Annotated in this window: 35 protein-coding genes; 18 read left to right on the forward strand and 17 right to left on the reverse strand. The window is 55.2% G+C overall.

Translation table 11 applies throughout. The annotated features are described in order from the left end of the window. Positions 1 to 116 precede the first annotated feature (116 nt). The gene (locus ACILP3_RS06960; protein ID WP_395615930.1) at positions 117 to 869 is read left to right on the forward strand and encodes a ferredoxin--NADP reductase; all 753 of its coding nucleotides are present in this window, start codon (positions 117 to 119) and stop codon (positions 867 to 869) included. Between the two features lie 16 nt (positions 870 to 885). On the opposite strand, the gene ACILP3_RS06965 is transcribed toward ACILP3_RS06960, so the two are convergent. The 6 genes from ACILP3_RS06965 to ACILP3_RS06990 form a co-directional block, all read right to left on the reverse strand. Further along, on the reverse strand, positions 886 to 3,453 hold the full coding sequence (locus ACILP3_RS06965; RefSeq protein WP_395615931.1) for an ATP-binding protein: 2,568 nt from the start codon (positions 3,451 to 3,453) through the stop codon (positions 886 to 888). Positions 3,454 to 3,572: 119 nt separating this feature from the next. After that, the gene (locus ACILP3_RS06970) at positions 3,573 to 3,983 is read right to left on the reverse strand and encodes a response regulator (protein WP_395615932.1); all 411 of its coding nucleotides are present in this window, start codon (positions 3,981 to 3,983) and stop codon (positions 3,573 to 3,575) included. A gap of 218 nt (positions 3,984 to 4,201) precedes the next feature. Continuing rightward, a complete protein-coding gene (locus ACILP3_RS06975) occupies positions 4,202 to 5,326 on the reverse strand; it encodes an aldose epimerase family protein (protein ID WP_395615933.1) in 1,125 nt (374 codons plus the stop codon). Between the two features lie 79 nt (positions 5,327 to 5,405). Next, positions 5,406 to 6,122, reverse strand: coding sequence for a hypothetical protein (locus ACILP3_RS06980; RefSeq protein WP_395615934.1), 717 nt, complete (start codon positions 6,120 to 6,122; stop codon positions 5,406 to 5,408). A 30-nt stretch (positions 6,123 to 6,152) separates the two neighbouring features. Continuing rightward, positions 6,153 to 7,361: a toxic anion resistance protein gene (locus tag ACILP3_RS06985; protein WP_395615935.1), complete on the reverse strand. Its 1,209-nt coding sequence runs from the start codon at positions 7,359 to 7,361 to the stop codon at positions 6,153 to 6,155. Positions 7,362 to 7,444: 83 nt separating this feature from the next. Then, positions 7,445 to 8,149, reverse strand: a complete 705-nt coding sequence (locus tag ACILP3_RS06990) for an arylesterase (RefSeq protein WP_395615936.1) — start codon at positions 8,147 to 8,149, stop codon at positions 7,445 to 7,447. Between the two features lie 12 nt (positions 8,150 to 8,161). On the opposite strand from ACILP3_RS06990, the gene ACILP3_RS06995 reads away from it, so the two are divergent. Beyond that, positions 8,162 to 8,863, forward strand: coding sequence for an ABC transporter ATP-binding protein (locus ACILP3_RS06995; RefSeq protein WP_395615937.1), 702 nt, complete (start codon positions 8,162 to 8,164; stop codon positions 8,861 to 8,863). After that, positions 8,860 to 11,370 carry an ABC transporter permease gene (locus ACILP3_RS07000; protein ID WP_395615938.1) on the forward strand — a complete coding sequence of 837 codons (2,511 nt, stop codon included), beginning with the start codon at positions 8,860 to 8,862 and terminating at the stop codon, positions 11,368 to 11,370. Before ACILP3_RS06995 ends, ACILP3_RS07000 begins: the two co-directional genes overlap by 4 nt. Before the next feature lie 85 nt (positions 11,371 to 11,455). On the opposite strand, the gene ACILP3_RS07005 is transcribed toward ACILP3_RS07000, so the two are convergent. After that, on the reverse strand, positions 11,456 to 12,436 hold the full coding sequence (locus tag ACILP3_RS07005) for a bile acid:sodium symporter family protein (protein ID WP_395615939.1): 981 nt from the start codon (positions 12,434 to 12,436) through the stop codon (positions 11,456 to 11,458). Between the two features lie 135 nt (positions 12,437 to 12,571). On the opposite strand from ACILP3_RS07005, the gene typA reads away from it, so the two are divergent. Next, entirely contained in the window at positions 12,572 to 14,392 is a 1,821-nt protein-coding gene (gene typA / locus ACILP3_RS07010; protein ID WP_395615963.1) for a translational GTPase TypA, read from the forward strand. 60 nt (positions 14,393 to 14,452) lie between these two features. On the opposite strand, the gene ACILP3_RS07015 is transcribed toward typA, so the two are convergent. Then, positions 14,453 to 15,664 (reverse strand): NAD(P)/FAD-dependent oxidoreductase, encoded by a 1,212-nt coding sequence (locus ACILP3_RS07015; protein WP_395615940.1) that lies wholly within the window; start codon positions 15,662 to 15,664, stop codon positions 14,453 to 14,455. A 64-nt stretch (positions 15,665 to 15,728) separates the two neighbouring features. Between ACILP3_RS07015 and ACILP3_RS07020 the strand changes: the two genes are divergently transcribed. Next, the gene (locus tag ACILP3_RS07020) at positions 15,729 to 16,019 is read left to right on the forward strand and encodes a DUF3297 family protein (RefSeq protein WP_395615941.1); all 291 of its coding nucleotides are present in this window, start codon (positions 15,729 to 15,731) and stop codon (positions 16,017 to 16,019) included. 12 nt (positions 16,020 to 16,031) lie between these two features. Here ACILP3_RS07020 and ACILP3_RS07025 read toward each other — a convergent pair whose 3' ends face one another. Next, a complete protein-coding gene (locus tag ACILP3_RS07025) occupies positions 16,032 to 17,171 on the reverse strand; it encodes a serine hydrolase domain-containing protein (RefSeq protein WP_395615942.1) in 1,140 nt (379 codons plus the stop codon). Between the two features lie 31 nt (positions 17,172 to 17,202). Here ACILP3_RS07025 and ACILP3_RS07030 point away from each other — a divergent pair, with 31 nt between their 5' ends. After that, positions 17,203 to 17,577: a hypothetical protein gene (locus ACILP3_RS07030; RefSeq protein WP_395615943.1), complete on the forward strand. Its 375-nt coding sequence runs from the start codon at positions 17,203 to 17,205 to the stop codon at positions 17,575 to 17,577. A gap of 32 nt (positions 17,578 to 17,609) precedes the next feature. Here ACILP3_RS07030 and ACILP3_RS07035 read toward each other — a convergent pair whose 3' ends face one another. Then, complete coding sequence (locus ACILP3_RS07035; protein ID WP_395615944.1) at positions 17,610 to 18,137, reverse strand: DUF7010 family protein; 528 nt, start codon at positions 18,135 to 18,137, stop codon at positions 17,610 to 17,612. A 31-nt stretch (positions 18,138 to 18,168) separates the two neighbouring features. Next, complete coding sequence (gene mnmA, locus ACILP3_RS07040) at positions 18,169 to 19,293, reverse strand: tRNA 2-thiouridine(34) synthase MnmA (RefSeq protein WP_395615945.1); 1,125 nt, start codon at positions 19,291 to 19,293, stop codon at positions 18,169 to 18,171. 170 nt (positions 19,294 to 19,463) lie between these two features. On the opposite strand from mnmA, the gene ACILP3_RS07045 reads away from it, so the two are divergent. The 6 genes from ACILP3_RS07045 (at position 19,464) to ACILP3_RS07070 (ending at position 26,387) form a co-directional block, all read left to right on the forward strand. After that, the gene (locus ACILP3_RS07045; protein ID WP_395615946.1) at positions 19,464 to 19,718 is read left to right on the forward strand and encodes a hypothetical protein; all 255 of its coding nucleotides are present in this window, start codon (positions 19,464 to 19,466) and stop codon (positions 19,716 to 19,718) included. Between the two features lie 112 nt (positions 19,719 to 19,830). Beyond that, positions 19,831 to 20,130 carry a DUF1153 domain-containing protein gene (locus ACILP3_RS07050; protein WP_395615947.1) on the forward strand — a complete coding sequence of 100 codons (300 nt, stop codon included), beginning with the start codon at positions 19,831 to 19,833 and terminating at the stop codon, positions 20,128 to 20,130. Positions 20,131 to 20,408: 278 nt separating this feature from the next. Further along, complete coding sequence (locus ACILP3_RS07055; protein ID WP_395615948.1) at positions 20,409 to 21,584, forward strand: efflux RND transporter periplasmic adaptor subunit; 1,176 nt, start codon at positions 20,409 to 20,411, stop codon at positions 21,582 to 21,584. A 27-nt stretch (positions 21,585 to 21,611) separates the two neighbouring features. Continuing rightward, complete coding sequence (locus ACILP3_RS07060) at positions 21,612 to 24,755, forward strand: efflux RND transporter permease subunit (protein WP_395615949.1); 3,144 nt, start codon at positions 21,612 to 21,614, stop codon at positions 24,753 to 24,755. Between the two features lies 1 nt (position 24,756). After that, a complete protein-coding gene (locus ACILP3_RS07065; protein WP_395615950.1) occupies positions 24,757 to 25,110 on the forward strand; it encodes a hypothetical protein in 354 nt (117 codons plus the stop codon). A gap of 68 nt (positions 25,111 to 25,178) precedes the next feature. After that, entirely contained in the window at positions 25,179 to 26,387 is a 1,209-nt protein-coding gene (locus ACILP3_RS07070; protein ID WP_395615964.1) for a DUF445 domain-containing protein, read from the forward strand. Here the strand turns inward: ACILP3_RS07070 and ACILP3_RS07075 are convergent. The 3 genes from ACILP3_RS07075 to ACILP3_RS07085 form a co-directional block, all read right to left on the reverse strand. Further along, the gene (locus ACILP3_RS07075) at positions 26,384 to 27,064 is read right to left on the reverse strand and encodes a purine phosphorylase (RefSeq protein ID WP_395615951.1); all 681 of its coding nucleotides are present in this window, start codon (positions 27,062 to 27,064) and stop codon (positions 26,384 to 26,386) included. The genes ACILP3_RS07070 and ACILP3_RS07075 overlap by 4 nt on opposite strands. Before the next feature lie 119 nt (positions 27,065 to 27,183). Beyond that, complete coding sequence (locus tag ACILP3_RS07080) at positions 27,184 to 28,017, reverse strand: alpha/beta fold hydrolase (RefSeq protein ID WP_395615952.1); 834 nt, start codon at positions 28,015 to 28,017, stop codon at positions 27,184 to 27,186. 81 nt (positions 28,018 to 28,098) lie between these two features. After that, positions 28,099 to 29,856, reverse strand: a complete 1,758-nt coding sequence (locus tag ACILP3_RS07085) for an alpha/beta fold hydrolase (RefSeq protein WP_395615953.1) — start codon at positions 29,854 to 29,856, stop codon at positions 28,099 to 28,101. A 313-nt stretch (positions 29,857 to 30,169) separates the two neighbouring features. Here ACILP3_RS07085 and ACILP3_RS07090 point away from each other — a divergent pair, with 313 nt between their 5' ends. The 3 genes from ACILP3_RS07090 (at position 30,170) to ACILP3_RS07100 (ending at position 32,962) form a co-directional block, all read left to right on the forward strand. Next, entirely contained in the window at positions 30,170 to 31,288 is a 1,119-nt protein-coding gene (locus ACILP3_RS07090; protein WP_395615954.1) for a serine hydrolase, read from the forward strand. Between the two features lie 188 nt (positions 31,289 to 31,476). Continuing rightward, complete coding sequence (locus ACILP3_RS07095) at positions 31,477 to 32,214, forward strand: response regulator transcription factor (RefSeq protein WP_395615955.1); 738 nt, start codon at positions 31,477 to 31,479, stop codon at positions 32,212 to 32,214. 43 nt (positions 32,215 to 32,257) lie between these two features. Then, complete coding sequence (locus ACILP3_RS07100; RefSeq protein WP_395615956.1) at positions 32,258 to 32,962, forward strand: hypothetical protein; 705 nt, start codon at positions 32,258 to 32,260, stop codon at positions 32,960 to 32,962. Between the two features lie 43 nt (positions 32,963 to 33,005). Here ACILP3_RS07100 and ACILP3_RS07105 read toward each other — a convergent pair whose 3' ends face one another. Continuing rightward, on the reverse strand, positions 33,006 to 34,871 hold the full coding sequence (locus tag ACILP3_RS07105; protein ID WP_395615957.1) for an ABC-F family ATP-binding cassette domain-containing protein: 1,866 nt from the start codon (positions 34,869 to 34,871) through the stop codon (positions 33,006 to 33,008). 283 nt (positions 34,872 to 35,154) lie between these two features. Here ACILP3_RS07105 and ACILP3_RS07110 point away from each other — a divergent pair, with 283 nt between their 5' ends. Then, the gene (locus ACILP3_RS07110; protein WP_395615958.1) at positions 35,155 to 35,505 is read left to right on the forward strand and encodes a type II toxin-antitoxin system RelE/ParE family toxin; all 351 of its coding nucleotides are present in this window, start codon (positions 35,155 to 35,157) and stop codon (positions 35,503 to 35,505) included. Next, a complete protein-coding gene (locus tag ACILP3_RS07115; RefSeq protein WP_395615959.1) occupies positions 35,502 to 35,795 on the forward strand; it encodes a helix-turn-helix domain-containing protein in 294 nt (97 codons plus the stop codon). Before ACILP3_RS07110 ends, ACILP3_RS07115 begins: the two co-directional genes overlap by 4 nt. A 232-nt stretch (positions 35,796 to 36,027) precedes the next feature. Here the strand turns inward: ACILP3_RS07115 and lepA are convergent, their stop codons facing one another. Next, positions 36,028 to 37,845 carry a translation elongation factor 4 gene (gene lepA, locus ACILP3_RS07120; RefSeq protein WP_395615960.1) on the reverse strand — a complete coding sequence of 606 codons (1,818 nt, stop codon included), beginning with the start codon at positions 37,843 to 37,845 and terminating at the stop codon, positions 36,028 to 36,030. Between the two features lie 169 nt (positions 37,846 to 38,014). Then, entirely contained in the window at positions 38,015 to 38,920 is a 906-nt protein-coding gene (locus ACILP3_RS07125; protein ID WP_395615961.1) for an HNH endonuclease, read from the reverse strand. A gap of 682 nt (positions 38,921 to 39,602) precedes the next feature. Here ACILP3_RS07125 and rpoB point away from each other — a divergent pair. Further along, positions 39,603 to 43,760: a DNA-directed RNA polymerase subunit beta gene (rpoB, locus tag ACILP3_RS07130; RefSeq protein WP_395615962.1), complete on the forward strand. Its 4,158-nt coding sequence runs from the start codon at positions 39,603 to 39,605 to the stop codon at positions 43,758 to 43,760. Positions 43,761 to 43,776: the final 16 nt, after the last annotated feature.

Below are 43,776 nucleotides of genomic sequence, written 5' to 3' on the forward strand. Positions count from 1 at the left end.
ACATCATTTACCCGCCATTTCCAAAAAACAAGGCTGGCTTTTGACGATAAAAGAAATGTCTCTATTGTAAATTACTGCATTGCCGTCAAAGAGCGCCCTGAATCATGGAGTGAATAATGGCTTTTTCGACTGTTAAGGTTTTGACCACGCATCATTGGAACAAGGGACTGTTTTCCTTTTCGGTGTCACGGCCCGCCTCATTTCGCTTTGTGAGCGGTCAATTCGTCATGATTGGCCTTATGGTCAATGATAAGCCATTGATGCGTGCCTATTCCATGGCCTCGCCCTTTTGGGATGAATCGCTTGAATTTCTAAGCATCATTGTTCCAGATGGTCCGCTGACCAGCATATTGTGCAAAATCCAACCCGGCGACGAAATCCTGCTGGGTGCCAAACCAACGGGCACGCTGACGCTGGACGCGTTGCTTCCCGGCAAGCGGCTGCATTTAATTGGCACGGGAACGGGATTGGCACCGTGGATGTCGATCATTCGCGATCCTGAAGCTTATGAGCGCTATGAAAAGATTACCGTTCAGCACACCGTGCGGCAGGTTGAAGATCTGGCGTTTCGCGATGCACTGGAATCGCAACTGGCAGACGACCCCTTGGTTGCAGCAGAAGCAAAGCAGCAGCTAATCTATGACGCGTCAGTCACCAAATGTCCGACGTGGACGGGCGAAAATCGTCGCATCACGCAGAGAATTGAAAGCGGGGATTATAAACTCGATCCAGAATTCGACCGCGTCATGCTGTGCGGCAGCATGGCGATGATTAAGGAGACAGGGGCGTTGTTGGAAAGCCTTGGTTTCACCGAAGGCGCACAATCGCAACCCGGCACTTATGTTCTGGAACGCGCTTTTGTTGGCTGACGATAGGCAAAAATGCTTAGGTGGCCGCCGGGTCTGCTAAGGGCAGTTCAATGGTGAAGCGCGCGCCGTTGCGGTTAGATTTAGCGCGCAGGACGCCGCCCAAATCCGACACGATGCCATAGCTGATCGATAGGCCAAGACCCGTTCCGTCTTTCGGAGCCTTTGTAGTGTAGAACGGATCAAATATTCTTAGGAGGACATTGGAAGGAATTCCAACGCCATTATCCTCTACATTAATGACCGCAAGCTTGTTGCGGCGCTTCACTGTGATTTTAATTCTACCTTCGGCAGCATTGCCCGTGCCATAGCGCGCCCGGATCGCGTCATTGGCGTTAAGCAGCAGGTTCAACAACACTTGCTCTAACAACACAGGCAGAGCTTGAACATGGACTGCTTCGCCCTTTTCAGTGACCTCGACTTGCGTGCCATCGAGTTCAAGCTGGGGCGCCACCATCATAACGACCGCATCCACAATGGTCTTAACATTTATTGGGTAAGGCGATTCCTTGGGTATGCGTCCAAAAATCCGCATTTGCAGCAAAATCGCCGACGCCCGTTCCACCTGTACCAATATATTTTCAAGCTTCGGCAGAAAACGGTCGGCCTCCATACGGTCGCGCACCGCATTTTCGCGCAAATTGGATGCCGCCATTTTGATGAAATTCAATGGCTGGTTCAATTCATGCGCCGTACCGGCAATCATCCGTCCTAAGCTTGCCATTTTATCGGCCTGCAAAAGCTGCTCTGCGGCCGCCTTGCGCTCGGATATGTCCATGATAACCCCGACCGCTTCAAGCGTGCCTGAATGTGGGTTGGCCTCCACGGACATGGTGTCATACACCCAAACATAATGACCGTCTTTGTGCAGCAACCGATATTCCACACTGACGACTTTGCCAGCTTCAAGTCCCGCAAACGCCTCGGCGCAAGCTTCATAGTCCTCAGGGTGGATCGCATGGGTCCACCATCCCGGATCCATTGCATCTGCGGGCGAATAACCCAGAATTTCTTCCAAGGACTCGCTGACATATACAAGCGATCCTTTCGCTTCATCTACGACGTCCAGCGCGTAAACAGCGACCGGCGCATGCTGCGCGATGCTTTTTAAGCGACGCTGATAGCTAGCGAGCGCGCCGCGCTCTCGACCGAATGTTTTGCCTGCAGAAGCAATCGTCCCGGAAATATCCTGCACTTCCTGGATAAGCCTTCCAACCTTGCGATCTTGGGGCAAGCCAGCATCGGCAAGATCGGCAGCAGATTGCAAGAGCCGCCCCATCGCCTGCGACATTTTTTGGCTGAGCACAGCGGCAACGAGGGTTGTCAAAAATACGAAGTACATCAGGGCAGTGAACAGTTGCAGTTGATGCATGCGCGCTTTGGCAGCCGCCGGCGCCAATGGGGCTGCCGCAAACACTTGCCATTCAGGTAACTCCGCCACCCTAGCTGAACGCAGAATATAGGCATTGTGCCAATTCGTCATAGCGAAATTGCTATATCCGGTGCCACGCAAAAGCACAGGCGATTGCAAAGAGTTCAGACGTTGTTCCTGCGATAGCGATTTAATCTGATCGCCCAGCAGTTCTGGGGCCTGCTTTAGCGGGAATGTCCCCTGCAGTGGACTGACAAGAAAAACACCATAGTTCGATTGCGTCCCGCGGCCAGCAATCAGTGTGTCCAATAATTTGTCGCGCAATTGGGCAATAATAATCCCAGCTTTACCATCGGCGCTGAATGGGACAATTATGGCGAATTGCCCACTCTGCCCTGCCCGTTGCGACGGCAATGTTACAAGGCGCACTCCGTATCTGCCCAATATGCTACTTTGGCTTGCGCTCTCGGCAACCAAGCGCATCTTTTCGCCGCCCGATCCGGCGGACCATTGCATTCTGCGCCCGTTACCAATGATCGTGATGTTTTCGAAATCCGGCGAAAGCTTATCAAAAAATGCCTGCTCCGGAGCGCGACCCTTTTGAAATTGTTCTTCCGCATGCATCCGCAGTACCAGGCTGCGCGACTGAACCCAGCTATTAAGCGCAACACTACTCACCAATAGCCGATTTTCGAGGGTTCCGCCAACATCCTTACGCGCCGTCTGTTCGGTGTCGGGCGCGGCGAGTACCATATAAAAAACTGTCGGAATCAGAATGATGGCCATTAGCACAGTGATAACCGCGCTTTCCAACTTCACCTTTGGCCAATTAACAAATTGACGCATCGGATTAACTCCGATGAGAGCCGCGTAAATCAGTTCGCCGATGACAACATTTAATATGCCATTTGCGGCCTGTTTAATCACCACCAGCGAGAGCGATAGCTCGTCTATCTTGACTATGTCGCTGGAGGTCAGAAGCAGCAATGGTGCAGCAAGAATGGTCCAGAAAATCACATCACTTTGAACCGGAGCGTTTCGCCGACAAATGACCGCGATAAAAATGGCCTCAAAGACCCAGAGCAGCCATGCCCAAGGGTGATTCCACAGAATCATCGTCCACAGGCCCGAAATGGATATAGCCAGCACTATCGACTGCGGCGCAAGTACGCGTATAAATGCAAAGATAATCGCGTTACCAAACACGAATTGCATGCCCCACCCGAGTGGCAACTCAAGGGTATTTAGAAGAAAACCAGCCAGCCCCAGCAGGATAGCCGCAAGCAGCTCATGCCGATGCATTTTGGGCCACGCCAGTTTCTTGAGCGCCAATTTCACGGAACTACCAGTGCAAAACGGATAGCGGCAATAAGCGCGTCGGTATCGGCGGGCTTTAGGAACACGGGTACATCCGCGATATCGGGTGGCAGTTGCGTGCTTGCGTCACCCGTCAGGATGATAAATCCGACATGGCGTTCGGCAGGAAGCGCAGCGCGCAAATTCCGTATCAGGCTAGCGCCATCAATCTTTGCCATACGCAGATCGGTAACAACAACGCCGATCTCCGGCGTGTTTAAAACGCGTTCATACGCTTCGGCTGGGTCAGCCGATGTGCAGGCACTAAAGCCGGCAAACTCTAAAAACTCTTGATACTCGGGGAGAACATCCTGCTCATCATCAATTAAAAAAACATGTGACTGAGGTATCTCAGAAGAGGTCCCTTCATTGTCACTCGTTAAATCCATGCGTTAGCCTGTACGATAGTTCTATATTAATTTACGGTCACATAACCGATTTAATATGCCTTTACACTACAAACCTTTGCACCCCCTTCATTGTCATTTTTCACGAGCGCTCCGGGCAGCGAACCGTTGCTTCCAGCAACGTCTGTTCCACACTGCATTAGGGTCAGGACTACATACGCCCATCGGTGATGTGGCGCGGTTACCGCGTAATATTCGCGCTATTGGGGCAGATGCTCATCTGCATTAGACGCAGCCGCGCCGAACTGCCAAATGATGATGTTTTCATACATCTGGTCAGGATGCAGCACCACCGACGCAAAAGAAGCTTGGTTCGGTGCATCCGGAAACATCTGCGGTTCCAAGGCGATGGCGTCACCAATCTGATAGCTTTTGCCAGCCTTGCCGACGGTGGAACCATCGAAAAAATTGCCGGAGTAGAACTGCAAGCCAGGTTGATTGGACAGCAACCGCATTGTCCGTCCCGAATGTGGATCTTTCAATATAGCGTGCAAGCGTGGCGCGCCCGCCACCGCCTCATCAATCACCCAATTATGGTCATACCCGCCCCCATGGCGTAATTGTTCATCGGAAAAATCGCGGACATGCGGGCGGATTGTTTTAGGTTTTCGGAAATCAAACGCAGTGCCCGCCACATGGCGGCGCTCGCTGGTCGGAATGCGCATGGCATCTACCGGCAAATAATGGTCAGCATTGATAGTCAGCAAATGGTCCATTGCGTCATAGGCCGACCCTTCGCCGCCTAAATTCCAATAAGCATGGTTGGACAGATTAACGATAGTTGGCGCATCTGTCGTCGCTTGGTATCGCACCGACAGAGCATTGTCGGCGTGCAATTGGTAGGCTGCGGTTACGGATAGGTTTCCGGGATAGCCTTGGTCGCCATCGGGGCTGATATGCGAAAGCGTGACGGACATCGCCTCTTCATCGCAGGATGTGACGGTCCAGTTGACCTTGTCAAATCCCAGTTCGCCGCCATGCAGCGCGTTACCCGCATCATTGGCAGGAACCAGATATTCTTTGCCCTCCAACGTGAAGCGCGCGCCGGCAATGCGATTGGCGACGCGCCCGACCGTAGAACCGAAATAATGCGGCTGCGCCACATAGGCGTCCAGCCTATCATAGCCCGTCGTAACATCCGCAAACCGGCCTTGCGCATCGGGCACGCAAACCGACTGTATGGCGGCACCATAGCCGATGATACGCACCCGCATGCCGTTGGCGTTGACGAGTGTAATCGCTTCAACGGTGTCCCCGTTGGTGAGCGTCCCGAAAAATTCTCTGCTAAGCTTGGGCCGCGTCAGAATGCATTCCTTTTCATCCAAGCGCCTTTACGCGTCACAAAAGCTCCTGATTTTGTAAGGCAACCCGCGTCGGTGGTCCTTTAAAACCAGTTTAGGCGTCCTACCCCGATACTTCGCTGTTATCGTAGCGCATTTCAAGATAACGCCCGCGCACCGCGAGCTTGTCTAGCTCTCCGCGCGAAATTTGCCCGGTCATGGTCTCTATTTCGCGATCTATGGTTTTCAGTCCGTCCACAAGCTGCTGCGCTGGTGTCTTGCCCGCATGCTCTTTGTGTTTCAGGCTGTCGGGGATTTTTTTATAGCCGTTAATGAGTTCGGGCAGATGTTCGCCCACAAGCTTACGCACTTCGCGCGCGGCCGGATCGTTTTCATCCAAAGTCTGCAATACCGGCGCAAGCTGGTCCAACCGCAAGCCGATATCTTGCATCAACGTTACTGCGGGTGCTGGCAGAGCCGGACGCTGCGCCTCCAACCAGATTTCAGTCTTGCCAGCCAAAGTTGCGAGATCCGTAACACGCAGGCTTTCCGCAGTGGGCATAGGCATTTCGGGGTAGCGCATCAGCACATATGCCGCCGCCGCGCCAAGTATGCCAGTTATCATCACGCCCCAAAAACCGATGCCATCGATAATCGCGCCAATTATACCCGCGCCGACTAACACCACCCCTACCGCGACCACAGCCTTGCTCAGCTTGCCCCAAAAATGCGCACGGCGCAGCGCCTGCGATTTGGAACCAATCGGCTTCATCCGCACATTGCGCAACGACCGCGCAGCCGCGTTCAGGGTGTCGTTTGAGTTGGATGCGGGGCTATTCACAGGCTTGCCTAAACTGTTTCAAACCAAGCATCACCCCTCCAAAGCCGCGAGCAAACCGCTATCCTGGGTATCCTTCACCGCCTGCGCCTGACCTTCGGCGCGGGCGATATAGCCCTTGGACTTTTCGACTTCTTTCTCAAGCGCGTCCGATGTCTGCTTCATGCTGTCCAACGCCTTCAGCTTGAACGTGTCGATAGCGTCCATCGTGTCATAGATATTCTGAAATGCGCGGCTTAATGTTTCCAGCGGAATGGTTGCACCTGCCGCTTGTTCATGAATGCGCCCCGTATTGTCGCGCAGTAATTTGCCCGTGCTATCTATGATATTGGCAGTCGTTGTGTTTAACGAAGTGATTTGGTCCAATACCAATTTTTGGTTGGTCATGGCTTGTGCCACCGTCACGGCTGTCCGTAATGCCCCGACAGTCGTCGTCGATGCGCGATCAACGCCCTTTACCAACTCGACATTATTCTTCTTCACCAAATCAAGCGCAAGATAACCCTGCACCGTCACAGCCATCTGGGTCAGTAAATCCTGCGTCCGCTGGCGCACATAGAATAGCGCACTTTCCTTAATCGCCCGCGATTTGGCTGGGTCGGATAGCTCAAGTTCAGCGGCCTTTTCCTCCAGCTTTGCATCAAGCTGCTTTGACATGACAATCATCTGTTCCAGCTTGCCCATGGCAACCCACAGATTTTGACGTTCCACATCAATGGCAGCATTGTCCATCAATAGCTCGTCTTTGCCGTTGCCGAGGCGCCCGAGGATCGAGCCGATATGCGTTTGCGAACTTTGATAGCTGTCGAAATAATTGCGTAATTTATTGCCAAAGGGAATGATGCCAAACAGCTTCTGCTTGGTCATCAAATTGCCCTTTTTGGAAGGGTCCAAATCTTCAACAACGCGTCGTAATTCGGCCAAATCCGCTCCAACGCCAGACTCAGCGTCCATGCGACGGATGGGTTTATCCAGAAAGCGGTTCGACTGCGCCGATGCCTCCATGATTTCCTTGCGGCCCATGTTGGTCAGTTGGTCAACCCGCTTGCCGAATTCAGGGCTGTTAACGTCCTGCGCAATCAGGTCAGCGACATAGGCATCAACCCGCTGTGCCAGCTTAGTTTGCTGCTCATCAGTTACGGGAACCAGACCCATCGCCTGTTGCGGGGTCACGGTCGGCACAGGGTCCGGCGGTGCCAGCTTCAGCTCTTGCACGGTCTGGGTTGCGGTTTCAGTCGACATGGCCAAAAATCCCTCTGTCATTGGATATCACAACAAATGGAACGAGTGCCTGACCATTTCAAGCACTTCCGTCCCTTGCTGTATTATTTTTCTAATACAGCCTCGCCTTGCTGCTTCAAAGCGGCTTCGACCAGCGGGGATAATCCTTCGACAACCCGAGACACGCCCTTAGCATTGGGATGGATGTTATCCGGTAGCATTAAGGCCGCATCCGTCACCACGCCATCGAGGAAAAAAGGATATAGCGCGGCACCATAACTGTTGGCCAGACCCGGAAAAATCCCGTTGAAAGCATTTACATAATCTGCACCTAGATTTGGCGCGGCCAACATACCCGTCAGCACCACCGGAATATCGCGGCGTTTCAATTCGTCCATCATTGCGGTCATATTCGCTTTGGTTTCTTCTGGTTTGATGCCGCGCAACATGTCATTGCCGCCAAGGCCAAGCACGACCAGGTCAGGTTTTCGGTCCAGATTATCAAGCACGAAGGCCAGCCGCGTTTTTCCGGCTGCTGTGGTGTCCCCCGACACACCGGCATTGTGCACCCGGGCGTTCATCCCTGCCGCTTGCAATGCTGCCTGTAATTGCGGGGCAAGCCCTTCATTAGGCGCAAGGCGATACCCTGCATAAAGGCTGTCGCCAAACGCAACAACCAATTGGTCATATTGTGCGACCTTTGCCGTTTGCTGAACTTCGGTCTTATTTTCCGCTACAGGATTAGACCCGCATCCCGACAACCCTTGGATTGCGACACATAACGCCCCATATAGCCAAAAACTTCTCATAAGGACTTTTCCTTGCACGCTCCGATCACTCACAAAGCGGATATGGCAATCCGCGCGGCAAATGTCACCCTTAGCCTTGGTAGCAACGAAGCATCCGTGTCGATTTTACGCGGCGTAGACCTTGAGGTGCCCTATGACAGCAGCGTCGCGTTGCTTGGGCCGTCGGGATCAGGCAAATCTTCTTTGATGGCGGTGCTGGCGGGGCTGGAGCAAGCGAGCGGCGGTACTGTCCTTGTCGATGGTCTGGATTTCACTAAGTTGGATGAAGACGAACTCGCCCGCGCACGGCGCGGTCGCATTGGTATTGTGTTGCAGGCATTTCACCTGTTACCCACCATGACCGCGCTTGAAAATGTCGCTATCCCTTTAGAACTAGCAGGTCTGCATGACCCGTTCGGCCGCGCGCAAAGCGAGCTTGAAGCCGTTGGCCTTGGGCATCGGCTGACGCATTATCCATCGCAGTTATCGGGCGGCGAACAACAACGCGTCGCCATTGCCCGCGCTATGGCCGCAGGGCCAAAGATTATATTTGCCGATGAACCAACTGGCAATTTGGATGGGTCCACAGGCACGGCGATTATCGACCTCTTGTTCGACCGCCGCGCCGCATTGGGCGCTACTTTGTTGATCATCACCCACGACCCCGAACTTGCGCGCAAATGCGACCGGGTAATTTCCATGCAAGACGGGCATGTCGTGGAGAGCGCGGCTTGAGCCTCTCCCTCGCCGCCATATGGCGCATTTCGCGCCGTGACCTGTCTGCGCGTATCCGTGGGCTCCGGTTGCTAGCGATTTGCCTTTTCTTGGGCGTTGCGACGCTCGCGGCTATTGGCAGTTTGACCGCTGGCATCGCTGATGAATTGTCAAAGCGTGGCCAGACCATCCTTGGCGGCGATGTCGAAATCGGCATTGCCCAGCGCGAAGCGACGCAGGCCGAAATGGCCGCGATGCGCAAGGCTGGCTTAGTCTCAGAGACTGTCCGCTTGCGCGCAATGGCAATTGGTCCAGCCGCTGATAGCAACAGCCTGCTCGCCGAGTTGAAGGCTATCGATGGTGCCTATCCGCATTATGGTGCGTTGACCCTGCGCGATGGCGCTACCGTAAAGGCTCCAGCAAAAGGCGACATTTACATCGGGCAAAGCTTGTCCGAACGGCTCGATATGCAGACGGGCGGCACCGTCCGTTTTGGGGAGGCGCGGTTTAAGATTGCAGGCATCATCGCCGTGGAACCCGATCGCTTGGGCGAGGGCTTCACGCTTGGCCCCGTCGCCATAATCAACATGAAATCTTTGCCGGATACCGGCCTTATCCAGCCGGGCAGCATGTATGAGTCGAAATACCGCATCAAGCTGGCCGCGAACGAAGACGCCGCTGCCGTCGCAAAGTCGCTTGAAGCGCAATTCCCTTCGGCGGGTTGGGACATTACCGATCGCTCCAACGGCGCACCCGGAACAAGGCGCTTCATTGAACGTATGGGCCAATTCCTAACCCTTGTCGGCCTTGCTGCCTTAGTCATCGCCGGCATTGGCGTTGGCAATGGCGTAAGCAGCTACCTCGCCAGCAAGCGCGCCAGCATTGCGACATTGAAGGTTACGGGCGCGGACAGCGGAACGATCTTCCGCATCTATATGCTGCAAATCCTAACCGTTGCCGCAGGCGCGATTTTGACGGGCCTTGTGGTGGGCAGTGTCATGCCTATGGTTATAGGTTGGGTGGCTGGTGACATATTGCCGGTTGCACCGGGCTTTAATCTGCATCCTTTGCCCTTGCTCGTCAGTGCGATCTACGGCCTGTTAATCGCCATTGCCTTTGCCCTACCGCCTCTGGCCCGTGCGCGCACTGTGCCCGCCGCTGGCCTGTTCCGCGCGATTGTGGAAGGCAACGCCCGCATCGACCGGCGCAGCACAATGTGGGTAGTTTCGGCGATACTCGCAATAATCGCTCTTGCGGTGGCGACAGCAAGAGAGCCTCTATTCTCGCTCGCCTTTATCGGCGCGGCCTTTGGCTTGCTGCTGCTGCTCACGGGCATTGCATGGCTGCTGCGTTTTATCGCGTTGCGCGTGCCGCGACCAAAGGCACCACTGCCGCGCCTTGCGCTCGCCAACCTGCACCGCCCGGGCGCGCAGACGCAGGCTTTGGTCGTCGCACTTGGCCTTGGCCTCACCTTGTTCGTGACGCTCGCGGCCATCCAAACCAGCATCAACAATGAAATCAAGAATAGCGTACCCGACCGAGCGCCAAGCTTCTTCGCCTTGGATATCCCGCGTGAGGGCGAAGCCCAATTCAGACAAATGGTCACAGAAGCTGACCCCAAAGCTACAATCAACATGATCCCTGCCTTGCGCGGGACTATTGTTGAATTTGGCGGCCAGCGTGTGGATCTGTTGGAAGAACTGCCCGAAGGCGCTTGGATCCTCAACGGCGACCGCGGGCTCACCTATAGCGGCGTCATGCCCAATGGCAGCGAGATTGTCGCAGGCGCTTGGTGGCCAGAGGACTATAAAGGCCCTGCCTTGGTCAGCCTTGAGGCAGAAGCCGCCGAAAGCTTAGGCGTCGGCGTTGGCGATAGCTTGACCATCAGCTTGCTTGGTGTCGAAATTCCCGCTAAAATTGCATCATTACGCACCGTCAAATGGGATAATTTTGGCCTAAATTATGTGATGGTGTTTTCGCCGGGAAGCCTTGACGCGGCGCCGCATAATATGGTGGCAACGTTGACGGTGTCCAAGCAAGCCGAGCGCATATTGGCAAAGTCGATCCCACCCGCATTCCCGTCATCTTCGTTAATTGAGGTCGGCGAAGTGACCGCACAGATCACGATATTGCTCACGCAAATGGCGCAAGCCATTGCCGCTGCGGCATCCATCGCCATTTTGGCCGGAATCGCCGTGCTCGTCGGCGCTATTGCCGCTGCCCGCCAGTCGCGAATCTATGACAGCGTCATCATGAAAATGTTGGGCAGCACAAGACGGCAAATCTTGGGCGCGCAGGCATTGGAATATGGCGTCTTGGCTGTGGTGCTTGGCTTGGTGTCGCTCTTACTCGGCATGTTTGCGGCTTATTATGTCGTGGTCGAGATATTCGACTTCAGCTTTGCGCCGGATTATTCGATCCTAGCGTTGACGCTCATTGGCGGCGCAGGATTGACCTTTGTACTGGGCATCGTAGGATCGCTTCCGATTTTGGCGGCGCGGCCTTCGGAAGCGTTGCGCTCACTATAAAACTGAATTTGTCATTCCCGCGAAAGCGGGAACCCATGGCCTGAGCCTTTGGCAGAAGCTGTCAGGGCGGACCATGGATCCCCGATCAAGTCGGGGATGACAATTCAGATTGTTCTGTTCCCGCCAAATGCGTGGCCAATGGCGCAGACAATATCAACTGCGCCATATGATATATCAGCGTTGGCAGCAGGACCATTCCGGCGATTGCGGGCAGGAATATCGTTGCAGCGAGCGGCGCGCCAATGGCGATGCTTTTCTGCCCCCCCGAAAACAGCATGGTAATCCGGTCACCGCGCGGCAGTCTCATCGCCCCACCCAACGCCCAAGCCCCACCAAAGCCAACCAGCAGCATTACCGACAAAGCCAATGCCAACCATGCAAGCTCATCGCCGCGCACCACGCTCCATATCCCCGCCACAACCGCGCCTGAAAACGCCACATAGACCGCAATCGCAATCGAAATGCGGTCCATCCAAGTCGCCAGATCCTTGTTGCGGTCTACCCATGGCTTGCACCAACGCTGCGCAATTTGGCCAAGCGTGAAGGGCAGAAGCAAGATGAGCGCAATACGCCCAACGGCTTCCCCTGAAATATTCGCTTCCCCCACATGCGCCAGGACCGCCAAGAGCAAAGGCGATAGCACCACGCCGATCAGATTGACCAAGGCTGCCGCGACAACCGATGCGGCCACATTGCCTTTGGCCAAAGCGCAATAAGCCGCAGCCGACTGCACAGTGGATGGTAAAATGCCTGTGAATAACAAACCTAAGGCAAGCGTTGGCGGCAAGATATTGTCGAAAATATATGACAGCGCCAATCCGGTGGCCGACATCACCCCAAATACAAAGAGGAAAATCGCCCCCTGCAACCGCCAATTGCGCACGCCATTTATCACTTCATGTCGCGGCAAGCGCACGCCATTGAGGAAAAACAGCAGGAAGATAGCGGCCAAGGATATGAACGACGCGACCTCCGCTGCTTGACCGCGCACGGGAAGGATGCTCGCCAACAATATCGTGGCAAGCAGCAGCATAACGAAGCGATCAGCAAAGATACGAGCGAACATCCAAGCGCTTTGACCGTTGCAATCGCGTATTGCAACACCAGCGATGTTGCGCTGCAGCGCATATTGCGTTAATGGCGCGCGAGAATCTGGTGGCGTGTGGCTGCTATGAAGACCTTCCAAAAGGCCCATTTCCAAATGTCATTGCGTAACATCGCCATCATCGCGCACGTCGATCACGGCAAAACCACTCTTGTTGACCAACTGTTTCGGCAGTCGGGCACCTTCCGCGACAATCAGCGCATCGAAGAGCGCGCGATGGATTCGAACGATCTTGAAAAAGAACGGGGCATCACCATTCTTGCCAAATGCACCTCGGTTGAGTGGAATGATACCCGCATTAACATCGTCGACACACCGGGCCACGCTGACTTTGGTGGCGAGGTTGAGCGTATCTTGTCGATGGTCGACGGCGTTATCCTGCTTGTCGATTCTTCCGAAGGCGCGATGCCGCAAACCAAGTTCGTAACCGGCAAGGCACTGGCTTTGGGCCTTCGTCCGATTGTTGTCGTCAACAAAGTCGACCGTCCTGACGAGCGTATTCAGGAAGTGCTGGACGAGGTGTTCGATCTGTTCGTGTCGCTCGATGCAACGGACGAGCAGCTTGATTTCCCTGTGCTTTATGCCTCGGGTCGTAATGGCTATGCCTCAATTGACCCAAGCGCGCGTGAAGGCACGCTCACGCCGATGTTTGAAACCATCGTCAGCCATGTGCCGGAGCCAAAGGCAGATGTTGACGGCGAATTCAAAATGCTAGTCACCTTGCTGGACCGCGACAACTTCCTGGGCCGTATTCTTACTGGCCTTGTATTGTCGGGGACCGTGAAGGTGAACCAGCAAATCCACGCGCTGAACCCGGACGGCAAGGTCGTCGAAAGCGGCCGTGCATCCAAGATCATGTCGTTCCGAGGCCTTGAGCGGGTTCCTGTCGAAGAAGCCAAGGCTGGCGACATTATCTCCATTGCCGGCATGACAACCGCTACTGTGGCTGACACCATTGCCGAGCCATCGGTCACTGAGCCGCTGCAGGCGCAGCCTATCGATCCGCCCACCTTGTCGATGCGCTTTTCGGTGAACGACAGCCCCATGGCTGGCCGTGAAGGCACCAAGGTTACCAGCCGCATGATCCGCGACCGCCTGATGCGCGAAGCGGAAAGCAACGTCGCCGTGCGCATCACAGAAGCCGAAGACAAGGATAGCTTTGAAGTCGCTGGCCGTGGTGAGCTTCAATTGGGCGTCCTTATCGAAACCATGCGCCGCGAAGGCTTTGAGCTGGGCATCAGCCGCCCACGCGTGCTGTTCCGCGAAGACGAAAAAGGCCAAAAGACTGAGCCTTATGAGACCGTCGTTATCGATGTGGATGATGAGTATTCAGGCACAGTCGTTGAGAAAATGGCGGTGCGTAAGGGCGACCTGACCGACATGCGTCCATCGGGTGGCGGCAAGACGCGTATCACCTTCAGCGCGCCATCACGCGGGTTGATTGGCTATCATGGCGAATTCCTGTCCGACACGCGCGGCACGGGCATCATGAACCGCCTGTTTGAAAAATATGGTCCACATCGTGGCATGATTGAAGGCCGCAAGAACGGCGTGCTGATTTCCAACGGTGCTGGTGAAGCCGTTGCTTACGCGCTTGGCCCATTGGAAGAACGCGGCATCTTGATGGTATCGCCAGGTGAAGCTTTGTACGAAGGCATGATCATCGGCGAAAACGCCAAGCCAGACGATTTGGAAGTGAACCCAATGAAGTCGAAGCAGCTGACGAACTTCCGTTCGACCGGCAAGGATGACGCCATCCGCCTCACCCCGCCTAAGCGCCTGACGCTTGAGCAAGCCATTGCCTATATCGATGATGATGAAATGGTTGAGGTTACGCCAAAGAATATCCGCCTGCGCAAGCGCTTGCTTGACCCCAATGAGCGGAAAAAAGCATCGCGCGCCAAACAGGCCGCATAATGAAAAGGGCGTCGATTTCGGCGCCCTTTTTCTTTGGGCCACGGCCCTAAGCTCGGAAACCTAAATGGCTTCGCCGGCCGCGACGCCGCTGGCCCACGCCCATTGGAAATTGTATCCGCCGAGCCAACCCGTGACATCCACAGCCTCGCCGACGCAATACAGACCTGCCATTTTCTTTGCTTCCATCGTCTTTTGCGACAGGCCATCGGTGCTAATTCCACCCAAAGTCACCTCCGCTTTGGCATAGCCCTCACTGCCATTGGGCACGAATGGCCAGTTGCCGAGTAGCGCGCCCGCACCCACCAATTTCCGGTCGTTTTGGTCGGCGAGGTTGCCGAGTAGACCAATTTTGGCGGCGAGCGCTTCAGCCAAGCGCGCAGGTAAGACGCGGTCCAATGTTGACCGCAAAGTCGCGCGCGGCCGTGCGCGTTTTTCCGATAGCAATAATTCGGTGGCATCCAATGATGGCAAGAAATCAATCTCAACCTGGTCCCCAGGGCGCCAATAGCTGCTGATTTGAAGCACTGCGGGGCCGCTGAGCCCCCGATGGGTGAACAATGCGGCCTCGCGGAATGCCGCCTTTCCATGCTTTGCGACAACTTCCGACGATACGCCCGAGAGTTCACGGAACAATACGTCATCACCGCCAAGCGTAAGCGGCACTAAGGCGGGGCGTGGCTCCACAATTTTCAACCCGAACTGTCGCGCAAGATCATAGGCAAAAGCAGTCGCACCCATTTTTGGAATGCTGGGGCCGCCGGTTGCAATCACCAATGCCGCACCTTGTGCGCGCACTCCATTATACGTGACAACATAGTCGCTGCCATCATGCGTCACTTCGCCCACAGGCGCATCGAACACGAAGTCGACCCGACCACCAAAAGCCACCGATTTATCGCATTCGGCCATCAGCATCGCGACAATCTGCCGCGCGGAACCGTCGCAGAATAATTGCCCCAGCGTTTTTTCATGAAAGGCGATGCCATGTGCATGCACCAGATCGATAAAATCCTGCGGCGTATATCGGCCAAGTGCCGACTTTGCGAAATGCGGGTTGGCCGACAAATAACGTTCTTGTGCATGCGTGGTGGTCGCATTCACATTGGTAAAATTACACCGCCCCCCGCCGGAAATGAGGATTTTCTTACCCGGCCCCGTGGCGTGGTCGATCACCAGAACGCGCTTTCCACGTTGCCCGGCGGTCAAAGCGCACATGAGGCCTGCGCCACCGGCACCAAGGATAATCGCGTCATAGATGTTTGAACTTGCCATTTCGTCCCCCTGCACTGCCCGCGCTGTATTGCCAAGTGCTATGCTTTGCGGCAAAGCGCGCGTCATGACTGAAGAAACGAAAACCGCGGGCCCAAGCACACCGCCCGATCACCTGTCGATTAACCCGATGAGCCCGCATTTCGACGGCGACCTGCTGTCGCGTGGTATTGGCATTCGCTTCAAAGGCGAAGTGCGCACCACAGTTGAGGAATATTGCATTTCCGAAGGCTGGATCAAGGTGCAGGCTGGCAAAGCGCGTGATCGCAAAGGCAATCCTTTGCTGATCAAGCTGAGCGGTCCGGTCGAGGCATGGTTTGAAGACCTTGGCGCCGACGCGCCCGTGGCGAAGCTTTAACCGCGCGGCGCTTTACCGCTTCGGAAAAACGGAAATCAGCTTGGCCAGTTGGTCGTTGACGGGATCAAGCTGATCATCCGGTGTGTTGCCGAGCCGTACAATCGTTAGCCGATGCTGCGGTGATACCACCACAAATTGCCCCAAATGTCCTAAGGCGGCAAAGACGTCCGATGGTGCCTTGCCGGGAAACAGGACTGGATCGCGGCCGTCATTGCGTGTCCGATTAAGCCACAGATGCCCGCCATAGCTTGCATCGGTTTGGCTTGGCGTCTTCATAAAGCGCATCCAGCTTGTCGGCATCATTTGCGCAGAGCGCACCGACCCATTGTTCCGCAAAAATTCGCCAAATTTTGCCCAATCACGCGCGGTGGCGTGGATAAGGCTTCCGCCGAGCATTGTACCGCTGCGGTCAAATTCAGGTACGGCGCTTGTCATGCCCAGCGGCTCAAACAACCGACCCCGCGCATATTCCAACATCGCATCCCGGCGCACAACGGGATCTTTACTATCCGTCAACGACCGCGTCATAATGTCGACGAGTATATGGCTGGTGGCGGTGCTATATTCATATTTCTTGCCGGGGATAGCTTCCAAAGGCCGCGTTTCGGCATAGCGCGCAACATTTTCACGACCATCGAGAAACAGCATGCGCGGCGTGTCCGCATCAAAAATCTCGACACTGCCTTGCGCCATTTCGGTGTGGTCCAACCCTGATGACATATGGAGCAAATGGCGCAGCGTGATTGCCGCACGGCCATCACGGGGCGTTTGCCATTCGGGCACGATTGCAGGTTCATCCAAGGCTATCCGCCCGTCCGCCACCATCATACCCACCAAAACGGCGGTTACACTTTTGGCCATGGACCAACTGATCAGCTTGGTATCTGGTCCATATCCCGGCGCGTAGCGTTCGGCAACAACACGCCCGCCATGCATGATGACCAAGGCGCGGGTTTCACCGATCGCAGGATTTTCAAAAAAGGGAGCTATCGCAGCGGCAAGCTTTGCTTCGCTGATGACCGCATCATCGACCACCATGCTAAAGCCCGGACCAGCAGGCTTGGCAGGCGGTTCAGCAGCGCACCCAAATAGGCTGAAGGCAGCGATTGCACAAAAAGCGGTTGCGGCGCGGTGAATTTTGTTTCTAGGCATAAGATGCTTCGATGCACCAAATGGAGGGCCCATGGCAACCGCAACTTCGACCCAAAGACCAAAAGCACCCGAACCGCGATACAAGAGATTGAAAATTGCCGGTGCGGTGATTGTCCTGCTTGGGGCCCTGTGGCTGTTGTGGAACTGGAACAGCATCAAGGGTCAGGCGCGCGTAGGTGCCGCTTATGGCGCGCATGTCACTTGCTCGTGCCGCTATATTCAAGGTCGCGATATGGCGTCATGCGAAACCGACAAGGAAAAAGGCATGGAGATTGTGCGCTTGAGCGACGATCCCGAAAACAAACGCGTCTACGCATCAGTGCCATTTCTGGCCGAAGCTGTGGCGGAACGGCGCGGGGCTTTTGGTTGCATCCAATTGAACGCGGCGGAAATCGAGGCGCTTTGATTGAGCTATAGGCTTGATTGAGCTCTAGGCCGCTAACGTTTTGCCGGCACAAGAATGAACGCCGAACATAGCAACTCTATTGTGCCCCCCGCGAAGGCGACAAAAGCCGGTGTGATACCCATCCATAAAGCGACGGTCGCGATAGCAATTAAGCCCATGCCGAGCACAAGATAAAAACTCATCCCGTAGACCGTCTGAAACACCAGATAACGCGCCCCGACCACCAACAAGGCAATGGCGAAGAACCAATCACCATAGGTCCCGCTGACCAGATAGGCGATGGCAAGGCCGATGATGAGGAAGGCCGTAGATTGCAGCGCGAGTATCGCCATAGGGTTCAGAGAGCGCGCCCTGCCGCGGTAAAATGCCCGCCGCGCAATGAATAGCGACAATGGATGGATCAGCATGCCGCCGAAAAACAACGCGGCCATGCCAAAAAACAGATTGGCATATAAAGTCACTGCCCCGGCAATCACCCAAACCAGTCCGGAAACGAAAATACCAACCCCGCCATTGACATAGGCCCGGCGCATGTCGCGTTGTGCTTCCCTCAAATGCATCCTGAACTCCCCCTTCAGTAAGCGTATGATTTTAGGCGGCTGAGGCCATCTCCACCGCAAGTGTTTCTTCGATCCAACCGCCACCCAGTACCCGGTCACCGTCATATAATACGGCCGCCTGCCCCGGCGCGACGCCATATTCGGGCGCATCAAAACGAAGCCATTCGCCATCCAGACGCGCAGGCACAGGGCGGGACATAGACCGCACCTTTGCCATGACCGGCCGGTTACCAATATCGCAGAGCCAGTTGGCATCAATGATCCGCGCGGCGGGAACGGCAAGCGCCGCCCGTGGCCCGACAATCACACGCTGCGTCGCGGCATCAAGGCGGATGACATATAAAGGTACAGGCTGTCCGCCAACCTCAAGCCCTTTGCGCTGCCCAACGGTATAATGGATGAGGCCCTTATGCTGGCCAAGGATGCGACCATCCAGGTGGACAATGTCTCCGCCGATTTCTGCATCAGGCCGAATTTTGCGGACAACGCTCGCATAATCACCATCGGGTACAAAACAAATATCTTGGCTGTCGGGCTTCATCGCCACGATCAACCCCATTTCCTGCGCAATGGCCCGAACATGCGGTTTGGGCATGCCGCCCAGCGGAAAGCGAAGATAATCCAGTTGAGCTTGCGTCGTCGCAAACAGAAAATAGCTTTGGTCCCGCGCTGGGTCGGCGGCGCGGTGCAGTTCGGCACCAGCGCCCCCTTCGACGCGGCGGACATAATGGCCAGTTGCAAGGCAATCCGCACCCAACTCCCGCGCGAGGCGGAACAGATCGGTGAATTTCACGCCCATATTGCACCGCACGCAAGGGATTGGCGTCCGGCCCGCCATATATTCATCGGCAAAATGGTCGATGACCGATTCGCGAAACCGGCTTTCATGGTCAAAAACATAATGCGCAATGCCAAGCTTGTCAGCGACGGCGCGCGCGTCGCGTATGTCTTGTCCGGCACAGCACGCCCCTGCCCGTTTTACGGCGCTACCATGATCATATAGTTGCAATGTGACGCCGATGGTTTCCGCGCCGGTACGCGCCGCGAGCGCCGCCACAACAGAGGAATCGACGCCGCCTGACATGGCAACGACGATCCGCTTACCTTTCAGGTCAGGGCCAAGTTGGAAATCAGAATGATAAATGTCGTCAGTCATCGGATTACCGCCATAGAAGCTTCATCCACGAATTGCCAGTTTTCTAAAGGGTTTCCAAGGACCGTTCCATGGGTCCTCCAGATCATAAGCGGAAGCGGGTTAATCTGCCTTAACAAGGATTGAACAGCGTCTTTACCACATGTTAAAATTTACCCAGCTAAGCCTGTTGCATGGAAATGATCTTTCTCCATCACGCGCAGCGTACACATGCAGAGACCGCAGCGGACAATGCCCTAAGCGTGCTCGACGCGGCGCGTGCGCGGCAGACGAATAGTCCGACCATGCGTAGTTTGCGTCGTGCCCAAAATGCCAACATTACCATTAGCGATCATCTGGCTGCGCGCATTCTTTGCTTCGCTGCAGAACCAAACACGCAAATAACAGCACGGGGGCCTTTCTGGCAAAAAGCGGAGATCGAAAAATGAATGAACAAGCTGTTTACCAATCCGCTTCATTCAATATCAAAAACCCAATGCTATTTCCTAACGGAACAGGAAAAACATTCACCTTTGTGGGGCATGGAGCAGAAAAAAAGTCATGATTGAAAATCAAAAATTCCGTCCGTCGCAAGTCATTGGTCCCTTGGGTGAACCACTCACGCTCGACAGCCTGCCACCGCCTGGCACGACCCGTTGGGTTGTGCGCCGCAAGGCGGAGGTCGTGGCTGCTGTCAATGGCGGGCTATTGTCCATTAACGACGTATGTGAACGCTATTGCCTAACGCTTGAGGAATTCGCATCATGGCAGCGCGCGGTCGACCGATCGGGCATGCCCGGCCTGCGCGTAACCCGCATCCAGCATTATCGTGGCCTATATGAACGGCAGCAAAAATACTGATGAAAACGTCGCGTCGGTAAAATATTCTCTTTGCCATTTTGTAAAAAGCCACGCAGTCGGCTCTGCGTGGCTTTTCTGTATGTTGTTTGTCGAAACATATGAGGCATCAGTCTGTATTGTTGCGCACCGGCATTGGCGATACTCTATGTGCGTTCAAAGCGTTTAACCCGCGCACCTTCTGCAGCTTGCGGACAGTGACTTATTAGGGTGATACAGCCATATTATGAACAAATTGGGGGCCTATGCCCTTGCTGAAGCTATTATTTGGAAAATCCGGTATGAATTACGAAACTACGATGAGCGCCACGATAAATGGTGAAATTCTGCAGGATAACCGTGATCGGAACCAGCGTCGGATTCGCATTGCAGGCATCATCTTGGCTATTCTGATTATAGCGGGGGCCGCTTATTATTTCTTCGGTGGCGGCAATAGCGCACCCACCGATGCGGATAAGGCTGGCCAAGCCCAGACCGTGACCGTCGTCGCTCCGGGCCGTGATAGCGTGATGCGCGCGATTAACGCGACCGGCACATTGGCCGCACGCCGCGAAATTCCCGTTGGCGTCGTTGGCGAAGGCGGACGCGTCCTTCAGGTGTATGTCGACGCAGGCGATTGGGTAACGCAAGGCCAGGTCTTGGTAAGCGTTGACCGTTCGGTACAAACACAGCAGGCCGCCGCGCTTGAGGCGCAGACCGGTGTCGCCCGCGCTGACCTGCAGCTTGCCCAAAACGAACTCGACCGCGCGATGCAGTTGGTTGATCGGGGCTTTATTTCCAAGGCAGACATGGATCGCAAGACCGCGACGCGTGACGCCGCCCGTGCACGGGTCAATGTCGCCAACGCACAGCTTGCCGAAACCCGTGCCCGCAATGCGCGGCTGGACGTCCGTGCGCCGGTGTCTGGATATGTGCTGGAACGCAATGTGGAGACTGGACAGACGGTGTCCGCAGGCAGCGGCATATTGTTCCGCATCGCCAAGGATGGCCAGTTGGAACTGCAAGCAAAGCTGAGCGAAGATGATCTCGCGCAAATCGCCGTCGGCATTCCTGCATCCGTAACCCCTGTTGGCGTTGATCGCGTATTTAACGGCAATATCTGGCAAATTTCGCCGATGATAGACGCGCAAAGCCGTCAGGGTATGGCGCGTATTGCCTTACCATTTGACCCGGCATTGCGCCCCGGTGGATTTGCTTCTGTTGAAATCAAATCCGGCGCAATGACCGCGCCGGTCCTGCCTGAATCCGCTGTTCAAACCGGCCGCGAAGGCAGCTTTGTGTATATCGTCGGCAAAAATAACAAGGCCCAGCAACGCTTAGTGAAGCTTGGACCAGTGACCGCCAATGGCTTGATTATTGAAGAGGGCTTGGACGGCACCGAACGCGTCGTTCTATATGCGGGCGGTTTCCTCAACCCGGACGAAACGATCAATCCCAAACTGTTGAAAAAACAGTAAGTCGTTGGGCCATTCGGGATATACATCATGAATTTTAACAACATTTCTGCATGGTCCATCCGCAATCCGGTGGTGCCGATCGTCTTGTTCGTCGCACTCACCCTTGCCGGAATCATGTCGTTCCGGAATATGGAAGTGCAGAATGAACCTGATATTGAATTCCCCTTGGTTGTCGTTTCGATTTCGCAACCCGGTGCTGCGCCAACCGAAATCACCACCCAGATAACGCAAAAGGTCGAATCCGCGATCCGCAGTGTGCAGGGCGTCCGCAATATCAATGCAACCTCGACTGAGGGCAACACCACGGTCAGCGTCGAATTCGAAATTGGCGATGATATTAACGCGGCGGTCAGCGAAGTGAAAAATGCCGTCGACCAAATCCGCAGCGACCTGCCCGATGGCATATTGGAGCCGCAGATTTTCAAGGTTGCTACATCCAGCGAACCAATCGCCTATTTCGCGGTCGAAGCCAGCGACATGACGTTGGAACAATTGAGCTGGTTCGTGGACGATAGTGTTGCGCGCCGTTTGCTCTCCGTCGAAGGCATGGCATCGGTTAGCCGCAATGGCGGCGTCAACCGCGAAATCCGCGTCGTGCTTGACCCTGCGAAGATGCAGTCACTGGGTGTGAGTGCGAGCCAGATTAACGCGGTCCTGCGCCAACAAAATGTCAACGCTTCGGGCGGCCAATCGCAAATTGCTGGATCACGCCAATCGGTCCGCGTGCTTGGCAACGCCACCGACGCCTTCGCGCTGAGCCAGACACAGATTAGCCTTGGCGGTGGACGCTCTATCAAACTGGCGGATGTGGCCGATATCAGTGATGGTTTTAGCGAGCAAAAAGCCATGGCCTTTGCGGGCGGCAAACAAGTCGTAACCTTCGCCATGTCGCGCGCCAAGGGTGCTTCCGACGTCACGGTCTTCGACGATGCGATGGTCAAAATCGGGGAAATTGAAAAAGAAAATCCCGGCGTAAAATTCATCACATTGTTCAACAGTGTCGATTACACCAAGGGCCAGTATAAAAGTTCCATGGCCGCGATGATAGAAGGCGCGGTGCTTGCCATCGTGGTCGTGTTCTTGTTCCTGCGCGATTGGCGGGCAACGATTATTTCGGCGATTGCCATTCCCTTGTCGGCCATTCCGACTTTCTGGTTTTTGGACCTTTTGGGCTTCACGCTGAACACCATGTCGCTGTTGGCGCTTGGCCTTGTGGCCGGGGTCTTGGTTGATGACGCCATTGTGGAAATTGAAAATATCGTCCGGCATATGCGGATGGGCAAATCCGCCTATCAGGCATCGATTGATGCCGCCGATGAGATCGGCCTTGCGGTGGTTGCCACCACATTTTCAATTGTTGCGGTGTTTTTGCCCGTTGCCCTGATGCCCGGCGTCGCCGGACAATTTTTCAAGAATTTCGGGTTCACGGTCGTTGGGTCGGTGCTGATGAGCTTGGCCGTCGCGCGTATGGTCACCCCAATGATTGCCGCTTATTTCCTGAAAGCCGACGGTATGGCCGACCATGGCGAGGCGGGCTGGATCAACAGATATATGAAAATCCTGCGCTGGTCGCTTGGCCATCGCCGTTGGATGATGGGCATTGGCGCAGTGGCGCTCGTGCTCACGGTTGCATTTCTTTTTGTCCTACCAAAGCAATTCTTTCCCGATGGCAATACCGATTTCAGCCGTATTCGGATCGAAATGGTTCCCGGAACCACGTTAGAGCGCACCCGTGAGATTAGCAGCGAGGCCGCCGCAATCGTCGAGCAGCAGCCCGAAGTAAGAACAGCATTGCAAAGCGTGCGCGAAGGCGGCGCCAGCATTTTCATCACCTTGCACAAGGACCGCGACCGGACCAGTCAGGAGTTTGAAGAAGATCTGACGCCTTTACTCACCAAAATCGCGGACGCACGCGTGACCTTTCAGGCCAATGGCCCGGACGGCGGCGGCGGCGGTTCTGGGCGTGACGTTTCCGTCATGCTGTCAGGATCAGACCCCGAAATGCTTGACCGGACAGCCGCAACTTTAGTCGAACAGATGAAGTCTCTGCCCGAATTGCGCGCGCCGCGTATTTCCGCAGATTTGCAGCGCCCCGAATTGATCATAAAACCGCGCAACGACCTTGCGTCACAACTTGGCGTATCGACTGTGGCACTTAGCCAGACAATCCGTGTGGCGACGCTGGGCGATATTGACCAGAATAGCGCAAAATTCTCGTTGTCGGATCGTCAAATACCGATCCGCGTGATGCTCGCCAAAGAATCGCGGGAGAATTTGGATGTTATCCGCAACCTGCCCGTCCCCTTGGCGACTGGCGGATCTGTCCCACTGTCCCGCGTGGCGGATATCAGCTTTGGCGCTGGCCCAACGTCGGTTCAGCGTCGCAACCAAAATTTCCGTATCTTCATCGGTGCGGATTTTGCGCCGGGCATCGTGTCGTCTGAGGCGGATAAGAAAATAAACAAGCTTCCGATCATGGAAAATCTGCCCACTGGCGTGTCCCGCGCGCCTTTCGGGGCCCAAGAATGGCAGCAAGAAATGCAGGAGGATTTCCAGGTCGCCTTGGTTTCCGGAACCTTGTTGGTGTTTGCAGTGCTGGTGCTTTTGTACCATCGTTTCATGTCGCCTTTGGTCAACATGGGATCATTGTTGCTTGCGCCTTTGGGCGGTTTGATGGCGCTTGCCTTGGTTGGCCAGCCAATATCGATGCCAGTCCTCATCGGTATCTTGATGCTCTTTGGCATCGTCGCGAAAAACTCGATTTTGTTAATCGACTTTGCGATTGAGGAAATGGCGCGCGGCGTGCCGAAGTTCGAAGCGATTATGGAGGCTGGGCATAAACGTGCACAGCCGATCGTCATGACCACCGTTGCCATGACCGCCGGTATGGTCCCCACCGCTTTGTCCTTGGGCGGTGACGGCCAATGGCGCTCGCCCATGGGCACGGTCGTGATCGGTGGACTTATCGTCTCGACCTTGCTGACGTTGCTCATCGTCCCTGCTGGTTTCAGCCTGGCCGACGGCTTTGAAAAACGTGTTGGACCTTGGCTGCGCACGCGATTGCTGACCTATGACCCCGACAAGCATGGCGAGAATATCGCCGAGCCAACCAAGCCGACCGACAACACAACCGGCAAAGGCGACTTGGGCGGTCTTCAACCAGCCGAGTGAAATGGTGGCAACGCCACCACAAAAGCGCGTCATCCTGAACACGTTTCAGGATGAAGCATCACCGTCGCTCCGTACATTCGTCATCCTGAACTTGTTTCAGGATGAAGCACCACCGTCGCTCCCTACATTCGTCATCCTGAACTTGTTTCAGGATGAAGCACCACCGTCGCTCCCTACATTCGTCATCCTGAACTTGTTTCAGGATAACGCACCACCGTCGCCTGTTATCCTGAAACAAGTTCAGGATGACGATATCATAGGAGACGGTACGCTGAACTACATTCAGCATGACGATCTGTTGGGATTGTTAGATGGGTGGCGTTTTTTACACATGCCGTTAAGGTTAGCCGCGTGAAAGATGTCAACCAACTGGGTCAGTCGGAAAAAGCGCGCTATGCGGCGCGGGATGCCGAGCTGCGGCAGATGCGGATTATCGCAACTGGGTTGTTGTTGTGCATGGCGGCCCTGTTCGTTTTCGGCAAATATATGGAAACCCGTTATGAGGGCTATTGGGGCTTTTTAAGGGCCTTTGCCGAAGCGGGGATGGTTGGTGGCTTGGCCGACTGGTTTGCCGTCACAGCGCTCTTCAGGCACCCTTTGGGCATACCCATTCCGCACACGGCGATCATTCCGAATAATAAGGAGCGGCTTGGTCGCACATTGGCCAGCTTTCTTCGGACAAATTTCCTGACCACTAAGGTCGTGGCCCGCCGCGTGCAGCGTATGGATGTGGCAGGTGCGATGGGCAAGTTTCTAAGCGCCCCATCGGGCGGCGAAGGCCGGATGCGCATGGGGGCATCGCGGCTGATGGGGGATATCATTGCCGCGCTCGACGATGAACGATTGGGCGGCATCGCCAAAGGTGCAATTCGCAAACAACTCGATAAGCTCGACATCGCGCCTTTGCTGGGCCAACTGCTGACGGCGATGATCCGTGAGCGGCGGCATATTCCGGTGCTCGACAGCATCATCAAATGGGCCTCGGCAACGTTGGAGGCCAATGAACATCTCATCCGCGAAATGGTGGAGGAACGCGCCAACACCCTCATGCGTTGGACGGGCCTTGATGACAAATTGGCCAATGCCATCGTCAACGGCCTTAACAAATTGCTCCACGACATGGCCGAAGACCCCGACCATCCTTTGCGCGAAAAGGGCGAAGAGGGGCTCGCCAAGCTGGCCCATGATCTACGTCATGATAAGGAACTGCAAGCCAAGGTCGCGCATTGGAAGGGCCAATTGTTGGAAAACCCCGCAATGGGCAAATGGATCAACAGCCTATGGGACCAAGGGCGCGATGGCCTGTTAAAAGCGGCGCGTAACCCCGATGCCGCCTTGGCCGGCAGCTTTGGTGATGCGCTCATCAAGCTGGGCGGCAATTTGCAGGCCGACACAAAGCTGAAACACCAAATCAACCGCTTCGCCCGCCGCGCCATTGTCGGCACGACCGAAAATTACGGCGATAACATCGTCCGGCTTGTCTCCGACACCGTTTCCCGCTGGGACGCATCCACAATCACCGACCGCGTCGAAAATGCCGTGGGCAGCGACTTGCAATTCATCCGCATCAACGGCACTTTGGTGGGAGGCTTGGCGGGGATCATCATCCACGCCGTCGGCCTGTTGATTTAACCGCGCGGCAAGTCCGAAATCATCCGTTCGGTGGCGTCTGCGGCCAAGCGGGCAGCGCGCTTCAGATTGGCCTGAAAATCGCCCGCGCTGTCGCCATTGGCATCATCGCTGGTCGCCTTGATCGCGGCCCATGGCACGTCCATGCGCGCGGCGGCTTGTGCGACGGCGGCGGTTTCCATGTCGACGATATCGCCGCTGAGCGCCTGATGCAGCCTTTGGCCATGGTCCGCGCTTTCGACAAAACAATCGCTGGTGATGATACGCACCTTGGGCAAGCCAGTGTCGGGCATGACCGCAGCGCGAAAAGGTTCGGCATGCGCCTCCCCTATGGGCCAGGCCCCTGCCCTGTAATGCACAAAGCCATCGGCGCGCGAGGCGCCATAGTCGCCCTGCACGGCCTCGACGATTTGGAAGCAACTCCCCTCTCGCCCGTTCAGCTTTCCAGCGGTCCCAACAACCAGCAGCAAGTCGGCTTGATAATGCTCCACCAGCATCATGGCTGCCATCGCGGCGTTCACTTTGCCAATGCCGCTACAGGTGATGACGATGTTGCGGCCTGCAAAAGGCACCTGCCGCACCATGAAGCCGTGCAGCGCCTCGCTACTGGCGCTCTGGCCGGGAAACAATGCCGCTGCTTCGGCATCTACGCCAGTTATAATTCCAACAGTTTTGAACATAAGCAGCCAGCCTTTTATGCGAACACAAACGCCAGTCTAACCTGTGAATAGCGTAATTATGATGACAATTTTTGACGCTTCGCAGAAAAACCCCTGATTTATCTTCAACAGTCAATGGCTTAGGCCGCTTTACGTAACGTATCCGCATTGCGATCCAGAAAGGCGCGGATCGCCGATATGCTTTGCTCAACATGGCTTAACAGGAACAAATGCCCGCCATTTTCGACCACGAACAATTCGCTGTTCGGGATAAGGAAGTTCAAAAACTTGCCATTGGCCAGCGGCACAATCTGGTCATCATCGCCCATCATGATCAGCGTTTCGGTTTTCATAAACGGCAGGAACGGCGCACTGGTCCAACCCATCATCGCCATCAATTGATAGAAATATCCGGTTTTCGACGGCGGCGTAATGCGGCCAATATGCTCCGACTTATTGCCGACCATCCCGCCATATAGCGTCTTGAAATGCTTCGCCATGAAATCAGGGTCGATATAGCGGCGCGGGTCCGCCATTTTGACGAGCGCAGCCGGATTGCCGGGGACCATCAACATGCCCGCACTGGTCGCGGCCAAGATAAGCTTATTGGTGCGCGCTCCATTTTGCAGCGCAAATTGCTGCGCCATCGCCCCGCCCCAGCTTACGCCCATGACGTCGACAAGTGGCATGTCGAACCGATCCAGCAACAGCGCCGCAATCCGGGCCATCAGGATCGCGTTATAGGGCACCACAGGGTCAGGCGATCCCCCGATACCGGGCATGTCAAAAGTGATGAAGTCGCGGTCATCGAGCAATTCGGCCATCGGCGCCATCGCCTCAATATTCGCGCCAATGCCGTTGAAGAACAATATCGGCGGCTTCGTCGTCGCCTTGCGCGCCCGCCAAACCGCCACCCGCAATGTGCGACCGTCAACGGTCTCCATGCTAAACTTGGGCGCGCGGTTTTTGGTCATATGCATTCCTTTGGCCCTGTTTTGGGCTGGTGTTAAAGCTTAACCGAAAGGTTAGGTGGCGCAAGCCAATTTCTATCCCCCTCACTCCAAAACGTACAGCCCCGGCGCGGCTTCCATGGCTGGGTGCTTTTTGCTCCCCTGCGTTTTCGGCGCGGCAATCTCGGCACCTGACCGTGCGTGCAGCCATTGCATCCAATGTGGCCACCAGCTTCCGGCGACTTCTTCGCTGGCTTTCATCCATTCGGTGACATCGGCGGGCGCCTTGCTGTTGCTATGCTTCCAATATTTCGCCTTGGGGTTGCCCGGCGGGTTCAGGATCGCTTGCATATGCCCTGCTTGGCTCAGGATGAATTCGACATTTTTGCTGCCGAACAATTGCGTTGAGCGATAGCATGCGCGCCATGGCGTGATATGGTCGGTGGTTCCGCCCAGAACGAACAGGTCACCCGTCACCTTGGTCAGGTCAAGGCTGTGCCCCGCAATGTCGAACGTCCCGGGCTTAGCATAAGCATTGGCCTCAAACAGCTCCAAGAAATCCCCCATCAATGCCGATGACAGGTTGGTCGCATCGGCATTCCAGAATAGGATATCAAAGGCAGGTGGATCATCCCCAAGCAGATAATTGTTGATGACATAATTCCAGATCAGGTCATTCGGCCGCAACCATGCAAAGCCGCGGGCAAGGCTGCTGCCCTCAATCACGCCTTTCTTCGCGGCGCGTTGGCGGGCCAGCGCGATGCCATTGTGCGACACAAGGCTCGACGCCTCAGTATCACCGGGCTTGGGTTCCAACACGCATACCATCATGGTGACCGCATTGGCGCGGGTGTCGCCCATTGATGCCAGTTTGGAGAGCAAGACCGACATGGTCTGCCCGCCCGAACAGCCGCCCGAAATATTGACCTTGTCGCTGCCGGTAATTTCACACACCACATCCAACGCCTTGATGCAGCTTTCAATATATTCGGCCATGCCCCACACGCCCATGTCATCGGTGGGGTTCCGCCAGGAAATCATGAATGGCTGAATGCCATGGTCGGTCTGCCATTTGATGATCGATTTTTCAGGGGACAGATCATTGATATACATTTTGTTGATCTGCGGCGGGATGGTCAGTTGCGGCGTTGCGAACACCTTGTCGGTCGTCGGCGCATATTGAATGAGTTCAAAACGTTCGTCGCGATAGACAACCGCGCCCTTTGCCGTTGCGACATTCTCGCCAAGCTTGAACGGCTTTTTGTTCACTTGGCTCACCATCATGTCATTGTGAACCATGTCATTATAGGCGTTTTTCAAGCCCTTCACGAGGCTAAGCCCGCCCGAATCCACCAGCCGCTTTTGCGCGGTTGGGTTCCCAATCAGGGTGTTGGTCGGTGACATCGCATCAATGATGATTTGCGAAATGAAGTTTGCACGGTCGCGTTCGAGCGCGTCGAGTTCCAAATCCTCAATATAGCTTTTAACGCCCTTTTGCACCGCGAGATAATATTGCGCCCCCGCCTTAAAAAACGGGTTGAACGTCCATGCCGGGTCCATGAAGCGCTTATCCTTGGGGTCGGGCGCAAGGTCGGATTTTCCAGTCATGATTTTCACGACATCTTCCGAAAAGTTGGTCGTTGCCTGCCACGCCTTATCGGGATTACTCGCGGTCTGGCGCAACATCAGGCCAATCGCGCCAATAAAATCCTCCCGCGCCAATCCGGCCAGCGGACCCAGCGCCATGGTGGCGTCATTGGCGGCGTCAAAAGCGCCTGCGATGCCTGAAAACGGCGCGCCTTTCTTTTGCGATTTCTTTTTGCCAGCCTTCGCGCTGCCAGCGGTGTCCGACTTGCTCGCCATAGTCCCCTCCTCTTTTCCCATCGCAAAGATTGCACGACATGCGACCTGCGTCAAACACTCCGCACAATGTTAACAATTGCAAATAAACATCTCAAAACTGGAGACAAGCCGCTGCGACGCTTAACACGCAGGACAGGCTGCAATTGCGGGCGGGCCTTGGCGAGGTCAAATGGCCTTGTCAGAGTTAAAACCGGAGGACAGATGTCCGAAAATGGCGTCTTCTTGTCGGAATTGGCTTCTGCACCTGCAGCGCCTATACATCTGTTGGGGCGCGCGCAAAGCCAGCCGCCCTTGCACAACCAAAAGTCGGATCATGCGTAGTTTTTTCAACATAGTCGCCTTTACCCGCACGCTCTCTTACGCCCTCGGCATCGCCGCATGTGCGACCATAACGACGGCATATGCGGCTGAAACGACACAGGCTACCGACCAAATTATGGCAGCCGACGAAAAGCTAAAAACGGATATTGATAGCTATTGGAAGAAATTCCCTGGTCGCGCAGGCATCGCCATCTACACACCCTTTTCCGACGAGATTATCGGCAAGCGTCAGACCGAGCGTTTTCCGCAACAAAGCGTGTCCAAAATGTGGGTCGCACTGACGATTTTGGAACAAGAGGCTGCGGGTAAATTATCGTTGGAAAAACGCATTCGTGTCACCCGAGATGACATTGTTGTATTCAGCCAGCCATTGAAAAACTATCTCAACGGGCAGGAATCGTTCGATATGCCGTTACGCGAGTTGCTCGTGCATTCTATCCATGCCAGCGACAATCTCGCCAATAACGTCCTTTTGCGCGTTGCCGGAGGCCCGCAAGCGATCAACCAAATGCTTGACCGCCGCAAAGTGCAATCCATTCGCTTTGGTCCCGGCGAAGTTCTGCTGCAAAGCGCAATTGCCGGGCTGGAGTGGCAAGCCGACTTGCGAAAAGGCAACGCATTTAAGGCCCAACGTTCACGCATCCCGATGTCGAAAAGGACGGCTGCGCTTGACGCTTATCTTGAAACGCCGCTCGACGGCGCGGCCCCCGGCACAATAGCGTTGGTGTTGAAGCGTTTTAGCGAACGCGATGCCAATGACCCGGGCGCTAAGTTGCTGAAGTTGATGGCTGGCACCTATACGGGGAGATCCCGTCTGCGGTCCGGCCTCGGCCCGGGCTGGCGCCTCGCGCATAAAACAGGAACCGGGCAAGTATTGGGTCCGATAGCAACGGCCATCAACGATGTGGGCGTGATGCGCGCGCCCGATGGTTGCGTGTATCCGGTGGCGGTGATGATTGCGGAAACGAGCGCCGGTATGGGAGCGGCAAATGCTTTGATGCAAAATGTGGCACGCGCCGTCACGCGCCACCACGAGCGCGTTCATCCAAAAGCGAAAGCCGCTGAGGCAAAGCCCAAGCCAAAACCGATCACCAAGGTGACGAAAAACTGAGACTTATCGGCATAACAGCCCCGCTCCCGTCCTTCTCAGCGGATTTTTCGCCCCAGCATTAACGCCAAACGTGTCCGATATGTTGCAACAGTAAACATTAATTTACATTAGTTCACATAAAAAATGTTACAAATGTAAACGAATGGCCTAGAACGTTCGGCATAGAGAAGTCGAATGAGGGTTAAATTGTGAGCAGCTATCATATCGCCGTCGTCGAGGACGACACCGTATTTGCAGCCGAACTCGAAGAATTTTTGGGCGGCTTGGGTTACAGCGTCGCAAGCTATAACTCGGCGCAGAAATTCCTGACAGCCGTGCGCCAAAAAGAATGCGACCTCTTGCTCGCCGACTGGTCTGTTCCAGACATGACCGGTATTGAAGTGATAGAATATATCCGCAAATTCCATCCGGATATGCCCTCCATAATGCTCACCGCACGCAATGACCGCCGTGACGTGATCCGAGGGCTTCAGGCAGGCGCTGACGATTTTGTGTCAAAGCCAGTTGACCCAGAAATATTGTCTTTGCGGATTAAGTCTGTTTTGCGCCGTTATAATGGTGATGTGCGGACGCGGCCGGAATCCGTAGTGCTGGGGCCATATCTTTTACGTCCATCAACATCGACGGTGTATTTCGACAACGAAGCCATCATCTTGCCGAAGCGGGAATTCGATATGGCGATGCTGTTTTTCAGTAATCCCAACCGATTATTATCGCGCCAATATCTCGCGGCAACCTTATGGGGCAAGGTTGTCGACTATCAGTCGCGGACCATTGATACGCATGTCGCACGGCTCCGCAAGAACCTGAAACTGGACCCGACATTAGGCATTAGCTTAAATGCCCTATATGGTTTCGGTTATACTTTGCAGGCCGATCCGCATGCTATGAACGCGGCAAAAGAGCCGCTTGCTATGTCAGCATAATTCGGATTATGATCATATTATAATTTTATGAAATCAGGCCCTTATGCCGAATGCACCAGAGCAATATTCTTTGCTCGGCACAACCGATGACGTTGCATCATCGGCGGCGTCGATCATAGCATCGCGGCCAGTCTTCGATCTGCGCAACAGCCAGATTGCGGCCTATGAATATATAGCCTGCGATCCTGATAGCTTTTTGCCTAACAAGAATATTTTGTCCGTGGCTGATCTCCAATATATTTTGGAAATGGGCAAGTCATTGTCCCTGCCGGAAATTTTCTTATCGGTTCCGACCGATGTTTTTGTGGAAATAGACCACTCGGACAAAATCGCATGGACGCTGCGGTCGTTGCTGTCGCAAGGCACCGTGGTCAGCATATTGTTATCGGCAACAGATGACATTGCCACGGCCCATAGCATCGGGAGCGCCATGCAGAATTGGCGCAGGATCGGCTGTAGCGTTGGCATGGATGGTTTTGGATATGCTGCCGTCCCCGCGCTGTGGCCGTTGGTCCACAATGTCGATGTCATACGCTTTGACCCGCGCTTAATTGGCATGGTCCGCGCCAATGTCATCCCGGCTTTGCCAGCGCAAAAGCTGGTCCAGCTCGTGGCGGCGATGAAAATATCGCGCATCATCTTGGACGGCTGCCTTTCGCGCGATGATGCCCTGATGTTTCAAGAGGCGGGCGCGACTTATGGCCAAGGGCCGGCATTTGGGGAATTCAGCCTCACCCAACCGCATTAAGGCGCGTTAAGGCGCAAGGCTGTGGGGTGATGGAAAGGGCGACCTAAGCCTTTTCCAACGCCTCGCTCGCGGTAACCCAGCGGGCTTCCGCCGCCTCTTGCGCCGCCACAATCTTGCCCCGACGCTGCGACAATTCGCCCATCGTCAGATTCTGATATTCATTTGATGCCGACGCCGGGTCGAACATCGCCCGGTCAATCGCGCTTAACACGACCTCCAGCTTCGCAAGGTCTGCCTCAGCATCGTTCACATCCCGCTTGAGCTTCGCTTGCGCCTCACGCGCGGCGGCTTGGGCTTTTTTGTCGTCCTTGCGATCGGCCTTGGACATTTTCTCCTTGGCGGGCCCCTTGCCCAGGATGAAGTCGGTATAATCCTCAATCGTGCCGGAAAATTCGGTCGCAGTCCCGCCGTCAACCAGCACCAGCCGGTCCGCCGTCAGCTCCAGCATATGGCGGTCATGGCTGACCAGCACCACTGTGCCGTCATATTCGTTCAACGCCTGCACCAATGCCTCACGCGCATCGACGTCCAAATGGTTCGTCGGCTCATCGAGGATCAGCATGTGCGGCGCATCGCGCGTAATCAGCGCCAGCGCCAGCCGCGCGCGTTCACCGCCTGATAGCTTGCCGACCTTCGTCGTCGCCTTTGCCCCGGAAAAGCCGAACCGCCCCAATTGCGCGCGCACCGCGCCGGGGCTCGCGCCCTTCATCTGCTGCGTCATATGCTCCAACGGGGTATCGTCGCCGTCCAGTTCCTCCACCTGATATTGCGTGAAATAGCCAACGCGCATCTTGCCCGACGCGCTCATTTGCCCCTCCATCGGCGTCAGTTGCGCCGCGAGCAAGCGCGCCAGCGTCGTCTTGCCATTGCCGTTGCGGCCCAGCAAAGCGATCCGGTCATCGGGGTCAATCCGCAGGTTCAACCGCTGCAATATCGGATTGCCCTCAGTATAGCCCACACTCGCCAGATCCAAAGTCACCAATGGCGGTTTCAATTCATCGGGGCTTGGAAAGTCAAAGCTTAACGTCGGGTCTTCGGCCATCGCGGCAATCGGCTGCATCCGCGCCAGCGCCTTGGCGCGGCTCTGCGCCTGCTTTGCGGTCGACGCCCGCGCCGAGTTACGCGCGACATAATCCTGCAGCTTGGCACGTTGCGCGTCTTGGCTCGCCTTGGCTGCCGCCAGTTGCGCGGCGCGTTCGGCACGTTGCCGCTCGAACGAGTCATAGCCGCCCGAATACAACGTCACCTGACCATTATCCAAATGCAGGATATGGTCGACAACATTGTTCAGCAAATCGCGTTCATGGCTGATCACCACCATCATCGCGGGATAGCCTTTGAGGAAATTTTCCAGCCACAAGGTCGCTTCCAAATCCAAATGGTTTGAGGGTTCATCGAGCAACAGCAAATCCGGCTGCGAAAACAATAAGGACGCCAACGCCACGCGCATTTTCCAACCACCGGAGAAGCTGTCGAGAGGCCGCCCCTGCATATCCTCGTCAAAGCCAAGGCCGACCAAAATCCGCGAGGCCCGCGCGGGCGCGGTATAGGCGTCAATCGCTATCAGCCGTTCATGCACTTCGGCCATGCGGTCGGGGTCAAGCCCCTCTTGCTCGCTTTCGGCCATCAACGCCGCGCGTTCGGTATCCGCCGCCAGCACCGTTTCAAACGGCGTAGAATCGCCCGCAGGCGCCTCTTGCGCGATATAGCCGATGCGCGTGCCCTTGGGCATGTCGAGGCTGCCGTCATCCGCCTCCAGCGAACCAATCATCACCTTCATCAATGTCGACTTACCCGCACCATTGCGCCCGATCAGGCCGATACGGCTGTAAGGAGGCAAGGCCGCCGTGGCGCGGTCAAGGATAGTGCGTCCGCCAAGGCGCACGGTGATACCGTTCAGATTAAGCATGCTGGGCCGCCTAGCAGACCAAGCGCGCCCTGTCAGTCAGAGAATTGGGGTTTATGTGGGGCGAATGCAGATGAGGGAAATCATCGTCGCCTCAGTGCAGGTTTGGGGCCTACACCGCCTGTCGTCAAAGCACGGATTTGGTAAAAAGCGACCAAGCTGAACGCAAATGGCAGGAGGCGGTTGCGGGGGAGAAAAGTTGGGTGCGTTTCTAAATCCCAAAAGATACGGCATTGCCGTATTTTACTATTGACCATTATTACGGCATTGCCGTATAAATATGTCTATGGATGAAGCGCCAATCCACACAGTGGTCGAAACCAAGGCTTTTACGGCACGGGCAAAGAAGCTTGGTCTATCCACCGATGAACTAGCATTGATTTATGACACCTATGCCACAACCCTGGATTATGGGAAGGTCATACGCAATACTGGCGGCCTGCGCAAAGGGCGGGTCGCGAAGGACTATGGCGGGAAAAGCGGTGGATACCGTGTGTTCAGCTTTTTTGCCGACCACAACAACCCGGCGTTCCTGCTCTGGCTGCTAGACAAGACGGACGAGGATACGCTGACCGACGAGCAAGAAAAGATGTTCAAGACACTGACGATGATATTGAAGAAGGAATTGCGAACATGAAGGATGAAGATTTCAAAGGCATCGTTGCCGGGTTGAAGGATGCCATCGCCTTTGCACAGGGCGATGCGACGAAGGGTCGCGTTGTTGCAGGACCCGACGTAAAGGCCATCCGCGTCAAGACCAAATTGAGTCAAGTGAAGTTCGCCAACAAGCTGCGCGTGCCCGTCGCCACCGTGCGCGATTGGGAACAGCACCGCCGCTCCCCCGATGCACCAGCGCGGACGTTGCTGGGTATGGTGGATGCCGATCCTAAGGCGGCGCTGGCTTTGATTGAAAAGGGGACGGGGTGAGTTTAGGGGTTTTCGTGCCAGTCGCCGTAATTCCGAGGAATTAAGTGCACTGTCACCGTAATTCCCGTAATTCCAAGTGATAGCGTCGGTTGTCCTTGCTTTTGCGTTAGTTGTTTCGTTTATCAAAAAACCAGCGAAGAGCTAGAAATTCAGGAAGGACGGTTAAATGCCGTCCTTCCAACTCAGAATAAGTTTTGGCGGGATATTTGTTTCAAAGCGGAGGCTAGGCCCTCTACTCCTCCCCCATCCGCAACGCGGCAATAAACGCTTCCTGCGGGATGCTCACATTCCCGTACTCGCGCATCCGCGCCTTGCCCTTTTTCTGCTTTTCCAGCAGCTTTTTCTTGCGGCTGATGTCGCCGCCATAGCATTTCGCCGTGACGTCCTTGCGCATCGCGGCGATGGTTTCGCGGGCGATGACTTTGCCGCCGATGGCCGCTTGCACGGGGATTTTGAACAAATGGCGCGGGATTAGGTCTTTTAGGCGTTCGCACATGCCACGGCCGCGCGATTCTGCGGTGCCACGGTGGACGATCATGCTCAACGCGTCGACCGCGTCGCCATTGACCATGATGCTCATCTTCACAAGGTCGCCTTCGCGATGGCCGATCTGGTGATAATCGAACGAGGCATAGCCACGGCTGATGCTCTTTAGCCGGTCGTAAAAGTCGAACACGACCTCATTCAACGGCAATTCATAGACGATCTGCGCGCGGCCACCGACATAGGTCAGCTGCTTTTGAATGCCGCGCCGGTCTTGGCACAATTTCAGGATAGAGCCGAGATATTCATCGGGGCAGTAAATCGTCGCCTGTATCCATGGCTCCTGAATTTCGTCGATGCGGTTGACGTCGGGCATGTCGGCGGGGTTATGCAACTCCATGCTGCGCGCATCTTCGGTTTTGCTGCGGCTCAGCTCCAACTTATACACCACCGACGGCGCGGTGGTGATAAGGTCGAGGTCAAATTCGCGCGTTAGGCGTTCCTGAATGATCTCCAAATGGAGCAACCCCAAAAAGCCGCAGCGAAAGCCAAAGCCCAAGGCGGCGCTGCTTTCGGTTTCGAAGCTGAATGATGCGTCGTTGAGGCGCAGCTTGCTGATGCTTTCGCGCAGTTTTTCAAAGTCGGCGGCGTCGGTCGGGAACAGGCCGCAGAACACCACGGGCTGCACTTCTTTGAAGCCGGGGAGTGCTTCGGCGGCGGGGCGCTTGGCATCGGTAATGGTGTCGCCAACGCGGGTTTGTGCGACTTCCTTAATCTGCGCGGTGATGATGCCAACTTCGCCCGCGGCGATTTCGGGCAGGATTTCAAGCTTTGGCCGCATACAGCCGACGCGGTCGACCAAATGCTTTGTGCCGGCGGCCATGAACTGAATTTCCTGACCTTTTTTGATTGCGCCATCAATGACGCGGATCAGGATGACGACGCCCAAATAAGGGTCGTACCAGCTGTCGACCAACATCGCCTTTAACGGCGCGTTGCGGTCGCCCTTTGGCGGGGGAATGCGCGTGACAACCGCCTCAAGCACTTCGTCGATGCCGATGCCGGATTTGGCACTGGTCAGGACGGCGTCGTCGGCGGGTAAACCGATAATGTCCTCAATCTCGGCCTTGACCTTGTCCACCTCTGCGGCGGGCAAATCGATCTTGTTGATGACGGGGACGATTTCATGGTCATGCTCAATCGATTGATAGACATTGGCGAGCGTTTGCGCCTCCACCCCTTGCGCGGCGTCCACGACGAGCAACGCGCCTTCACATGCGGCAAGGCTGCGGCTGACTTCATAGGCGAAGTCGACATGGCCCGGCGTATCCATCAGGTTCAACTGATAGGTGATGCCGTCCTTCGCGGTATAATCCAGGCGTACGGTTTGCGCCTTAATGGTGATGCCGCGCTCTTTCTCGATGTCCATATTATCAAGGACTTGGCTCGTCATTTCGCGCGCCGTAAGTCCGCCGGTTTGTTGGATTAACCGGTCGGCCAGAGTCGACTTCCCATGATCAATGTGGGCGATGATCGAAAAATTGCGGATGAGAGAGAGTTCAGTCATGCAGCCGCCCCTAGCAGGGCCGCCCCGCCCCTTCAAGCATGGCGGAAAGGCGGTAGGGGGTATTGTGAGATGGGGTGCGCGATTTAATGATTTCTGTTTCTGATCCCTAAACCTATTAAGTGTGCGTAGTTCGTGTCCAGCAAAGCTGCTCAATGTCAGCTTTTCAATGTCAGCTTTTAAAACAATTCTGCCTATGCCACTCCAAAAACCTTGGATGAATTCGCAAAGTTGGATGATGCGGCAAGTCCGCCTTTCGGCTTGGATTAACTAAATTCCAGACACGGTCCGGGTCGTTCACCTGCCTTGAAACGAGGATATCCAGATCATCCGATAAGCTAACCAGACCTCGGTCGAACATCCAGTGAACCGTTCCCGAGAGCGCGATGCCGTTGGCCACGATGTCGGGACCGTTTACTTCGACAGGTTTTATATGGGCGGCCTCAACTTCGGCACGCCCGCCACCGTTGATGAACTTAAATCCGGTAATCGCGCATCTGCAATCATACGCATCAAGCACAATTTTTCGGAAGACCCGATCACGAACAAGGCGGTTGCTGATCGAACTTATTCGTTCCCGCTCTTGGTCAAAGATGAACGGCGCTACTGTTTCACTGAAATGGCTTTCGACGACCTTTGGATCGGGCGTGTCTGTCCTTGGCAGCATATCGTCCACATCCGGAATTTCGCGTTCCAAAATCCGATTAAAGTCTTCTAGAGAGATTGGCCGGACCGCTGCTTGAGCCCTGCCGGAAATCTTGCCAGCTTCGTTGAGTAAACCGCGCTCAACTAAACCATCATGATCATTGAACGGAACGGGATACTCCATCGGCAAGTATGAACCTGGATCAATTAGAGCGAGATACATATTTGCAATGGTCGGGTCTGGAACGATTTTCTCGACCCTTGCAATGGCAAAATAGCCCCTTTTCCCGGCTTTGACCGGCTCATAATAAACGACCCAGTCTCCAACAAATTGACTTGCTCTGGAGAGATACTGGCTTGGGAATTGATACCGTTCTTCGGGCCGATCATCGTAAATGGAGTCAGCGCGGTGCAGAAATACGCCTTTAGCCAAAGTTCAGGTCCTATCCATCAATGCGCGGATTTCGCGCGTAAGCAAGACGTATCGTTAGCCGAAGTAAACGGCAACTACTCTATCGTATCTTGGCCTAGTCATCCTGAACTTGTTTCAGGATCTTAATTATTATCTTCCACGTCGAAAGTAAGATCCTGAAACAAGTTCAGGATGACGCGTTGGGGGCAAGCAGCCGCAGGATGACGTCCTCGGGTCGTTTGGGCATAACCGAACGCCCCTTGAAATGTAGGATTTGCCCTGCGAACATCGGCGCGGTCATCGATAACCGCCCCTCTGGCTGATCGGGCTGCGCACAACAGCCGCCTCAAACGTTAAAGCGACAAAGGCGACAATCATTTCATCGTCGCAGGTGTCTTTTGTATCATTAAGGGCCAAATCCAGCCCTCTCGCGGGTGCTGCGCCGCCGCGAATTTGCCTGTGACGGCCTCAGGTCAGGCTTGACCCTTGGGAAACCGCGGCCTATACGATCCCCAACTCCCAACCCATCGGGAATGGCCTTGTCGTCGCGCAACTTGGCTAACGCATTGATGGATATGGGTTTTCACATACGCGAAACGGCTGCACGGCAGGGCTCGATTTTTCGGGGCATTGCTATGCGGCCCTTTCTTGTCTGTGGAATGGCACGCCGCGACTGACATTTCTAACTGAGGCAAAGCACCTTATGGCATCCCGTCCCGCTCCTGCGACCCTGTCGCGTCAAAAGCGTATCCGCAAAATCTTCGGTAACATCCACGAAGTTATCGACATGCCCAACCTCATTGAGGTTCAGCGCGAGAGCTATGAACAGTTCCTGCGTTCTGACCCGTCAATTGGCTATGTCTCCGGCCTTGAAAAGACGCTGCGCAGCGTTTTTCCGGTTAAGGATTTTGCCGGCACTTCGGAACTCGACTTCGTGCATTACGAATTGGAAGATCCGAAATTTGACGTCGAAGAATGCCGTCAGCGCGGAATTACGTATGCGGCGCAGATGAAGGTGACGTTGCGCCTGATCGTGTTTGAAGTTGACCCCGACACCGAAGCGCGCTCGGTCCTCGATATTAAGGAGCAGGACGTGTATATGGGCGACATGCCGCTCATGACGCATAACGGCACCTTCTTCATCAATGGTACAGAGCGCGTTATCGTCAGCCAAATGCACCGTTCGCCGGGCGTGTTGTTTGACCATGACCGTGGCAAAACACACAGCAGCGGCAAATATCTGTTTGCAGCGCGGGTTATTCCTTACCGTGGTTCGTGGCTCGACTTTGAATTTGATGCCAAAGATATCGTCAACGTCCGTATCGACCGTAAGCGCAAATTGCCGGTCACGACCTTGCTGTATTCGCTCGGTTTGAACGACGAAGAAATTTTGGCCCATTTCTATGACTTTGTGACATTTGAACGTGGCAAGGGCGGATGGAAGATTCCGTTCAACGCGGAACAATGGCGCGCGTCGAAACCAATGTTCGACATTGTCGATGCCAATACAGGCGAAGTTGTGTTCCCTGCGGGCACCAAAGTTACGCCACGCGCGGCCAATAAGGCGGTGAAGGATGGCCTGACCAGCTTGCTGATCCCGACCGAAGAAATTTTCGGCCGTTATTCGGCGTACGACCTGATCGATGAGAAGACGGGCCGTATTTATGTCGAAGCGGGTGACGAAATCACCGCCGAAAATCTGGATGCGCTGGACAAGGCCGGGATTGACAGCATTCAGTTGCTCGACATCGACCATGTCATCACCGGCGCTTGGATGCGCAATACGTTGAAGGCCGACAAGGCCGAAAACCGCGACATGGCGCTCGACGCCATTTACCGCGTCATGCGTCCCGGCGAGCCGCCCACGCGCGAAACCGCAGAAGCCCTGTTCGCTGGCTTGTTCTTCGATGCTGACCGCTATGACCTGAGCGCCGTTGGCCGCGTAAAGTTGAACATGCGTTTGAACTTGGACGTGGAAGACACGCTGACGACCTTGCGCACCGAAGATATTCTTGCGGTGGTCAAGGAATTGGTCAACCTGAAGGATGGCAAGGGCGAAATCGACGATATCGATAACCTTGGCAACCGTCGTGTCCGTTCGGTCGGCGAATTGCTGGAAAACCAGTATCGCGTTGGCTTGCTTCGTATGGAGCGTGCGGTGAAGGAGCGGATGAGCTCAGTTGACGTATCGACCGTGATGCCAAACGACCTGATTAACGCAAAGCCAGCAGTTGCCGCCGTGCGTGAATTCTTTGGTTCGTCGCAATTGTCGCAGTTTATGGATCAGACCAACCCGCTTTCGGAAGTCACCCACAAGCGCCGCGTTTCGGCACTTGGACCAGGTGGTCTAACGCGGGAGCGTGCAGGCTTTGAAGTCCGCGACGTACACCCAACGCATTATGGCCGTATCTGCCCGATTGAAACGCCGGAAGGCCCGAACATCGGTTTGATCAACTCGCTCGCCAGCTTTAGCCGCGTGAACAAATATGGCTTTATTGAAACGCCCTATCGCAAGGTCGTGGATAACAAGGTCACGGACGATGTTGTGTATCTCTCCGCCATGGAAGAGCAAAAGAACACCATCGCGCAGGCGAACGCTGAATTGAACGCCGATGGTAGCTTTGCCGAAGACCTGATTTCGTCGCGTGAAGCAGGCGAATTCCTGATGGCACCGCGTGACCAGATCACCTTGATGGACGTCTCGCCAAAGCAGCTTGTTTCGGTTGCGGCATCGCTCATTCCGTTCCTGGAAAATGATGACGCAAACCGCGCATTGATGGGATCGAACATGCAACGTCAGGCGGTGCCTCTGCTGCGTGCAGAAGCGCCATTTGTCGGCACAGGCATGGAAGAGACCGTCGCCCGTGACTCCGGCGCTGCCATTGGCGCGCGCCGCGCAGGTATTGTCGACCAAGTCGATGCAACCCGTATCGTTGTGCGTGTTACTGGCGATGTGGAACCCGGCAAATCGGGCGTCGATATCTATACGCTGCAAAAGTTCCAGCGTTCGAACCAGAACACCTGCATCAACCAAAAGCCATTGGTGAAGGTTGGTGACGTGATTGAGGCCGGCGACATCATTGCCGACGGTCCGTCGACTGAACTGGGCGAACTCGCATTGGGCAAGAACAGCCTCGTCGCGTTCATGCCTTGGAACGGGTATAATTACGAAGATTCGATCCTGATCTCCGAACGTATCGTGAAGGATGATGTGTTTACATCGGTCCATATCGAAGAATTCGAAGTGATGGCCCGCGATACCAAGCTTGGACCAGAAGATATCACCCGCGATATTCCAAACGTAGGTGAAGACGCGCTCCGCAGCCTTGATGAAGCTGGCATTGTCTACATCGGCGCAGAGGTGCACCCAGGTGACATTCTCGTCGGTAAGATCACGCCAAAGGGCGAAAGCCCAATGACGCCAGAAGAAAAGCTGCTGCGCGCCATCTTCGGTGAAAAGGCTAGCGACGTGCGCGACACCTCGCTGCGTCTATCGCCAGGTGTTGCCGGTACGGTCGTTGAAGTCCGCGTCTTTAACCGGCACGGCATCGACAAAGACGAGCGCGCCATGGCGATTGAACGTGAAGAAATCGAGCGTCTTGCGAAGGACCGCGAGGACGAACGTTCGATTTTGAACCGTGCGACCTACAACCGCTTGAAAGACATGCTCATTGGCCAGACTGCAGCCGCAGCGCCAAAGGGCATCAAGAAGGGCGATGTAATCACTGAGGAAAATCTTGGTGAAGTCGAGCGTTACGAATGGTGGAAAATTGCCGTTGCCGACGACAAGGTCCAAGGCGATCTTGAAGCGGTCAAGGTGCAGTATGACGACGCCGTCAAGTTGATCGTCGAAAAGTTCGAAGATCGTCGTGAGAAGCTGGAGCGTGGCGATGAGCTGGCGCCGGGCGTTCTCAAGATGGTTAAGGTCTTCGTCGCTGTGAAGCGCAAGCTGCAACCCGGTGACAAGATGGCCGGACGCCACGGGAACAAGGGTGTTATTTCGCGGATTCTTCCGCAAGAAGACATGCCGTTCCTCGCCGACGGTACGCCTGTCGACATCGTGCTCAACCCATTGGGTGTGCCGTCACGTATGAACGTGGGTCAGATTTTCGAAACCCATCTTGGTTGGGCCGCACGTGGTCTGGGCATGCAAATTGGTGAAGCGTTGGAAGAGTGGCGCCACGCAAACCCGAACCCAGAAGCAGCGGCACCGCCCGCAGTGGTGCGGGAACGTCTGGCGAAGGCTTATGGCGCAGAATATGCCGACGAGATCAAGAACCGCAGCGATGCGGACATCATTGAACTTGCCGGCAATGTCATCACTGGCGTGCCCATGGGCACACCTGTGTTCGACGGCGCACGTGAAGCCGACGTAACGTCCATGCTTCAACTTGCTGGACTTGATGGTTCGGGTCAGTCTGACCTGTTTGACGGACGCACCGGCGACAAGTTCGACCGTAAGGTAACTGTCGGCATCATCTACATGTTGAAACTGCATCACCTTGTTGATGACAAGATTCACGCCCGTTCAATCGGACCGTACAGCCTTGTCACGCAGCAACCATTGGGTGGTAAGGCACAGTTTGGTGGTCAGCGTTTCGGAGAAATGGAATGCTGGGCGCTTCAAGCTTATGGTGCCGCTTACACCTTGCAGGAAATGCTCACGGTCAAATCAGATGACGTGATCGGTCGTACCAAGGTTTACGAAGCCATCGTCAAGGGTGACGACAGCTTTGAAGCCGGTATCCCCGAAAGCTTCAACGTTCTGGTCAAGGAAATGCGTTCATTGGGTCTCAATGTAGAGCTGAAAGCGCATGATTTGATCGAAGGTGACGAGGGCTTTGCCGAAGCAGCGGAATAAAGCAGAGATGGGCGGA

This window comes from Sphingorhabdus sp. (assembly GCF_044239665.1).
In the GTDB taxonomy this organism is placed as follows: domain Bacteria; phylum Pseudomonadota; class Alphaproteobacteria; order Sphingomonadales; family Sphingomonadaceae; genus Sphingorhabdus_B.

What these genes read in the sequence shown, in the direction of transcription:
- ACILP3_RS06960 (WP_395615930.1), top strand. Translation starts at nt 117, where the DNA reads ATGGCTTTTTCGACTGTTAAGGTTTTGACCACGCATCATTGGAACAAG.
- ACILP3_RS06965 (WP_395615931.1), bottom strand. Translation starts at nt 3,453, where the DNA reads ATGCAATTCGTGTTTGGTAACGCGATTATCTTTGCATTTATACGCGTA.
- ACILP3_RS06970 (WP_395615932.1), bottom strand. Translation starts at nt 3,983, where the DNA reads ATGGATTTAACGAGTGACAATGAAGGGACCTCTTCTGAGATACCTCAG.
- ACILP3_RS06985 (WP_395615935.1), bottom strand. Translation starts at nt 7,361, where the DNA reads ATGTCGACTGAAACCGCAACCCAGACCGTGCAAGAGCTGAAGCTGGCA.
- ACILP3_RS06990 (WP_395615936.1), bottom strand. Translation starts at nt 8,149, where the DNA reads ATGAGAAGTTTTTGGCTATATGGGGCGTTATGTGTCGCAATCCAAGGG.
- ACILP3_RS07005 (WP_395615939.1), bottom strand. Translation starts at nt 12,436, where the DNA reads ATGTTCGCTCGTATCTTTGCTGATCGCTTCGTTATGCTGCTGCTTGCC.
- typA (WP_395615963.1), top strand. Translation starts at nt 12,572, where the DNA reads ATGTCATTGCGTAACATCGCCATCATCGCGCACGTCGATCACGGCAAA.
- ACILP3_RS07015 (WP_395615940.1), bottom strand. Translation starts at nt 15,664, where the DNA reads ATGGCAAGTTCAAACATCTATGACGCGATTATCCTTGGTGCCGGTGGC.
- ACILP3_RS07020 (WP_395615941.1), top strand. Translation starts at nt 15,729, where the DNA reads ATGACTGAAGAAACGAAAACCGCGGGCCCAAGCACACCGCCCGATCAC.
- ACILP3_RS07025 (WP_395615942.1), bottom strand. Translation starts at nt 17,171, where the DNA reads ATGCCTAGAAACAAAATTCACCGCGCCGCAACCGCTTTTTGTGCAATC.
- ACILP3_RS07030 (WP_395615943.1), top strand. Translation starts at nt 17,203, where the DNA reads ATGGCAACCGCAACTTCGACCCAAAGACCAAAAGCACCCGAACCGCGA.
- ACILP3_RS07035 (WP_395615944.1), bottom strand. Translation starts at nt 18,137, where the DNA reads ATGCATTTGAGGGAAGCACAACGCGACATGCGCCGGGCCTATGTCAAT.
- mnmA (WP_395615945.1), bottom strand. Translation starts at nt 19,293, where the DNA reads ATGACTGACGACATTTATCATTCTGATTTCCAACTTGGCCCTGACCTG.
- ACILP3_RS07045 (WP_395615946.1), top strand. Translation starts at nt 19,464, where the DNA reads ATGGAAATGATCTTTCTCCATCACGCGCAGCGTACACATGCAGAGACC.
- ACILP3_RS07050 (WP_395615947.1), top strand. Translation starts at nt 19,831, where the DNA reads ATGATTGAAAATCAAAAATTCCGTCCGTCGCAAGTCATTGGTCCCTTG.
- ACILP3_RS07055 (WP_395615948.1), top strand. Translation starts at nt 20,409, where the DNA reads ATGAATTACGAAACTACGATGAGCGCCACGATAAATGGTGAAATTCTG.
- ACILP3_RS07060 (WP_395615949.1), top strand. Translation starts at nt 21,612, where the DNA reads ATGAATTTTAACAACATTTCTGCATGGTCCATCCGCAATCCGGTGGTG.
- ACILP3_RS07065 (WP_395615950.1), top strand. Translation starts at nt 24,757, where the DNA reads ATGGTGGCAACGCCACCACAAAAGCGCGTCATCCTGAACACGTTTCAG.
- ACILP3_RS07070 (WP_395615964.1), top strand. Translation starts at nt 25,179, where the DNA reads ATGCGGATTATCGCAACTGGGTTGTTGTTGTGCATGGCGGCCCTGTTC.
- ACILP3_RS07075 (WP_395615951.1), bottom strand. Translation starts at nt 27,064, where the DNA reads ATGTTCAAAACTGTTGGAATTATAACTGGCGTAGATGCCGAAGCAGCG.
- ACILP3_RS07080 (WP_395615952.1), bottom strand. Translation starts at nt 28,017, where the DNA reads ATGACCAAAAACCGCGCGCCCAAGTTTAGCATGGAGACCGTTGACGGT.
- ACILP3_RS07085 (WP_395615953.1), bottom strand. Translation starts at nt 29,856, where the DNA reads ATGGCGAGCAAGTCGGACACCGCTGGCAGCGCGAAGGCTGGCAAAAAG.
- ACILP3_RS07090 (WP_395615954.1), top strand. Translation starts at nt 30,170, where the DNA reads ATGCGTAGTTTTTTCAACATAGTCGCCTTTACCCGCACGCTCTCTTAC.
- ACILP3_RS07100 (WP_395615956.1), top strand. Translation starts at nt 32,258, where the DNA reads ATGCCGAATGCACCAGAGCAATATTCTTTGCTCGGCACAACCGATGAC.
- ACILP3_RS07105 (WP_395615957.1), bottom strand. Translation starts at nt 34,871, where the DNA reads ATGCTTAATCTGAACGGTATCACCGTGCGCCTTGGCGGACGCACTATC.
- ACILP3_RS07110 (WP_395615958.1), top strand. Translation starts at nt 35,155, where the DNA reads ATGGATGAAGCGCCAATCCACACAGTGGTCGAAACCAAGGCTTTTACG.
- ACILP3_RS07115 (WP_395615959.1), top strand. Translation starts at nt 35,502, where the DNA reads ATGAAGGATGAAGATTTCAAAGGCATCGTTGCCGGGTTGAAGGATGCC.
- lepA (WP_395615960.1), bottom strand. Translation starts at nt 37,845, where the DNA reads ATGACTGAACTCTCTCTCATCCGCAATTTTTCGATCATCGCCCACATT.
- rpoB (WP_395615962.1), top strand. Translation starts at nt 39,603, where the DNA reads ATGGCATCCCGTCCCGCTCCTGCGACCCTGTCGCGTCAAAAGCGTATC.